This is a genomic window from Corynebacterium pilbarense (genome assembly GCF_026930265.1).
Lineage (GTDB): Bacteria > Actinomycetota > Actinomycetes > Mycobacteriales > Mycobacteriaceae > Corynebacterium > Corynebacterium pilbarense.
Map to the genome: position 1 here is coordinate 1 of NZ_JANRML010000010.1, position 57,671 is coordinate 57,671.

The window sequence follows — 57,671 nt, forward strand, 5'->3', positions numbered from 1 at the left end:
TTCGGTGACACCGTAGTCATTATCGGTGAAACTCCTTCTAGATCAGAGCCTCACACACAAACTTCCTGACACCCTCCCTCCGCCCGCCACGCTACCGTCCCGGCCGGAGGCCTCGGCGAACTCGTCGAGCAACGCGAGAACGTCGGGGTAGCGCTACCCACGATGGAGTTTATCCAACTGCGCGGAGGTGACGAGTCCGTCGTCTTCCAGCCTGTCCAGAGTATTTCGGGCAGTGCATACGAGGGCGTCTACCAAACTTATGCAGTTATCTTCGGTGGTTGCTCACGAACACCAAACTTATCGACGGCTAAAGCGGTGCCCGGCTCAGACCCCCCTCACGCCGGTCGCACGCGCGCCCGCCCCTGCCGGTGCGCCTGCACAACCTCCTCCACGGCATACACCATGTCCCGAAGAGCACCGTACCCAGCGAGCTTCGCCTCGAGGTCCACGATCACCTGCAGGCCATCGACCCACATCTCCATAACCACGCGCGGTTCCGCCGTCCCCGGCGCAAACAGCGGCAGCGGGAAGTACGCTGAGCCGGAGTCTTTACCGATCTCACTGCCATCTACCTCGCTGCATTTGTAGTTCAGGCCCATCTCCGCCAGGCCGTCGCCAGCCAATTCAGCGCTAGGTTCTGGGAACTCAACCTCCCGGATTTCCACCCGCATCGCGCGATCCGCTTCGCCTGCGTGGGAGAGAGGTTTCGGCAACACGCTGGAGATGGTGTCGCAAAGCGGCCCCATCATGTCCAGACGGCCGGCGTCGGCGCATTCCCGGGCGGAGATCGCTAGCCCGTAAACGCCTGCAAACCGCGGTTCCCGCGCGAGCGCCTCTCCGCTGATCTCCACCATCAACCTGGCCGCCGAACCCGCTGATTCGACGGTTGTCGCTTGCCGCATCAGCAGCAGCGGCAAGCCAGCCATCAAGACGATGCCTGCGAGGTTCTCAGCCACCTCACCTACTTCCGGCTGCTTCATACTGACCCGCCGACACTTTCTGGCTGCCCGATTCAGTCCGGCAACAACCGCTTGCCCAAGCTCCCGCCCGGAAGCGTCAATCTCACCGAAACGGTTCGCAACAATTACCCGGCCCCCAACGTGCGTTCCTGCCGCCTTGGCCCCAATTTTCCAAGTTTTCATCCCCATGCCCGGCAGCCTACGTCGCACCCCGCGCGAGCACAGCCCCTCACGTGCTCATTTCAGTGGACATCCGCCTATCGACGCACCAAAGGTTTCCCCCAGAAACAATTGGTGCGCACCCAATTGTCCGCAATGCGGAGTTGTTAGAGCCAGTCTGCGCCCTTGTCATCGAGATCGACCAATGGCGGCCCACCGCAGTCGTACCAGACCGCCCCAGCGCCTGACGAAGGTCGCTCTTTACAGCCGCCACCTTGGCTGCCTCGAGAATGTTCGAGGAGAGATTGATGGAGGTGCTGATGCCGAAGAGACCATTAGGCGTCAACGCTTCAGGCAATATCTCCATGTCCGGCAGTTTCAAAACTTGGCGGCCCCAAACAGTTGGTGCGCACCCACTTGTCCGCAATGTGGAGTCCGCAAGGGGCGACGCTCAAAATCGCCCCAGCTCGTCAGCTCTATGCACGACGGGTTCAATGTCGTACCCGAGCACGGCAAGAACGTCGATCACCTTGCCAATCTCGGCCGTCGGCTTACCGTGCTCCAGCTCCCGAAGGAACCGGTCCGACACGTCGGCAAGCTCGGCGACCTCCAGTTGGGTCAGCCTCCGCTCCTTACGCTGGGCGCGCACAAAGCTGCCGAGTGCCTCTATGTCCACGTGTCTTGTCTCCTCGCTGACCGTATGCTGTTACGGAACGTTCGCACCGAATCTGTTCCTATAGGCCGTGAGGTTAGCGCAAAACAGCGCATTTCGGTGTGTTCGCTCCGACTTGGAGGCACGCGCCCTCAATTTCAGATCGGCACGTTCGTTCCGCCGAGGACAAGCTGGCAGGGTGGTCTCGGCCGCATACATGCAGCGATCTGCCTATCTACGCACCGGCTTAGCCCAGGGGCGCGTAGCCAAAGTCACTGCGCTGCACCTGACTGCGGGCATTCGGGTCGAAGGTTGCGCACAGGGCTGCCGCCACGTAGCGCACACCGCCTGCCGGCGAAGAGGAGCCGACGCGCTCGGCGCAGGTCTCCAGGGCTGGCAGGCCGATACTCTCCCCGGGCGAAGTCATGGAGAAGAAGGACGCGGCCATCATGGTGTTGCCATCGGCGCGCACGTATTCCGAAGAGCCCTTAATAGCTTGCCAAGCAATCGCCCCGACGGGATCGGTGCGGAACTGGTCCCGCTCAGTTGGGGTCAGCTCGGCTTTAGCAGCAGGCGCGGACAGTGTTGTGATGAGTAGTGCTGCTGTTGCAGCAAGGAGAGGAAGCCTTTTCATAGGAACACTCTATCTCCCGCGCCACAGTTTTTCTCGGCATTGCCGACCCCGGCTTAACTGATGGCGCTGCGCAACTGTCGAATCTCGGCAGGCCCCACACGGCGCAATGCGGAGTCCGCAAGGGTTGACACATCGGCAGCCTCCGACACCTCAAGCTGAGGCAGCTTGAGTTTCGGATTACGCTCAACCGCATGGGTTCTCCGAAAACGCTGCAGCTTTTCATGATGGACGGCACCGCTGACGGGCCGATCAAGGCCTCGATTAGAAACTGGGTCGGCCGGGTCTATTCAATCCCGCGCACCGAGCTCAATTCTGACGAACTCCGAGGGCGTCCGGAGCTGAACCACCCCGCGGTGTATTTCCTTGTTGGCACGAACCCGGAGACGGACAAGCCGCGCATCTACATCGGCCAAACCGCGCCCCGCCAGAACGGCGTCGCATTTGCAAGGGCCGCCGAGCATTCACGCAGCGCGGACAAAGACTTTTTCAACCGCATCATCTACGTGGTTGTGGTTGACGATTCCTGGGGCGCCACCGAGATCACCTTCCTGGAAAACGCGTTCCACCAGCGCGCCATTAGGGCGGACCGTTACGAGGTCGCCAACGGCAACACCCCGTCCGCTGGCAGTGTCAGCGAGGAGACCCAAGCGGAGCTGGACGAGTTCATCGAGAACACCAACCTCATCATCAGCGCTCTGGGCGTTTCCGCTTTCCAGCCGAAGGCAACTTCGTCGAAGACCCGCGCCTCGACCAACACGGCTGCAGACCCGGCGCGCCCGAGCGATGATGAGGAACCGGTCTTCGAGCTCACCGTTCTCAGCCAGGGTGTTCAGGGCCTGGGCCAGCGCACCACTTCCGGTTTCCTCGTCCTCGAGGGATCCACGTTGCGCCCGGAGCTGCGCCCCAGCGCCCCGCGAGGGGTCCACGCCACCCGGGAGCGCTACGCGGACCAGATCCAAGACAACACGCTGACCTCAGACTTGGAGTTCACCAGCCCGTCCGCCGCAGCGGCGTTTCTGGTGGGCGGTTCAGCAAATGGCAGAACGATGTGGCACCTGCAGGATGAACCAACTACCACGTTGGCGGCTTGGGAAGACCGCGAGGGTGACGAAGCCGACCAGCAGGCAGCGCTGCCCGAGCCGCCCGAAACCCCTTAGCCCTCTGGCAGCAGCTCCGAGCGCTCGCCAACCGTCGTGATCACCAGCGCGTCGCGGGCGCGCGAGGCCGCCACGTACAGCAGTGAGCGCTCGCGCTGCAGAGCTGCGCGGGCGTCCTCCTCGGACAGGTTCTTCAGGCGGAAGCGCAGCGGCATGATCTCCTTGCCCACGCCCATGAGGATCACGTGGGTGAACTCCATGCCCTTGGCGCCGTGCATGGTCATCACACTGACCTGCTCGTGGGAGGCCAGTTCCGCGTTTTTGGTCTGTACGGCATCGATGCCGTGGTCTGCAAGTCCGGCCACCACGCGGGAGAGCTGCCCTCGGGTGCGGCACATCACGCCGACGCGGACCTCCTTATGCGTGCCCTCCTCGGCCGCACGCTCGGCTTCCTCCAGCCACACGTTGATCAAGCCAGCGGCTACGGCGAATTCTTCGTCCTCGGACGCCGCGGTCACGATCATCGGCGCTGGGCCGGACCTCGCGGAGCGGTATTGCCCGACGGAATCCTTATCACCCTCGGCGTCCAGGAACTCCATGTCGCCGCCGACCAGGATCCGCAGCGCGTAATCCAGGTTTTCCTTGGTGGTGCGGTAGTTCAGCGTCAGGCGCTGAGATGCTCCCCCGCGGGTGGAGATGCCGAAGTGCGACAGAGTCAGCGGATGGCCGTAGATGCGCTGGTGGGAGTCCTCGGCCAAGAATACGTCGTTAGGCCCATGCGCCACACACGCGCGCAAAAACCGCCAGTGCCCCGCGTTGAAGTCTTGGGCCTCGTCGACCACGACGTGGTCGAACAGCGACCCGCCGCCGCGCTCGTAGCGCACGTTCAAAATCTCTGCACCCACAGCGGACATGGTGGGCCAGAACAGCTGGCCGTCGATGGCCTGGGTCTGCATCAGCGACTCCAGCACGGCCCACACCTGCTTGCGCTGCTTGCGGTTCAGGGGCGTGCCGCGGCCGGTGCGGGCGACCTTCAGGTACTCCGCCAAAGACACAATCCCGTTGGCCAACACCACGGTCTCGTACTCGGCCTTCAGGAACGCCTCGTTAGCAATCTCGCGCGGTAGCTCCTCCGAGGCGGACTCCACCGCGCCCTCCCACACCTGGCGCGCTGCCATGTCGGTGTACGGGCGCACGCGCGGGGCGGTGACGCCGAGCACGCGCCGGGTGGCCTCTTCCGTCTCCTCCACAGAGCCGAGGGAGACCACCTTGCGCACCACGGCATCGATGTTGTCCACCCACACGCCGTCCTCGCCGGGCTCGCCGGCCTCCGGGTAGGAGGGATTCAACGCGTTGAGCTGGGACTTCAACCCCTGCGCCAGACCCTTGGTAAACGTGGTCAGCAGCACGCGCGGGCCGGCTCCCGCAATATGTCCCGCAGCCAGGTTGTTCGCGCGGTGCACCGCCACCACCGTCTTGCCGGTACCCGCGCCGCCGAACACGCGCGCGGACCCGGAGTAGGAGTTCTCCGCCATACGGCGCTGTTCCGGGTGGATGTACACGCGCCATTGGTCGAAATTGCCGGACTCGATCACGCTGCGCAGAGACTCGGTCTCCACGTCGTCCACGTACGCGAACTCCAGCTCCGCAGCCGCCTGCCGCAGGCCCGCCAGCAGGCGCGCATCCTCGGACTCGGCAGCCTCCGCAGCCGAGACCTTGCGCAGCCCCAGCGACTCGCGCGTTTCCTCCACCGAGTACCCCGCCACCAGCGCGAGCACCGCTTCGTGCTCCCACTTCGGCCGGGGCGCAAGCAGCGCGTCCAGCCCGTCCTCGGACTCGAGTGCGAGCACCTGCTCAGTCAGCGCGGGATCAATGCCCAGCTCGTCCCACAGCATCGAAGGCGTGAGCCCTTCCAGCGCCTCACGGGGCGCGGGCGATGGCTTATCCGCGAGCTCCGCAACGACCCCCTGCTGCGCCGCCAGTTCACGCGCGGCCTGGGCTGCAGCTTCCGCCTTCGCCTGCGAGTCCTCGACAGACTGAACACTCTCAACCGCGTCTTCCTTGATCAACGTCGTAATACCGTTGATCGGGTTCACGTCCAGACGTAGTCGCGCGGGGTCCAACCGCTCGGCCTTGAGGTTGCCTTCGTCGTGCGAGTCCACGTCCACAAGCACGAAGTGGTGCGTGTCTTGGTCGCGGATTTCAAAGAGCACCGCCCGGAACTGGTCGTTGATGCGGCCGGTGCGCACGCGCTTGTCCACGGCGTTCGTGAGCGTCTTTATCTTCAGCGACGGGTTCGTCGGGTCCGCAGACAGCTTCTGCAGGAAGTTCATCGTCGGCTTCATCAGCGCGCCGTCAAGGTCCAACCCGCTGTACAGGCTAAACGTCACCATGGTGTCTTACTCCTTACCCAGCAGCGCCGCCGGGATCGTCTCTGGCGAGAGTGTATCGGGGTACAGCAGCGTCCAACCTTGCTCGCGAAGCTTGGCTTCGGCACCCGCGTAGGAGGCGTCCTGCTCGATCAGCAGCGCGATGCGCAGCTCGGTCCAGGACACGGCGGTGGGGATGGAGCCGATTTCCTCGCCGATCTCCTCGGTCGGCACCGCGCCCGCGCCCACGAGGGTGCGCAGCGCGGCGGCCACGTCGGCTTCGTCCTCGAACTCCTCGATCGCCTCGGCCCACAGCCCACTCACCGCGGTCTCGACAGCACTTTGCTTATCGACGACCTCCGGTTGCCCAACCATTTCCCCATCACCGACCGCAACTGTGACGGCGTTGTTGGCCAACCACATGATGTTGGCGAAGCGCAGGAAGTCACGCCAGTTGTCGGTGGTGATGGAGCCGGGTTCGGTGGCGTCGACGTGCAGGCGGCGCAGAGCCACCGCACCATCCGCCAGGGTTCCGTCGAAATGGACCTCGCTGCGGAAGGTCAGGCGCGCACCACCCGGGATGCGTGAGGGGCGAAGCGACCCGCTCAGCATCCGCAGCAACGCCTCGTCCATGAGCGCGTACGAGGCCCTGTTCGGCCCGGCCAAGTAGGTCAGCAGCTGGGTGATGGGGGAGGCCTTGAGGAAAGCAATCTCGTTGTTGCCGATGCCCTCCATGTCACGCGCGCGCTCCTCGGCCTCCTCGCTCACCCACGTCGGTGCTGCGGCACCGACCTTCACCTCCTGCGCGAACCAGTCCAGGCCGGCATCGGTGACGTTCCACGGCAGGATCTGCTTATCGGTGTGGTGCAGGCTGTTGCGCTTTTGGATGTCCGAGGGGAAGCGGTAGTGCTGCGGGCTGACGTGGAACGCGGCGCCGTCGGTGTACACGGCCACCGGGCGCACCAGGGGGTTACGGCGGTGCTGGAAGAGGAAGTCCGGGCGGGTGTAGCCGTAGTCGTGCTGTTCGCGCATGGACCACTCCTCACCGGACGAGAACGTGATGTGCCACTCCACACCGCCGGCATTGGCGATGTCCTTGACGGTGGCGTGGCGCGCCTCCAGGGCCTCGCGCAGCATCTCGCGGAAGCGCACCTCCAGGTTGGAGGATTGATCCAGCTGCGGCGCCTCCGTCTGCGGCTCCCACGTCACCTGCAGGGGATCGGTCTCTGCCGAGGGGTGGTCCTGGTTAGTCAGAATCGCACGCAGCGCGCGTTCCGCGGCGGCGCGGGAGGTGACGTCGATCTGCTGCCAGCGGGTGTACGGCAACAGGCAGTCGGGGCAGGCGAGGCGCTCGTCGTCCTGGCAGGCGCACTCCGCGACCTTCGTAAACGCCTTTTCCAACAGCCGGCGAACGTCTTCGGGCGAGGCGAACTGGGAGAGATACCCGGTGCCGCCGGGGACGTTGTCGTGCATGAGCAGCGCCTCGACGGTGCCGCCGCGGTCATCCGGCACGCGGACGGTAACCACACCCAGGTGGTCCGGGTCGCCACCCAAAACCTCCTTGAAGCCCAGTTTGATCGCGGCGGTCAGGCTCGGGATGGTCGCCTTGTCGCCCGCGGTGAGCATCACCGGGACGTGCAGCAGCACGCCCTGGGTCTGCAGGGTGCGAGACAGCGCGACGGTGACGGACTCCTCCTCGCGGGCGTTGCGCTTCGGGCACCAGGGGCGGTGGTCCCACTTGGAGTTCGTGCCTTTCTGTGAGTCCAGGTGTCCGCAGTAGTTGCAGACGGTGAACATGGGCGCATCGATCTCCGCGTTGGCGAAGATGCGCTTCATTGCGGGTCCGCGGCCCAGGTTGAACCAGCTTAAGTTCACGTACCGCAGGTACTCCGCGCCGAAGCCTTGGGAGAGGAACCATTTGCCGCCATGGCCGCCTTCGGGAACGGAGAAGCACAGGGCGGTGTGGTAGTTCAGTTCGCGGCGGTCGTCGCGTGAGTCGTCGATAAGCGCATTGCCCCGATCAACCTCCGCCGACACGCGGCGCATGCGCACCGTATCCAGCACCTGGCCGTTGTCGGCGAAGGTGTCCGCACCGCAGGAGGGGCACGCCCCGGCTGCGGCCCCTTCGCGCACGGGCTCGGCGTAGGAGCACTCGGGGCACAAGCGCCACCGCTCGATGTCCGCACCGTTGAAGCCGACCTCGACCGCGTCCACGGTGGCGGCGATGCCGCGGGCGTAGAAGGTGTTGCCCGGCGCAAGCTCGTGAAGCGCGGAGGACACACCGCGGGAGAGCTCGAAGGAGTCCGGGTCGATCTGCATGGTGGTCGGGTTGAGCTGGGAGAGCACCACGGACAGCTCCACCGCATCATCCAACAGCGTGAAGTTGGGCAGCAGCCCGTAGCGCTCCATGGAGCTGATCCAGTGTTCGCCGAGCAGGATGTCGTTGAGGTCCTTGGCGGTGCGGTGGTACGCCGCCTTCGTGCTGCGCTTGTCTCGCTCAAGCTCCGCATCGGCGTTTTCGGTGCCCGCGTTCGGGTCCACCTTGGCATCCAGCGCACTCAGCTGGTCTTGGAGGGTGCTCAGCCGCGTGGTGAACGCCTTGACCTCGCCGTCCCAGAGTCTGCGGGTGCGCTCCATCTCGCCCGTGAGCGAATCGGGGCCCTGCCCGCACGCCCACGCGCGCACCCCGTACACGGTGGCCGCGTCCACGGACCCTGCCACCGTGGCCAAAAACGCGTCCACGCGGTCCTCCACGCCGGCCGCGATGTCCTCGCCGAGCACCTCCACGAGCGAGACCTTGCGGGTGCTGAACACGTCGCGCGAATGCTTCACATCCAGCCCGTTGTTGCGGAACGACAGTGTGTCCACCAAGTACGCCGTGGTCTGCCGGCGCAGAATCTCGGTGGCGGAAAGGAACGCCGCCGGCGGCACCACGGTGCCCGCGATGACGGACAGCGGCTGGTTCAGCTTCGGCAGCATGCTCCCGCGGCCCTGCACGAAGGCGAGCACCAGCGAGTTGCCGGTGAGACGCCCGGCGCGACCCACACGCTGCACGTACGAGGACACGGTGGTGGGCAGCGAGGCGAGCATGACCGTGGACAGGTCGCCGATGTCGATGCCCATCTCCAGCGTCGGCGTTGCCACCAGCACGTTCGGCGCGTTCGGTGCCTCAGCGCCGCCGCGGAACGCCCGCTCGAGCGCGAGGCGTTCCTCCTTCGGGATCAACCCGGTGTGCTCGCGCGCCACCACCGCGCGCGGGTTGGTGGAGGTGTACAGCTGCGAGTAGTAGTTCGCCTCAATCGGCTCCTCTTCGAGCTCGCCGGGGCAGCCGGGCGTGGGGCACGGCAGGCCCTGAAGCAGCGAGCGCAGTTGCCTATCGACGCCTAACGGCGCATGACACACCCCACACTGCAACATCGCCGGCTCACCTTCACCAGCTACCACCACCTGCTGCGAGGTGATGGCGTACATCGTGCCGCCGGTGTCCGTGGACACGGCCATGAGCACCTCGCGCCGGGCAAGCTCGCGGAACACGTTGGTGAGCACCGTCGCCGCGTCGTGGGTGCCGATCCCCAGCACCTTGGAGGTCCACCGCGCGTAGCGCCCGCGCGGGCTACCCAGCGGGGTCACCCCGCGGTCCTTGTCATCTACCGCCGGCCCGGAGCGCGGGAACTCCGGCGCGCCGCCCTTGGCAAACCGGCGCATACCGCGCGCCTTGGCGTAGCGGTTGTGCAGGCGCCACGTGTTGCCGTCGTCCTGCAGGTAGGACTTGAACATTGGCGTGTACACGCCGCCGCGTGCGCGCACCTGCTCCAACAGCCCGCGCATCCAGCGCAGCCGCACCTGCGGGTCGGTGGCGTCCACCACCTCGAACAGGCCGCTATCGATGCTGCGCAGCGCCTCTTCCGCCGCCTCGAGCAGCACCGCGTCATCCACATCCACCCGCGGTGTGAGCGCACCCGTTGACACGAGGGAACGCGGCAGGTCCGCCTGCTGGCCGAACTCGAGTGCCGCGTCCAACTCAAGGCGCTCCAGCACCGCCGCGGTGGCCGCGCGCCGGGACGCGTCGTCCGCGTCCTTCTCCCAGAACGCGCGGAACGTGGGCGTCTCCGCGATCTCCTGGGGCAGCAGCTCAAACCGCGCGCGCAACGGGTCCTCAGCGGCGTCTGCGCGCTCGAGGATCCGCAGCGGCAACTGCGCCACGGAGACCTCACCTTGTACTCCATTGTCGGAGCTCGCGACAACACTGCGCATCAACGCGCGAATGCCAAACGCGCGCGCCCTGGCCTGCACAAACCCCGCGCGGTGCGCCGCGTCCTGCACCGAGTCCGCGAACACGAGGGTCTTCTTCTCCTCCTGCTCCAGCTGCGGCATACCGAACAGGTTGGACAGCCCCACCGACAGCAGCGTGGCCACACGCGAACCGATGTAGCGGATGGTGTCCGTCTCCCCGCACGACGGGCACACCTGCTCGCGGGCGTACTCGCCTGCGTCGAGACCGAAGTAGGTGATCACGGGCACCGACAGGCCCTCCGCCCGCTCCCGCTCATCCGGCTCACTCGCGGACAGCGTGCGGGTCTGCGTGTGGAACCACATCAGAGCCCGCTTGCCCTCGTCGTCGCCGAACTCCTTCATCTCCTTGCCGTCTTTGAGCGCCCGGCGGTACTCATTGGTGGCATCGATGAGGGGGCGAACAAGCTCAGGCTTATCGACGCTCGCCTTTCGGATCTCCCCGCCACCCAGCACCACCGCGTCCGTGCCGGGCTCCAACGCCGTCATCCACCCGGCGCGCCCGCACTCGCGGCAGTAGATCGCTGGCAGCCACACCGCAGCGTCGTCCCCGCCGAGTTGGCCGTCATCCGCGAAGCGAAACACCTCGCCGTCCTCAGTCGGCGTCACCGTGCGCTCGATGCGGGAGACCTCACGCAGCCACAGGTGCGTTTCCACACCCGGCAGTCGCTTTCCGCCGAAGCCGTACTTCTCGCCCGCCAGCGCTCGCACGTGCGCGACCGCGGTGAGCAGGTGGGTGACAAACTCCCGTGCCGGGCCCTCCTTGAGGCTGCGCACCACAATCTCGCCGAGCACCGCCGCCGGCACCGTCGTTTCCTTCTCGCCCTCGCGCTGGATAAGGGGAGCTGCGTTTTTCGCCGCCTCCAGCAACGCGCGGGTCAGCGGGTGCACCGCGTACGCCGCGATAATCTCTTCCAGCGCCTCGCCGGCGTCCCACAGCTGCGTACGAAAGACCTCAAGCACCACGTCCGCGTAGTCGCGGCCCGAGGCATCGTCCGCAATCATGCTGTTGATCTGCTTGATCCGGTCGATGTCCGGCAGCGGAGTAGGGGAGTGACTCCCGAATGTCTCCGCGATCTCGTCGACCCACTGCTCGTACGTCAGCGTACGTTCGCCAACCAGCGCGTCCGCGCTGAACTGCTCCCCGAAAATCGTGCCAGCGAAGTCCAGCACCTTCTGCGTGTCATCCTTGCCGCCCAGCGTTGCCGATGTCGCCACCGGCGTGACTCGACCCAGCGGATTGGATGCGTACTCACCGAGGAGCCCCTCCGGCTGGTGGGCTTTCAGCATCAGCCCCAACCGACGAAGCAGCAGTGCCACGTCCGTGCCCTGCGCACCGTCGTAGGTGTGGAACTCATCCAACACCAGGTACTGCAGCGACGTTGCGGAGCGCTTCCAGATCTCCCGATCCTCTTCGCGCAACAGCAGCTGGTCCAGCATCTTGTAGTTGGTGAGCAAGATGTCTGGCGGATCCGCGCGCATCTGGTCACGGTCAGTGATCAGCGAATCCCGCGTAACTTTGCGGACGCTGCCTGTCGACTCACCCGTGTAAATACCCGCCGTCACCCCAGCCAGCGCCGGCTCGCTGGTAAGCAGCTTGGCCAGGCGGTCCGCCTGATCATTCGCCAGCGCGTTCATGGGGTACAGCAGCAGCGCCTTGGTACCGCGTTGTCCCTCCGCTCGCGCCCGCGCCGTGTGATCCAGCACCGGGTAGAGAAACGACTCCGTCTTACCCGAGCCAGTACCCGTGATCACCAACGTCGGCTCCGGGCGCCGCGCCCCCTGCTCATCCCTGCTGCGCAAACGCCGGAACGCTTCCGCCTGGTGGTGGTACGGGGTGAACCATTCCGGCGTCCAATCCAGAATCCCGTCCCACCCGATAGCACGCGCGTACGGCAACCGCGTGCGCACATACGGGCCGTGGAACATACCCCGCTCCGTGTCCTCCAAAAACGCCTTCAGCGCGTTAGACGTCTCCGGGTTCGCAAGCGAAAACGCGGTGGCCAAATACTCGGAGACGCCCCCAAGGACGTGGTCCGATGCATGGACGGGGATGAGGGTAGACACGCTATGAGTCTAATTCCTTCCCCTTCTTCCGCTTGGTGGTTAGTCACCTAAAGTGGCCACGCTTTCATTGCTAGATCCAGAATAAGGTGTTCTCGATCCTCAATTTCCTTATCGCCAAACTCGTCTAAAGCGGAAAGCTCGTTTGTTAGAAGGAACTCAGAGTCTGCAAGTTTCGGTCCTTTCTCCGGATATTCCAGATCGCCGATGCTGTTATTCACAGACCGTTCGAGCAGTGCCAAATTAGGCAGTGAATGTTGCCGCTCTTTAACGAGAGAGTTTTTGCCGTCTGCGCCTACGACCACATTCTTAGAACGCGGGACGATGTGGTCCACGCTTACCGATTTCGCGTCCCAGGAAGTCGCCGCTTCGACCGATAGTTCCTTCTCTTTCCGGTACTGCTTTTCAACCATCGCTAATAGGTATTTAGCCCGCGACATGTTGCCATCGGAAACTGCCAACAATCCGGCTTTGAATTGAGAATCGTTGGGCAGGAATTCCTTCTGAAGCATCCGCTGCCGAACATCCTCAACGGTTTTAAGCTGTTTGCTGCTGATTCCGTGGGCAAGCTCCCCGTAAACTCGTTCCGCAGTTCCTCCGCCCATTACTCCTGTGAGAATAGCGCGAATGGACCACCCAGTACCTACGTGAATCAGCTCACAGAAGTCTTTTGGCCGCCAAAGTCGCATCGCGGCCAAATACATGGCGTTAGGTACTTCAATTTGAAAACGTCGGTTCGCAATCAAATCGTCTTTGATATCAGTTGCAATCGACGACCAGAAGTCAGAGTCTGGGGAACTTAATGCTGCATAGCTCGCTTTAGCTAGATTGAGTTCCCTCAAGTAAGCGAGTGTCTCTCTCGACCCTCGACCTACTTTTTCCTGCAGTTCATAGTAAAGGTCCTTTTTCTTTACCGTTCCCCAACGAGAAGTGAAATCCGCCCTAATAAAGGAAACGAGTTTTTCGGAATCATCAAAAAAGCTTGAGATTTCTGTCCAATGCTTCAACGCTTCATCGACGCCATGACTTCCAGCAGTGCTGAGGAAAAAATTCTTTAATAAATCCGCGATAGTAAGATCTGCTCCGCGGTCGTTGAGTGTCTCGAAGATGACGTACGCCTCAGACAAGCCCGACGCTACTGCGAGGAGGACTTGAGCTTCCTCGTTCAGGTATCGGGACAGCTCGACCAGGCGCGTGTAGCCACTCTCTTCGGCAAGACCAGCCACCTTCTTTTCAAGTAACTCGTAAGCATCCAGAACCGCGACCGAGGGATGTTTTCCTGTTAGCTCTGATCGGATTTCATCAACGCTATAGCTGTTAATAATTTTGTCGTATATGAAGTGGTCATCTGGCCCGAGAAGCAGTTTGGGAACAGTTTCTTCTTCTAGGAGATCGTAATCAGCGATATAGTCCGAAAAGATCTTGCTGCCGGCTTTGTCTTTGCCTTGCCGGATGAGTTCCGCGCTAATCGCATACATTGTCAGGGCAGTCGTGACCATGCGCTGCTGGCCATCGACAACTGATTTACGGCCCGCGTCATCTTCGATCTCTGCGAGCACAACTGTCCCAAGAAAGTATGAGCGGCCGTTTTCAAAGGCGCGCATGATGTCATTCCAGTAGTCTCTGACGTTGTCTTCATCCCATGCGTACGCACGCTGGAAATTCGGAATCCTGAGTTTATTATCGTGCAGTAGATGCGCAAGGGTATCGTGGTTAAATTCGGTCGTTCTAGCCATTTTCTCTCCAGCCCCAAGGTTCCTAAGATCGAACTTCTAAACAATTTCTGTGGACAGCCTGATACTACCGTCTGCCTGGCGTAAGTGGACGCCCAACATCGTGAACCGCGTAACATCAGCGATTGGAGCCAAATTTTTCGCGAAGGTAGAAAGTATTCGTGGCGTTTCTCTGTCGATTACCTTCGACGAAAAAGTCCGCTACATTCTGCGTTAATCATCTGTGGAGGATGTCTACAGTGCATGTCGAACATTGGGCGTTGGCTATCTCTTTTATCGCGCTAATATTCTCTGGGGCTTCTGTTGGCTGGTCGATATATTCTTGGCGAAACAGTGGTGCCCGACTCAAGCTCTCCGTAGCGCCTTCAGTCACCGCTGGACCGTTAGGAACGTTTCCCTGTGTCGGTATAACCATTGACAACGCTGGAAGACTCCAAACAACTGTTAACCAGCTTTATTTCGTATTACCAGATAGACGGCAATTGGTTTTTTGGCGCGAAGCCTTCGTCGTGAACCGCCCGCCGAAAGAAATACCACCAGGCAGCTCAGAAACATTCTTGATATCCGCACGCGATTTCTCGGAGCTTTTTGAGAAAGAGGCGGCTGGCGCTGAACGATTAACCCTTGAAGTCTCAACGGGTCACGGTCGCTTTAAACACAAAATCTCAGAAGCCGCCTTAAAGACACTCGTAAAGCTAGGTAAAGGATAAACATAGGAATCCACCCGGTCAGGTCCCAGTTTTGAGTTAGCTTCGTGAACAATTTCACCAGACATTCCTGTTTCACCAGACATTCCTGAAGGAGAACATTTTATCCAATACGATCGCCTCTATGTGGAGTGATGTAGTTCCCCCGATTATCGTCGCAGTCTCGTCGCTTGCGGGCGTCTATCTTGGGCGTCAAGTGACGTCCAGACACTTCATCGTCGAACTAATGGAAACTCGGCGACTCGAACTTTCAACTGCCACATCCACTTTCATTAGAGAGACAAATCGCATTCAAGGGCAACTTCATGAACATATTTACGCCTCCGAAGCGACAAACATCGAACTTCAGAAACAGGAAAAGGATCCATCTACAAAGCGCCACGCCTATCAAATAGAGGCTAACCGTATAGCCGGGTTCATAGACCGCTACTTGGGAGATCTCCGGGGCCAATCACTTGCATTGAGACTAGTAACCAAAAATAAAGAGCTGTTAGACGCTCTTGATGATTTTGATGCTGCGATTGAAGAAGCGTTTGTAGAGCTAGTGGAGGTACAAGACGCCCAGGAGGAGCAAGGAAATAAGCTTGCTGCAACCTTCCGCCAGCTAGTGCGCGAGCTCCGCGAGGTCTCGGAGGCTCAAAGCCCTCTGTCGGACAAGGAGATTGAATTCTTAACGGCCCATACGGATGAGACCTCCGCACAGTTGGACAAGTCTTTGGCTGCATGGCGTTCCAACCTTGTTCATACAGCCATCAATTTCCGGGTGAATCAGGAATTCAAAACTGTACTCGAGGCTGGTAAGCACGCCGTTGAAGAAATTGAGACCGAATACTCACAATCTCTTAAAAAGAAGTGGGGGCCTTTTTCAAAATCTCGACAAAAGGAATGACCACCACGCACCATCCCTCTCCAATCTTGCATATCCGCCTACCGCTACACCTGCCTAATCTGTTGCAATCTTGTATCTGGCAGCAGCGTCGTAGCTACCAGATAGTCACAGCGGCGCTACCATTACATTCTTCGAATCGGCCTAAACGGGTACTCCCAGACGTTCTCCACACCCGACTGCGGATGCGTTCACGTGCGATCCGACTACTCCGCACCGTTCTTCGACTTCGCGTCCGCCATTGCCATCTCCTTCGGCACCTTCCGACCATTCGCATCGAACCGATCCTCCTGGTCATAACGCCGCACCACTGGAAACTGCATCCTGTAAATCATGCATGGCTGGATGGCACGCCCTTAAGATTCGGCGAATTTTAACCACGCCTTTTCCAGGTCTGCGCTTCGATTCATCGCTCGGAATGGCAACTCAAATACGTAAGTAGTGCCTGACTGAGGATGAACCCAGGTTCTGTCGGATGAATTCAATCCGGCACCTGTCATAGATCCACTTCGCTTTAATATTTCCGTCGGCACTTGCCTGTCATTAGCATCCAGCACTATTCGGTTGTCAGCTCTCTTTTGAACGGGGAACTGCGTTTCGTAGAGCGCAACAAGATCAGAACTAGTCAGTCTCAGCTTATGGGCCATTATGGCGTCAATTTCATTCTGAGCTCGGTACCGATCGCCGGCTTTTCGAAACGGAGTGTCAGATCGCCAAAGTTCCCCAGTCATTTGGTGCCACAACGGGGCGTAAGCGTCAGTGAGGGCGTTTAGCCGCAAAAATAGCTCGCCCATGACCGTATCGAGCCTTGCGTCTTGAACAAATGGAAGCGAAAACACGGAGGAAGGGTAAAGGTTCGAATAACCTGCTGAGCGAACGATGAAATCCATCGCCATGGTGCTCAGATTCGCCGCAGCCACGATGTCTTCATAACGACGTACCGGGCCGGCGCTTTGAATCCCATTAATGTGGGCAGCATCAGGTGGCAGGATAGCCACAAATAGCGATCTCGCATTTTTGACCTGTGCCATTAACCGCCAAGAAATTCGATAGCAATCGAGAACTGGAATAGTCGAATCAGAACTGGGGTCTTTCCAACTCCCGTAACTTTCACGCGTCACGTCTGGCGAACGCACGTACTCGGAGTTCGGAACATCGTCCTGATTCAGAGCCTCGAGATCTATATCAATATATTTCGCAGCTCGGTTTTGCATCACGCACTCTTGCGCCATTGGCAGCCCGATTCGGATTTGTCGTCCCTTCACCACTACCTGATCCCAAGCGTTCGCCTCACCAGCCTCGCGATAGTCGAAGACGCCACCCCGCCTGTCAATCGATTCATCCCATCCTCGCGATGACTGGAGGCCCAGCGTAGCCAGGGAAGGAAAACCCGTATAAGCGGAAAGCAGCTCTTGAGACAACTGATTTACTGAATAGACGATACGAGTCTCAAGGGGTGTCGAGTTTTCGTCCTGCCAGAACAAATTCCAGGCTTGCAGCACTTTAAGGTTAACCGCATTGATTCTTAATCGATGAGGTGAAAGGTCCCATTCCCCGTCATCTGTCTTGAATCCGGGCTGGGGTCCACTCCCATCATGGGCGAGTGAAGCCAGTACAGTGCGAGGATGGTACAGAGACGAAGCATTTAGAAAACTAGGGCGATCTTGAATTTGCGCCGAAACGTTGACGCTAAAGGTCTGCTTGCTGTCTGGCCCCTCGAACAACGGAAGACGGTTCTCAAACTGCCAGTGGCGCCTTAAGCGCAAATATGCTTCGCGCCGTAGTGATGCGGCTTTCTTTTCAGTGAAGTGAGATTCTGGGTGAATTAGTGAGGTAATGCCCTCATCAGAAGCATTGCCCCACGTCCGCTCCATAAACCCTCGGTAGAGGTCCGGTTGCTGACCGGTGAGGTGCGGGTACCGGGTAACGTCGGTGAGAATGGCAGAAGTGGCCACCGACTCGCCGATGCCCCGGTACACAACGTCACGGGTCGCCTCGTCTTCATTCCACTGCTTCCGGCGTGACTTCTTTTCCGCTTGCGTCGGTTTGTGGGCGAGGGAGAACCACGGGTCGGCCTCGGAGTAGAGCGCGTCCAGGTCGGTGCGTGGCCGCACCCACGGCGGGTTGCCCACCTGGAGGTCGAAGCCGCCGCGGGCGAAAACGGCGGCGAAGTCGAGGTCCCAGTGGAAGAAGCCTTGATCGGCGGCGACGGACTGCACCACTTGTAGCCACGGGTGGTTCTCCAGCACGGTCTCGATCTTGCGGGCGCCGGAGAGGCCGATCTCGGTGCGCTCGAGCTCGACAAGCTCGTCCCAGTCGGTGGCGCTGGCCAGGCGAATCTGGCTGGCGTCGTGGGCTTGGGTGTCTACGCCGAGGAGGTCGGTGAGGGTAGCCAGCCATTCGTCAAGGTCGGGAAGGGAATCCACCTCGGTCAGAGGCCAGAAGGTCAGGGCGTTCCAGGCATCCATGGCGAGGCGGAGGCGGAGGTAGGCACCTTCGGCGTCGTGTAGCAGCTCCTGCTCAATCTGCTCTCGCCGCACGTTCTTCGCGGTGTGCTCGGTCTCGCGGCCCCACAGGTCGATGTCGCGGCGGATCTGCTCTTCCGCAATGCGCATCTTCGACAGCGTGATGGCCCACAGGGACTCCACGCGGGCGGCGAGGTTGGTCAGCTTCTTCGTCTGTTCCTTGGTGGGGGCCTTGCCGGTGACGGAGCGTCTCCACGCCTTCATGGCCTTGATCTCGTCGGCGGCGAGCTTCTTCAGGTCCTTCGCGTCCGCTGCAGCTCCCCAGGTGGAGGAGGGCAGGAGGAACTGGTGGATACGGCCGGCGGCGTTAATGTCCTTGGTCTCGCCGGCATCGATAGCCTCGGCCAGGTTCTCTACCGGCTCCCGGCGCGGCACGGAACTGAGCCACTCGCGCTTCTTCAGCTGCGCGGTGGAGTAGGTGGAGCGCAGCGCGCCGATCAGGGAGTTGCCGCGGCGCAGGTGCAGGCCGAACCATGGGGCCTTGAGCTGGCTGGTCATGGTGTCCAGCCAGAGGGAGATCTCGGCGAGCTCCACCGCGGTGGGGTTCAAGTCCACGCCGTAGACCTGGTGCAAAGCGATATGTGCCTTGACCTTCTGCAGCTCGACGGCACGCTGTTCCGGGTCCACCTGGGTGTCCAGCTCGTCCTCGCGCAGCTTCAGGTACAGCTCCGCGAGCTGGCGGACGGCCTCTACGGCGAAGGCGCCGGAGCCCATGGCGGGCTCGCAGATGGTCAGGCTGAGGACGTCCTCGGAGGATGCGATGCGTCCTTCTTCCTGGAGGACCTCGATGGCCTGGCCGACGGTGAACTCCGTGAGTACCTGCGGGGTGTAAAAGGACGCGGAACGTTCGCGGTCGCGGCTGGATTGTCGGAACACAAAGGAGCCCTCCGGGTGGAGGCGGCGGGTCTTGGCGGTGCCGCCTTCCTCCATCTGCTTGGTCTCCATGACAAAGCTGTCCTGTGGCACGGAGTCCGCGGCGTGGGTGGGCAGCACCCAGGAGCCCTTGGAGGCGTCGCCCTTCGGTGCGACCTCGTAGAGGTCTTCCTGGGCGATGAAGCCGTGGTAGGACATCAGGCCCTCGTAGACCTGGCCGAGTTCGGTCACGCCCAGGGTCGCGTACGAGATAAAGCCGCGGTCTTTGCCGGCGGAAACCTTCGACAGCAGCAGGTTCTGCAGGACGCGGGTCAGCGCGTCGTTGGAGAGCTTGACTTCGTCGATGAGCGAGGTGGCCTCACGCTTGAACAGGTCCGCCTCCAGGTTGCGGAAGGTCAGGCCCTCGTTCTGCGCGTCCTCGTCGGCACCGGCGACTTCCTGCGGCTCATGGCCGTCGTTGACCTGGGTGAACAGCAGCTGCAACGAGTCGTACAGGTGGGTGCCCCGGCGCGCCTTGTCGGTCACGGGCGGGTTGAGGATCTGGTCGCGGAGGCGGTCTAGACCGTAGCCCTCCACGTACTCCGGTGCGCCGGTGGGCAGGATGGCCAGCTCCGGCGAGGCTTCGGCGAAGAGGAGGAACAGGATTCGGTAGAGGTAGCGCAGGGACTGGTGCGCGAGCTCGTTGCCGTCGACTCCGTCGAGCGAGAGGTTCTGGTCGCGGCGGCGGTCGAGGACGTCGTTGCCGATGATCTCGATGGATTCGCGCACCGCGTCACGCAGGTCGCCGGAAACCTTCACGGCGTGCTGCTGGGATTCCTCGCGGGTCTCCGCCCACCAGGTGGTGCCGTCCGCGGCGCGCTCCAGGTTCTCACGCGCAAGGATCACCGCGACGCGCTCGAGCTCGCCAGCCTTCTTGGTGTCGTTGCGCTCGACCGCAAGCTGCAGGTTCACGGCGAGGTAGCGCCCGAGCGGCCAGGACTCGCGTTCGGCAACGATTGCCCACGCGCCGGCGAGCACCACGATGAACTCCGGCGGTTCGGCGGCGAGGAACAAGTCGCCGACCAGCTTGGACACCTTCGCGTTCTCGGGCTCCTTGCCCTCGGTGGCGATGCCACCGGTGACCGGGAGCGTGGTCAGGTCTTCTTCCGTGGTGTCCTCGTTCGGTTCGGCGCTGATCACCACCAGGGTGCCGGCGTTGCCCACCCAGCCCTGGTAGGTGAACTTCTCGCCTGCGCGGGTGTAGGTCTGCGCTGTGTGTGCGCCGTAGCTGAATGCCGTGCGCACCAGGGCGTCGGTAGGCGATTGCGTCGCAAAGGCTTGCTGCAGCTCTCCGCGCTCGGCTTGGAAGCGTTTGATGGGGGAGGGGGTGTTGGATTCCTCCTCCAACTGTGCCCACTCCTTGGTGCGGTTTTTCACGCGTTTGGTGAAAGATTCGCCCTTGGTCTCGTCGGTGGTGAAGTAGTGGTCGCTGATCCACTCATCGACGTTGATGATTGAGTCGTAGGTAGCCATTGATCTACTGCTCCTTCGGCAGGACGAGGACGAGCGGGCGGATAAGTTCACGGTCTGGTTCAAGCGAGGCGATCAGCGCGCGCTCCTCGGCGATGAGGTTCGCGGAGCGGCCTGCGCGCACGGTTGTCTGGCTGCCGTCCTTGGTGTGCTGCCAGCGGTCGGCGCGGTCGATCCAGTACTTGATGCGCTGTGATGCGTGATTGCGGGCCGCGGCCATCATCGGCTGGAGCTGGTTGCCCGCCACCTCCACAGAGGAGGCGACGAGTTCCTGCGCGTTGTCGGGCAGGGTGAGCGTCTCCGGGTTGATGGCGTTTTCAGTCAGCCCGACGCTGCGCAGCCAGGCCACCGGGTCCTCAATGGTCTTGGGCAACATGCCGCCTGCGACGGTGACAAAGGCGCGGGAGACCACCTGGCCGCGCTTGTTAGTCAGGGTTGCCATGAGCAGCACGGTGGGCATGTCCACCTCGCCCGCGATAGCGGTGATCTGGCCAGACGACAGCGACGCCAGCGCGCGATCGGCGGCCCAGTCCGTCACCGGGTGCAGGGGACCTAAGAAGTGGGCCTTGGGCCATGTGGAGCCGTCCTGGCCCGTGCGGGCGTTGCGCAGAATCGTGTTACCCACCGCGGTGTTGGTGGCCAAGAGGAACTTCTCGCGGACCTTGCGGTCTGCCAGGTAGTCCTGCGGCAGGATGTCCAGGCGGCGGCGCAGGTCCTCCGGCGGTGCGAGCTCGGCGACGCCGTTGTTGCCCAACTCGTAGGCGACGCCGTTGGCGCCGAGGGGTTTCTCCGGGGCACCGTAGAAGGCCTCTTTCAGGGCGTCTTCGAGGTAGCTGATCTCCGAGGCGTACAGGCTGGTGGTGTGCGCTGGTGTGACGGTTTGGCCTGGGGCAGGGGTGCCCGAAGGGTCGTCGCTAAGCCCAAAGCCCGACAGCCAGAAGTCGATGAGGTCTTCCTCCGACTCCGCGTCGGTGTTGGCGATCTGCTCCGGGGTTTTCACCACCTCGTCGAAGCCGGCCTGGTTTTGGATGACCTTGCGGATCTCCTCTTCCTCGCCGTTGATGGTGTGCTTGCCGATGAGCGAGCCGACGTCTCCAAGCAACGCATGCGCCTCGTTCTCACGGTTGATCAGCTTGGCCAGCACGTGCAGCTCGCCCACGTAGCCGCCCTGCTTCGTGTCCAACAGGAGTGCCGCGATCTGCGGGGGCTCCGTTTGCCCGTAGCGGTCCACGCGGCCGTTGCGCTGCTGGATGCGGATCAGCGACCACGGGATGTCGTAGTGGATCAGGTTGTGGCACAGGGTATGCAGGTTCACACCTTCCGACGCCACGTCGCCAGTTATGAGGATGCGCAGCTTGGAGTCCTCTCGCTTGAACTCGTCCACCAGACGCATCTGCTCTTCGTCCGAGAGCCCGCCGTGCATGACCGCTACCGCAGCTGCCGGCATCTTCAGATCCTTGGTCAGGTGCTCCTTGAGCCAATGCAGCGTGGCCACGCGCTCGGAGAAAACCACCGCGCGGGTTTTCTTGCCCTTGCCCACGCCGATCTCCTGGAGGTAGTTCACCAACGCGGCGTACTTGTTGGAGTTCTGACGAGTGACCTTGGCGTTGAGCTCTGCCAGGCGTTGAAGGGCCTGACGCTGATTGGTGTCAGATTCTGGGACGCGCTTGAGGCGGTTGTCGATGGTCTCGCCGAGCGCGGCGGGGGAGGAGAGGAAGGCTTTGACCAACGTCCAGGGGAACAGGCGGTCCTTCGCCGGGTTGGCGTTCGTGTGGATCCAGGTCTGCTCCAGCTCGCCAGCGACGGCGTTTTCCTCCGCGGAGGCTTCCACCGGGATGTTTTCGGGCTCCTTGCGCTCCGCCCACTGCTCGCCGACCACGCTCGCCACCTCGTCGCTGTGGCGATGGCGACGGATGAGCAGGCGGGACACCGCGTCTTTGTCGATCTCGCCGTTGGGCAACACGGCGGTGGGGTCGAGCAGACGCAGGATCTCCTTGAAGCTCTCCGGGTCACCGTTGTGCGGGGTGGCAGACGCCAGCAGCAGCGCCTCCGTGGTGGGGGCGAGGGTGCGGGCCAGTTCATTATTCTGGGTGCCCACGTTGGTGGCGTTGTGGATCTCATCGATCACCACCGCATCCCAACGCACCTTCTCCAGCTGGGCGCGGTACTTCGGGCTCTTCAGCGTGTCCATGGACACGATCACGCGGGGGAAGTACGTAAACGGGTTCCGGCTGGCCGGCAGCATCTGACGCACGCGCTGGATACCCGTGGAGTCCAGGCGCACCAGCGGGATGGCAAAGCGGGACCACAGTTCCTGCTGGAACTGCTCCATGATGTGCTTCGGCGTGACCACCAGGATGCGCTCGCCGCGGCCGCGGCGAATCAGCTCGGAGAGGATCATGCCGATCTCGAGCGTCTTGCCCAGGCCGACGGCATCGGCGATGAGGACGCGGGGTCGGAGGTTGTCGTCGGAAAGCGCCTTGCGTACGGCGGTGAGCTGGTAATCCAGCGGGTCCATGAGCATCTGATCCGCCACCGAGAGCTGCTCCTGGTACAGCGGCACCGGGGTTTGGCGCAGGGTGGTCTCCAGCCACAGGCGCGTCGTGCGGTAGCCGGGGGAGCGGTCCGGGACGACCTCCACCTTGGCGGGATCAAAGACCTCCACGTCATCGATGGCGGTGTAGAAGCTCGCCGTGGTGTCGCGCACGTAATCCGACAGGCCGCGAACCTTGAGCAGGTAGCCGTCGACGGACTGGATGATGCTGGTGATCAGCCACAGCTCGTCGCGGACCTTGACCATGAGGCCCGGCGCGTAGGCGGTGGAGTTCGCCGCGTTGTCGGTGCGCGCTTCCGGCGCTGCTTCCTGCGTGGGAGAAGACATACTAGGCAGGTTATCCGGCGCGCCCGATGCGGGGGAGGTTTATATCGGACGAGTGTTTGAGCTAGGGATGACGACGGGACGTTTCACGTGAAACTGCGTTGGTGTTGGGGCGCCAGCTAGATGACTGGCTGGTGGGTGTAGCCAGCCTCTGGCGTGTAGGTCCACTGCTCGTTGAGGTGGTCGATGAAGCTGATCTTGTCCACGCGCCAGGTGTTGGCGTACACCACGGGCTTAAACCTCTCGTTCTCGTTGATGGAGACGAGATTGCCCCAGCCATACTTCGTCGTTTTGTGCTCGATGAAGAACTCACCCACCGGAAGCGCGACCATCTGGTGAGACTCGTGGCAGGTCCGTTCCTTGTCCTTGCACTTGACCTCCACCCGGAAATCCTTCACCACCGTCGCACGCGGGCCCTTGTTACTGATCACCACTCCCCACTGGTTATCGTCCCGCTTCGCCCAGTAGGCGTAGACGCTCATCGCAACCGCATTGCGCCGTTGCTCCTCGTCCTTTTCGCGTTCCTCGTCCTTGAACTTCTGGCTGTCGTCGCGGGTCTTTTCAGCAAGCTCGTTGGCCTGCTTCGATGTCTGCAGAGCCATGGCGGCCAGCACTGCTGCGGCGACAGCCGCGATCGCCTCAATGAGTGAAATCAAAATGGTCATGCTGGTGACGGTAAAGGGCAAACGCGGGTGCTGCAGGGTAAGTGCTGGTCTAGAGCACGGAATTACGTATTCACGAGCTTGGAGAGCGTCGCATAAGTACTGACCCCAAGGTGGCGGGACACTTCGCTATCCGCGATTTGCCCATGGCTCCAAGCATGAGTGATCGAGTCGAAGAAACGACTGCCTACGCGCGAGCACACCACTGTGCGAAATGGGGGAGCGCCCCCGCTTTCGTGCTGGTCGGCTGGATGCGCTTCGTGTACCCCGGCCGCATTCGTAGCTTCTTTGCATGAGGTGAAGGCCAACTCCACTGCCTCCGACGGAGCGATCACCGCATCAGCGAACCGGTTGCACCAACGCTCGACGTCCGCATGTTCAGAGTGATCAGAGATACCGGTGCACCCAAGAACAACGTGGCCCAATTCGTGGGCCAAGCTGAACAACTGGGCAGTTTTGGCATCCGCGGTGTTAACAAACACCAAGACGTAGCCGCCGTCTTCGATCGTGAAGCCTCGGAACTCGCCGACGCTGAGCCTTCTCGAAGTTGTGTTCCCGACAATCGAGTTTCTCGCCACTAAGATTCCATCTTCCTCCATGGCCGCAGCGAGCTCGGCTACTTTGTCGCTTCCCGGGAGTGGCTTGCCTCTCTCGATACCAAGAAGTTCCCTGGTTCGCTCTGCCGTTTCAGCCGGATCCTGCTCGATCGTGGCCGAGACATACATCGTCGGCGGGGCGATGCCCTCTTCAGCAGCGAAATCGGCGTACCAAGCGAGCCTGTTCTGACTCGAGCTGATAGTTTCCCGCAAGTCGGCACTCACGGTGCCCATCGTTTTGTTCCCGACGGTCCGAAAGTCCGTCACACCCACTCGTTCACCCGACGGCTCGTCCAATAGCAATCGGCCGAACGGAATGCGGGCAAGCTTCGCGAGCTCCCTCGCCTGCTTCAGCGTTGGGCGAGTCTCACCCGAGTGCCACTGTGGAAGCTTGGGGAATCGCTTCTTCAATTCAGCTTCCGGCAGGCCAGTGCTATCCAGCGCCCATGCAAGCATGTGAGGCTGGATATTGACCCGGACAACGCTCATCCCGACCGAAGTTCCCGTTTACGCGCTCGCGAGCTTTTGCGTCACCCAAGCGTTCAAGGACACACCCTCCCGCGCAGCGTCCATGGCAAGGCGACGGTGGAGAGAACTGCTGACACGCACGTTGAACCGTCCGGAAAAGTCGCGCTGACCGAACGGCTGGGGGATAGGTTCCCCGGTTTGCTGCATGTCCGCGATTACCTCAGCAACAAGCGACCGGAGCCCGGCACTCGACCGCTGGGCGTCCTCATCGAGCCAGCTCAAGGACGGGAACTCGGCAACGGTGGACACGTACTCACCGTCCTCCTCAGACCAGAAGGTTTGGTAGGTGTACTTATCCGACAAGCGTTCAGCCATCGTCTTCTCCTGCGACGTTAGTGGTACCGCCCACGGTACCAGCCCACACCGCCTGAAACTCCGGCATCGCCAACGCCCACTCCAACGACACGCGCTCCTGCTCCAATCGCTTTGCACCGGAGGCGACCAGGAACCGGCGGGCGCGTTCCTCGTCGTCGGTGAGGTGGGGGAGCACCCGGGTCGTGTCGCCGGGGTCGGCCACGGCGAGGTGCAGGAAGCGCTGCACCGTCTCCACGTCCATGGCCACGCTGACAACGGGGACGGAGGCGCCGTCGGCAGCCAGGCGGGTGCGCAACGCATTCAGGATGGCGTAACCGTCCGCATCCGCGTCGCCCCAGTACAGCACCCGGCGCGCCGCGCGCACCCACGGCAACTCCGGCAGCGCACCGGCGGTATACCCGGAGCCCCACACCAACACCGCATTGGAACCCTCGGGCGCCTGGGGGAGTGCTAAGAACGTCTCTTTGTTCTCCACCACGATCACAAGCAAACCGTCCGGCAAATCCAACGACCCGAACGGAACCGCCACATCGAGCAACCCGGGCGCGGGCGCCAGCGCTCCATCCAGAAACCGCACGCGCATCAGCCGGTCGCCCTCGGCAAGGCCCAGGTCAGACACCCCGAGCAGGCGCTGCAGCAGGCCGCGGTGGGAGGCGATCCACTTCGTGTCCAGCCCTTCGATGGGTACGGCGCGGGCGCGCAGGCCCGACGAAGGTTTCACGTGAAACCATCGCAAGGCGAGGCACAGGCGGTTGAAGTCATCGTCCGACAACCCGAGCCAGGACGACCACAAGTGCGCCGCCCGCTCCCGAAACTCCGGCCAATCCGGGAACAGCTCAACCAACACCGCGAACCGCTCGCGGGCCAGCGCAACCTCCGCGGCGCGCCCCGCCACCTCGGCCACGCGGTCCCATCCGGACAGAGTCACGCGCACGGGTAAGTCCTGTTTGCCCAGACCTGCCCAGGAGCGGGTGGCCCACTCCACCTCCTCAGTGGGCTCCCAGGCTTGCCAGGCGCGAACGAACTCGCGGGCACCGGCCTCGTCGGCAAGCACCTGCGCGCGTGTAGGCGGATGCAGTGGCATGGAGACGGCCGAAGGTTCGTCGAGAAGCAAAAGCTCCATGTTGAACTTGACGGGCAACTGGTCAGGCAGGCGCATGGGTATCAATGAGTTCGAAAGTTGAACGCGCGACGGGGTCCTCGGTGTAGTGGACCACGATGGTGCCGTCGACGTAAGGGGAGAGGGTCTTGATCAGCTTCATCGGCGTGGCCAGCACCATGTGGAAGCCGAAGCTTTCAAACACGTCCATGGCGGTGCGGGTGAACACGGGGTCGGCGCGGTCGAAGGCCTCGTCGAGCACCACGGTGGCGTAGCGGGGCACGTCCGCATCCACCCCGGCAAGGCGGTAACGCAACGCCGCGGCGAGGCAGAAAAACACCAGCTTCTGCGCCTGGCCGCCTGACAACGACGCGGAATCCACGTGCGTGTTGTGCACCGTGCCCTCGGCGTCCACCTCGTTGCCCACGAACTTCACATGCCTGCGGGTGTCCAGTACGACGCTGCGCCAACTACGGTCAGCACGCTCGGAGGAGCCGAGGCGGTCCATGATCTTGGCCAGGCGGTGGTAGCGCTCGATGGCGGTCTTCTCGTCCGCCTCGCTCAAGCTGCCGGCGGTCGCTTCGCGCAGGTCCTGTAGAAAGTCACGCACGACGCGGTCTCGGTTGTCGCGGACCTCAATCTGCAGGTAGCGCCCCTCGGTGTACGGGGAGCGGCGCAGCGACGCGTTGATGGGGCCCAGGTTCGTCTCAATGTCGCTCTTCGCGCGCTGCAGCTCCTTGTAAATCGTGTTCAGGTGCATCACCGACTGGCCGTTGAGCAGGTCCAAGAAGCGGCCGCGGAACTCCGGCAGGCGGTCCGAGCGCAGCATCTCCAACCGCGCGATAGCCTCGCCGGCGAAATCGGCCGTGGCCTGCAGTTCCGCGGACTCCGCGGACCATTGGGATTTGTAGTTGGACAGGATGTTCACGATGGCGTTGCTGGACTCCGTGATCGTCTTCGCCGCCTGCTTCGCCTGCGCATCTAGCTGCGCGGTGACCTTGAAGGCGCTGTCGCTCAAGTTCTCCGGAGTCAGGCGGCGCGTGGTGGCCGCCAGCATCGCCTCGAGCTGCTCCGCCAGCGCCGGGTCCACCTCCACGTGCTCCGACTCGATCCGCTTCAGCCGTGCCTGATCGTCCTGCAGCGCCCGTTTGGCCACCGCGAGCTCGTCGCGCACGCCGCGCAACTCCAGATCGGTGGCCTTCAGCGTGTCGGACGCCTCACGCAACGCCCGCTCCAGCTCCTTGGCTTCGGGGGAGGAGGTGAGCCGCTCAAGCTCAGCGCGCAGGCCAGCCAACTGCTCCTCGACGCTCGCGGTGTCCACGCTGGCCCACTCCATGGCGGCAATATCCCGCGCCTTTGCCACGTCGCTGGCCAGCGCCTCCTGCTTGCGCCGCACCTCCGCCAGACGGTTGCTCGCCGCCGTCGTTGCGCGTTTCGCCTCCGCAAGCTCCGCGCGCAGCGCCTCCACCTTGGCGTGGTTGGAGGAGCCGAGGCGGTAGTTGCGCCGCTCGCCCAGGCGCTGCCGGTCGTTCTTCACGTACCGGGCGGAGCCGGTCCTATCCGCCGGGTTGCGCTCCAAGCCGTCGATGGTGGCCGCGCGCTGGTCTTGCCGCTCCAACTCTTCCACGGTGCGCACCAGGGCGTAGTCGAAGGTGGTGGACAGCATGCGCATCAGCCAGGGGCGCATCGGGTGCTCCACCACGCGCACCTTATGAAACAGGCTGAGCGGGTTCTTCGGCCCGCGCGGGACGTCCACGCCCTCGGGCACGGTGCGGTACTCAAGCCGCATCCCGAGGTGACGCCCGTTGACCCAACTGCTCACCTCGCGCTCACGCTCCGCCGGCACAAGCAGCGTCGCCGCAAAGCCGCCGAGCAGGCGCTGGATCACGGGTTCCCATTCGGCGTGCTCGGGCAGCACGTCGATCAGCTCGCCCACGTACGGCAGCTCGCGCACCGTCAGCCCGGTATCCGCGCACAACTGCGCGCGCACCTCCACGTAGCGCTGGTCAATGTTGGAGGAGCGGTTGCCTAACGACGCCAACTCCGCCCCCACGGCCGCCTCCGCGCTAGCAAGCCGGTCCCGCTCACTTCTCGCGCCAAACCATTCTTCACGCAGCCGCTCTTCTTGCTCCGGCGCGGCCGCCAGCTCCGCCGACGCCTGGGCTTTCAGCTCCGCGAAACGCTCGGTGTCGAGCGCTCCGTCCAGCTGCACCAGGGCCGACAGTTCGCGCAGCTTCGCGCTCCGCGCAACAAGCTCGTGCTCCTCGCGGGAGATGTTGCGCTCGATCTCGCCCAGGCTCTGGCCGGCCACCTGCTCCCGCTGCACCGCGGCGCGCTGCACCGCCTCCTGCTGGACGTCCTTGCGGGCTTCGAGAGATTGCGTCTGCACTTCGAGGGCGGCGAGTTGCGCGGAGCTGACGTCGATACGCTCGCGCAGCTGCTTCGCCTCAATCGCACGCCGCACGTTGGGCAGGGCGGCAGAAAGCGCGGCGGTGTTCTCCTGTGTCGCCTGCGCATCCTTGAGTTTGGTGTTCAGCCCCGGCAGGGGAGCGAGCGTCTCAATCTGCTGGTGCACGTCCTCGAGCCGCTCGTACGCTTGGCGCAGATCCTCGTGCGTGGCCACGGCATCTTCCGCGACCTGGAACGTGCCCGGTACGTCCAGCATGTAGTTGCGGAACAGCTCGTCCATGCTGGACAAGGACTTCGCGGACTGCGTGCGGTGCAGCAGCATCTGCGCTTCCTCGCTGCCGATACCCAGCTTGGAGCGGAAGCGGTTGGCAAACACGGAGTACTGGTCCGTGAACGTCACGCCGGCCGTTTTGTACTTCGCCTCCAGCTTGCGCTTGTCCAGGGAGTTCTGCAGCAGCGGCACGAACCCGTCCACGTCCACCTCGCTGGGGAAGATGCCGTAGAGCGTTTTCACCTGCGCTTCCTGCTGCTGGCCCGCGTTTAGGCGGTAGATCGCCGCGAGCGTGAGCACCTCGTTTCCGGCGCGGTAGGTCAACGCGACAATGCTGGCAGTCGCGCCTGAGCGCAGGTACTGGCTGCGGATCTCGCCGGTGGCCGGGTCTTCGCTGCGCCGCCACGCGCCGCGGATGTAGGACACGCGGCTGCGTCCCTTGTCGCGGCCCGTTTCCTGCTGGGCCGCGGCGTTGAAACGCAGCTTGCCGGGAGGGACGAGCACGGCGGAAAACGCGTCGATAAGCGTGGACTTGCCCGAGCCGGACGCTCCAGTGATCAAAAACCCGCGCTCGCCAACGGGGATGTCGTAGTAGCCGTCGAACGTGCCCCAGTTGACCAGCTGCACGCGCGCGAGACGAAATTGCTCTATCACTGTTCTTCCCCTTCCTGTGCCAGGCGCAGGTACTCCTCGCGCAGCGCGTGGACCGTGTCAGCGTCGAAGATGTGGCGCAGCACGGGGGAGACCTCCCAGCGCCCCTCGGTCTCCGTGTCGGTGAGCAGGCTGTACTTGCGGATGGTGTTCACCGCCGCGGTGAACCGCTTCTTAAACCCGGACTCGTCGCGGTTATCCACCGCGCGGACGTAGCTAATGGCGCTATACAGCTCGTCTTCGCCCACCACCACACGCTCGCCTGGGGTGGACATGCCCAGCTCGTGGCGCAGCTGCAGCAGGATCGCGGTTTGCAGGTGCGTCAGCGCCTCTGTGCGCAGCACCGGCGGCACCTTCACGTCCTCGTTGTCCGGGCGAACGTGTCGCGTGAACGCGATGCCGGCGTCCTCGTCCACAACCAGCTCCAAAAACACGTCGTGCAGCCGCGAGCGCAGCGTCTCCGTGTCGGTGGTGATGGCGTGCCACGTCTCCTTCTTCCGATCGGCGGTGATCAGCGGGCCTTTGAGCAGGTCCACCAGGGCGCGCCGGGTTTCCTCGGACAGGGTGCCTGTGTCGCCCGTCCACAGCGGTTCCGTCATTGCATCTCCTTTACTGCTGCTGCGTCGAAGTGCCACCGCGGGACCGTCGCTAAGCGAATGCTCCCATCCTCTTCCTCGAAGCGCACCTCTTCGCTGCCGTCTTGCCGCACCCCGTGCTTAAGGGCCAGGTAGACAAGGCCCACCACCGACCCCAGGCCTTGGGTGGCGGGGTGGCGCTCGAGCACCTTGCCTATCGACGCCCCTCCGGCCCGCCCAACCGTCTCCCCAACAGCCGCAATCAGCTCCTCCAAATCGATCTCGCTTTCACGTACCGCCTGGTAGAGCGCCTCCGCGTCGCCCTCGCCGGGTTCGAACGCCTCCACCTCTGTGGTGATGACCTCCGCGCCGGGGTCCGCGAGCTTGATCTGCGCCACCGAGGCGATCTGCATGCCGATGCGCTGCAAGGGCGTGTCCATCTTGTGCGTGGCCGAAAGCTCCTCGCGCTCCGCGGCGTCGGCGGCGAGCTTGCGGGTGTCGCGCAACAGCTCGATCATGCGGCGGTCCTCGGCGAACTGCTCGCTGGCCACGTAGTTGCGCAGGTTGCGAGCCAGGCGCGTCATCATCCGGTTAACCTCGTAACCGGCGTCCTCCATGTCGCGGAACAGGGTGCGGAACTGCGCACGCTCTTCTGCCGTCATCGCCGTGTTGTCGGTGCGCTCGAGCACCTGCCCGATCCACGTGTCCAGCCACGCGCCGCGCTCCGGGTCCACCACCAGCGAGTAGAACGCGTTGAAGCTTCTGCCCGCGTCGGATTCGCCGATCAGGTCCACGCCGGCAAAGATCTCGTCCAGCACGTCGCCTCGCGAGCCCTCCGGGTCCAGCAGCTGGCGCCGCAGCTGCGTATTCAGCGTTTCCAGCTCGTGTCTCACGCGGGCGAAGTCGCCCGGGATCGCGCTCGCCTGGCCCAAGATGTCGCCCACCCGTTCGCGCACGGTGGCGGGGGAGGGCAACTCAAACTCACCGCGTTCCACCTGCTCAATCTCCGCCTCGATGCGGGCGCGTTCGGCCTCGAGATGCTTCAGGCGCGAATCGATGTCCGGGTCAGTGTCCCGCGCGAGCGCTTGCAGGGCATTGCTTATCGACGCCACCCGGCTCGCCGTCACCGTCGGCCTCGGTGCACTGACCCTGTCCATCATCTGCAGCGCGGTGAGCGCTTGCTCGCTCGGTTCGAGCGTTTCGCCCGTTTCCTTGGTGCCAGATTTGCGCACGAGCCACCCGGCCTTCACCCAGTCGTTGCAATACGCCTGGGGTGTTTTCGGCAGCTCGAACGTCCCGCGCAGCACCGCAAAATCGTCCGCCATGAGCTGGTAGAGCTGCTCCGCCGGCCTCGCCTCCGCGCCGCGCGGGAAGTGCTCCGCCACAACCGCGAGCAGCACCGGGGCGTTGTCCGCGTGCAACAGGCGGATCGCGGCCGACTGCTCCTTCTCACGCTTATACGTCAGCGCCCGGGCCTGGATGGTCATGCCAGCTATCTTCCCATAACCCCCTCCCACCTGCACCGAAAAACTTTTTTGCCCTACATGTAGACACACTGAGGGCGATAGTCTATATTCGCTTTTGGGCCCCTCCGCCCACGGTCCATCCCCCCGAGACCGGTTGAGCACTCACCCACCCCCCCATTTAGAGTGCGAGAAGGCGGAGGGGATTCCGCTATTCTTAGGAGTTTTCAAGCGGATACCCACCAAAAGGAGTGGCCCGCCACCTCGTGTTCTTAGGTGGCGGGCCGCGCTTCGAATTTCTCCACTTCCAAGTATAAACACGGATTGATTAAAGGGAAGTGTAAACGCGAAATGTGTGGAAAGTCACACCCTTAGAAGCTGGAGCTACCACCCCCGGCGCTAAATCCCGAGGAAGACACGGAGCTGCTGCTCGACGACGCCGCCTGTTCCGCCTGCACGTTGGACTCGTGCCAGGAGTGCATGTGCACGTACGGCACGTACCCGCCGTACCAGAACCCGGACTCGTACACCGCGGGCGCCGTCAGCTTCTCGTGCTCCTTGACGTCGCTGAACTGCTTCTTCTTCACCTGATCCAGGATCACGCGGTAATCGCCCAGCACGCGCACGAAGTCGTCCACGTAGGTGGGGGAGGAGGGGTTCGCGTCCAGCGCCTCGATGCGCTGCATCAGCAGGTCCAGCTCGCGGCGCAGGCCGGAATCCTCCACATCGCTGCGGGCGCGCAGCACGTCCTCGCGGATGGTGCTCAGGTCCGCCCGGCGCGTGGCCGGGTCGCCGTGTTCAACGCCAAAGAGGCGGTCGATGTTGTCCTCGGCGTTGGAGACGTGGTCCACACTCTCCGCGGCGTCCGCAAGCTGCTTGTGGTGCTTGTACACGTCCTTATCGTCGTCCATGTTGATGGAGCTGAGTCCCTGCGCGCCGTGCACCAGCTCGTTCATACTCAGGAAGCGGTCGCGCACCTCGGCCCACTGGCGGCGCAGCGTCTCGTCCGCGAACGCCGAGGACAGCGAGTTCGCCCGGACATCCACCTCGTCCAGGCGGCCCGCGAGACGGGTGTACTCGTGGGTGACAAGCTCATAGTCCTCGCGGGCTTTCGCAATTGCTTTACGACGGTTATTCCGCACCGCCGCCACACCCGCACCAACCGCCGTAGTAACGCCGAACCCGCCCAGGGCGGCGCCGAAAACCGCCCCAGAGCGTTCGCCCTGCGCGTCGCTGAACTTCCGGTCCGAAAGCCCGTCCGCGTCCAAGGCCAGGTTCGCAGCGCGGAAGAGACCGGAGGGGATGTTCCCATCGTTTACGCCCGGTTTCATCGCATCGAGCAGGGATTCGCGGTACGTGTCGTCGTTAAGCATGAGCTCCTCGGTGACATCGTCGCCGCCGTAAATGAACGCCTGGCGCGGATCCAGGCCCACGCCCACGATGAGCACGCCGTCGGCGGGGCGGCCGTTTTCGCCCTTGGACTGGTCGATCAGCTCGGGGTACTGCGAGCGCAGCAGCTCCTCCACATCGTCGAGGATGTTCTCGTGGTTGGTTTCGAACACCATGTAGTGGAAATCCGTGACCACATCGGCCGCGTTGATGTTGGCGGTGTCGCGCAACAGGCGCTGCTCGTCCTCGGGGGTGAGCGCGTCCTGTGGGTCGTCGATAGTGGCGCTCGGCGCCCCCGCAGCCTGGACGGTGTACTGATCGCGCTCCGGGGCGTCGATGGCGCTGTAGACGGCACCCGCACCACCAAGGCCGACAAGTGCGGCGACACCAAAGATGGCTGCTATCTCCTTCATCATTCCCATGTGCCTAGGGTAACCCCGCGTAACGCGATGTGATGGTTTGGCGATACGTCTTTCACACGTGCCAGATAACTGGCAGGTACCCGATTCACTAAAAGGAGATTGCCATGAAGCGCATCGCCACCGCTGCAGTTGCCGCAACCCTGTCCATGTCCGCTCTTTCCGCTCCGGCGTTCGCCGCTGACGCTGACACCGCCCCGGCCAAGGAGAACCAGGGCAGCTCCGCCCAGGCTGAGGGCGACCAGGCTCGCGAGAAGGTCGGCTCCTCCGAGGTATACAAGCAGTGCAAGGAGGGCAAGAAGGCCGAGTCCGAGCAGGGCAAGGACGCCACCGCCGGCAGGGACGGCGAAAAGGCCGAGCCGGGCAAGGAGAAGGGCTCCAACAACGCCACCGGCGAGTGCGTTCAGCAGCTCATCGACAACCCGGAGACCAAGCCCGGCATCCTGGGTCTCCTGATCGGCGTTCCGGTTGCCCTCGTGGCACTGCTCGGCGCTGTCGCAGCATTCTCCGGCGCTATCCCGGGCGTTCAGCTCCCGGCTCTGCCGTTCTAATTCAGCTCGCCTGAGCGTTTCTCGGCCCGGTCCCTCGGTGGGGCGGGCCGTTTTTCGTGTCTCAGTTTGGACACATTTTGCTGAGTTGCCGTGCGGGATTCTGTGGACACGTGTTGTTCTGGCTACGGGTTACCCGACCAACACAAGGAGAACACCATGAAGCGCATGACCACCGCTGCTGTTGCGGCAACACTGTCCCTGTCCGTCCTGGCCTCGTCGGCACATGCGGCTGAAGACGAGAAAACCTCGTCCGAGGTTTACCAGCACTGCCGCGGTCTGGTTGGCTCCGCGAATGAGAAGGAGAAGGAGGAACTCCGACAGAACGGCGGCTCCTCCAACCCGGACGCCGTGTGCATCAAGAGCATGCTCAACAGCCCGACCTACCGCGGTGGCGTCATCGCCGTCCTAGTCGGTGTGCCACTCGCCCTTGTGGCGCTACTCGGTGCCGCGGCCGCAGCTTCCGGCATGGTCCCGGGCGTTTCCTTCCCGGAGATGCCGAAGCTGCCGGTGTAGTCCGCCCCTTTTATCTCAATTTGGACACGATTCCCTGAAACGCTTGAAGGCTTTTCCTGAACACGTGTTAACTACGTTACAGGTAATCACACCGACATAAGGAGACAAATATGAAGCGCATCACTGCCGCTGCTCTCGCAGCAACCATGTCCGTGTCCGTTCTGACCGCACCGGCATTCGCCGCTGAAGGCGACGAGAAGATGGGGTCCTCCGAGGCGTACCAGAAGTGCCTCAAGGCTCAGAAGGAGCTCCAGCAGGATATCGACAAGGCCCCGACCGCAAAGGAAAAGGAGCGTCTCAAGAAGATTGTTGACGAGTCCCGCGAAGAGGCTGGAGTCGGCAGCTCCACCGACTCCGGTGTCTGCATCAAGGGCCTGACCCACAAGGAAAGCGACTACCGCTCCTCCGCACTGGGTGTCCTGATCGGCGTGCCGCTCGCCCTCGTTGCGCTGCTCGGTGCAGCAGCAGCGTTCTCCGGCTCCATCCCGGGCCTCTCCCTCCCGGCAGTGCCAGGCCTGCCGATGTAAGTTCCGCACCCGAATAACCCGGTTCCCGCAGCGTAGGGGCCGGGTTATTGTTCTGCTACGTACCAGTACGAGAGTTCCCCCTCGGCTCCCAAGGGTTTCGCAGATAGGCCCCGTAGAAAGTTTGTGATCCGGGCGAGACACCCCGGGATGAATCCGACACGAGAAGGAGAATTATGTCTGCAAACACTCGTATTGCCGCATCGGCTACCGCACTCGTGCTGGCTACCGCCGGCCTCACCGCCTGCAACGACAGCGACGGTGACACCGACACCACCGGGGTCAACCCGTCCGACGCCATCACCTCGGAGGACCCGGTGTCCGGCGGCTCCGCATCCGACGGTTCCGCGGGCGGTTCTTCCGCCGGCGGCTCCTCCGCAGACGGCTCCGTGTCTGACGGTTCCGCGGGCGGTTCCATGTCCGGCGGTTCCTCCGCGGGCGGTTCCTCCGCCGGCGGCTCCGCGTCCGGCGACACCGGCCTCGGCGGCGCGGAGATGACCGACGCCCCGCTCGGCGACGCGGAGATTACCGACTCTCCGCTGGGCGGCGCGGAGGCCCCGGAGGCGGTTGACCCGCTGAGCCCGCAGGTCACGCCGTAGGCTCGAAACCTGAAAAAGGCACCGGCGCGGAATATCCCTTCCTCCGCGCCGGTGCCTTTTCGTGATTAGAACGGCTCCTGCACCGCGTGGGTGATCATCACGGCATCGGCATCGATGCGTTCGTGCAATTGCCTATCGACGTCTTCCGGTCCATCCGACGTCAACAACCATCCCGCCCACGCGTCCTTGCCGGGGGAGAAGTGCCCGTCGCCTTTGCCGATGATGTTTAGCGTGGCATCCCTCAACCACAGCGGGCCGACCAACCCCGCATGCTCCGTTCCTTCGAGCGGGGCCACGTACGGCTGGTACGCAACGGCGTTGAGGTCGGCCACGGTGTCGTCGAAAAGCTTCTGCGCCAGCAGCATGTGCTCTGGCGAGCCGAGGTAGACGATGGTGGTGAGTGACAGGGGGCCCTGCGGCTCGTCGCGAAGTGTGAGGTCCATCAGGCCGCCGAGGCTGGCGGGGAGGTGCGTCGGGGCGTCGTGATCCTCGAAGAAGAATTTTTCGATGGCGTTGTCGCGGTTGGTGGTGGCGAAATCCACGAGCGCGTTGAGTTCGTACAGCCGCATCTGGTCCGGGGCGGGCAGGTTGTCGTAGGCCGCTTGGCAGCGCAGGTCCCAGAGGGTGAACTCGTCCTCGATGGGGTGGGGGCGAGGGGAAACCGCCGAGATGACAGCGCCGCTCGTCTCAATGCGCTGTCGGTAGAGCGCGTACGCCTCCTCCAGGTCGTGCTCGTGTGCCACAAAATGGGTGGTGACGATCTCGAAGGACATGCGCAAGAGAGTAGTCGATTGTGCAGGGCGAGGGGAGGTGCGGAGATCGGCGATGTTTCACGTGAAACCTACTTGGGGAGACGGTATTTTCGCTTCCTACTCGTCGGTGGTGCAGTGGGGATAATTTCATTTGCATCCACCAGGTTTCGGAGCCTGGGACGCAATGAATTCACACTCACTCCGAGATGGTCCGCGATGTCCCGTGCTGCAGCTTCCCCAACTTGCGAAAGGTAGGACATCAGCTCTCGGTCGACTTCGTCAAATTCGGGATCACCGACTGCCAGGACAAAGGTATCGCTGGTGCGACCCTCCCTGAGCAGATTGCGATCGGCCAGGTCACCCAGCAGCTCACGTGCATCATCGCTGTCGAGCCCGATATGTTCCCGCAACTCCTTGACCGACACACCACCGAGCCCTTGGGCAATAGCGAGCGCGATCTGCTCCTGTCGCGTACTTCCTGGCGCCACGGAGGCCAGCCATTGCGAAACCTCCGGATTGAGAACTCCAAAGCGATACAAGGTGACGGTGAACTCACCAATCCCCGCATCGAATTGTGGCTGAGGCAGACCGTAGCGTTCCATGCCCTTACGCATTCGTTGGATGCCGCTGCCTTGATTCTCCGCCACACGCATCGATCCTGAAGGAGTGGGCAGGTTGCTAAGAAGATTCGCGAGCGATGGATTACGGCTGACCGATCGATTTTCATCGATGTTGTCCACCGTCCGGTCACTCCACAAACCACCCGGACTGTTTACCTCAACTCGATCGGGGTACACGTCCACCTGCACTTGGCGGCCTTGAACTTGGGGGCTGTAGTCCCGATGCATCACCGCATTCACAATCGCTTCGCGTAACGCGATCTCGGGAATCTCGGGCTCGTCGACCATCGTCGATCCCACCTCCACTGAACGTGTTCGAAGGTTGCGCATTACCGCCTTAATTGCGTCCTCCACAGCGAGTGGCAGGGGACCGTCGCAATGGGCTCGATCCACAAACCTGGTTTCCGAGACGGACTTCTCTGGTGAAGGGTGCACAGCCACGTCGATGAACAGCTGCGGGAAAAATTGTTGAGGGTAGCGTCCGAGAGCTAAAGCACCAGCCAGGGTTGGGAGGCCAGCGCCGTCAAGTACGTGAAGACGTTCCAAGACTTCAGCGTCACTGGTCGTCCCAAGGCGGATACGAGAACCGCGTTTCTCCAACGATTCGATTAGGTCCCTCCATGCCTGCCCATCTAGGTCGTCGAGGCCAGCCTCACTAATGGGTGAGAGTTCCGAGAGGTCTGGCGTGTACAGCGTCGTGAGCTGAAACACTTCGTAGCTAGACAGCCTCTGGTCCCCATCCAAAACCCTCTTGTACGCGCCATCCCGCAGGCCTTGAGCTGTGACATAGCAGGGCATCTGCTGGCCCAATTGTGCGTCACCCCGCATCGGATGGACCCACACCAGAATCACCGGAGAACCATCGACCTCGTCAGTCTCAATGTCGAAACGGGGGATGGGTGTCACAGGAGGCTTCTCTTGCCCCTGGCGCAGCGCACTAATGAGTTGGTCGTTCATACGGGCAGAGTCAAACCCCGGCGCCGGAGTGAAGCTACCGTCACGTTGATTTTCCTGGATACCGAGGACAATTACTCCGCCTTTGGTGTTGGCAAAAGAGCTCACAGCTTTCCAGAACGCGGTATCGAGTTTCCCCGTTCCAGATTTCGCCTCAATACAGTGATCGTCGTTTCGTTGCCGTCGCAACCGTGCCATGATGTCATCCATGCGCTGACTCATACCGTCACTGTAGCCGGTAGCTTACAGTGATGGCCCATTTTCCCGTCACTTTTTACAGTGACAGACTCACTTTTACAGTGAAGGCCCATTTTCCCGTCACTTTTTACAGTGAGGGACGCTATCGATACAGTGACGTTTCCTAGTTTCACGTGAAACACGGCCAAAAGAAAACCGCCCCGGAGGGCGGTTGAGCGCGGCAGAAGGGGACTGCTACACAGCGGTGGAGCCGGTGGCGGGGGCGGCCGAAGGCTCGTCGATAGGCGACTGCTTGTGGATCTTGCCCGACGCGAACTTGTTCACGATGAGCGCGACCGCGCCGTCGCCGGTGACGTTGGCGGCGGTGCCGAAGGAGTCGACCACGATGTAGGACGCGATCATGAGCGAGAGCATCGAGTCGTCGAAGCCCAGGTTGGACTGCAGCAGGCCGGCAGCCGCCATGATGGCGCCGCCCGGCACGCCCGGGGCCGCGATCATCATGATGCCCAGCAGGAGGATGAAGCCGAAGATCTCGCCGCCGGAGACGTCCAGGCTGGCCATGTACACGATGGACAGCGCGTAGAGCATGATCTTCATCATCGAACCGGACAGCTGGATGGTGGCGCAAAGCGGGACCACGAAGCCGGCGACGTCTTCGTCCACGTTGTTTTTCAGCGTGGACTCGTAAGTGACCGGGATGGTCGCGGCGGACGACGAAGTGCCCAAGGCGGTGAAGTACGCCGGCAGCATGTTCTTCAGCGCCTTGAACGGGTTCACACCGGCGACCGCGCCGGCAACCAGGTATTGCAGCAGCACGATGAGCACGGTCATGACCACGGACAGCAGCAGCACCACACCCATGGCGGCCATGGTGTCGCCGAAGTTCTCGTTCATGCCCAGGCCCAGGAAGGTGCCGAAGATGTACAGCGGCAGCAGCGGGATCACGAACGTGACCACGACCTTGAGTACGACGTCGTTGAGCTCTTGCAGCACGTTGTACAGGTTGTCGGACTTCACCGCCGTCATTGCCAGGCCCACCACGAAGGCGAGCAGCAGCGAGGACATAATCGCCAGCGGCGGCGGCATCTCCACGGTGAAGTAGGGGGTCAGGCCGCCCTCGTCCGGGTCGGCCACGTTGGTAATCAAGTCCCTGCCGGCCAGCAGCTTCGGGTACAACGCGGTGCCGGTGCCCCAGGCGATCAGGCCGGAGATGACGGTGGAGCCGAAGGCCACACCCGCGGTGATGCCTAGCCACTTGCCGGCGCCTCGGCCCAGGCCCGCGATGGCGGGCGCGATGAGCGCGAAGATCAGCACCGGAACGAAGAAGCCGAGGAAGTTGGAGAACAGTCCGTTGAAGGTGATAAAGATACGGGCAAGCCAGTCCGGGAAGAACAGGCTGCACAGGAACCCGAGGATTATGGCGACAACTACCCAAAAGAGTAGCGACCCTAAGAACTTACTTTTCATGTGTCCAGAGTAGCCGGTGATTATACAGCAGACTGCATTTTTGGGGGCTTTTCTTTCGTGTCTGCCCTCGCCGTATGCTTGGGAGCCATGAGCCCGTTTGAAAATATGAGCACTCTCAACGTCGTTGTCGGCATCATCTTTATCCTGCTGACCCTGCTTCTGCTCATCCCCGGCGCGCTGGCCTCACTGGGCAACCTGCCGGGAAACAAGTGGTTCGGCCTGCACGTCCCGGCGGTGCGCAAGGACCGCGCGATTTGGGACCAGGCCCACAAGGTCGCCGGCCCGTTCTGGGTGCTGGCGGGTGTGGCGCTGGCGTTCGGCGCGGCCTTTTCCTTCATCGCCTCCGGGTGGATGTGGGTGCTGCCGGCGGTGGCGCTGGTGGCGGCCGTCGTCGCGGCGTCGTTGGGCGGCAACTTCGGCGCGCGTGCGGCCGCGGCGGTGGAGCAGGCGCGTGAGAAGCAGGCGGATGAGCCCAAGCCCGCAGTGAACATCGATGCTTTGCGACGAGCCGCCGGCCACGCCGACGAACAGAAGTAGGTGCCCATGACCTGGCACGAAGCGATCCTGACCGTGTTGCGCAAGGCGGGGGAGCCGATGGCGTACAAAGACATCGCCGCCGAAATCGTCCGCCGCGGTTTAGTGGATGCCCCGCACATGAACCCGGAGATTGCCACCCACGCCGCCATTACCGGCCTGAAGATGGACGGCCTGGTCGCCGCAGCCCCGCGGGGAAAGTACCGGCTCCCTGAATAAAATTCCCGGTGGAATACCGGTTCCGCTATAGTTGTCAATTGTGACGTACATGACTTCTTTGAACTGGTGGTGGCTCGCCTAACTGGCGCGCCCCCTTCGAAGTCACGGCCCGCCAGCTTGCACCCCAAGCGCCGCGGGCCTTTTTTCACCCTCGGTGCAATGAATACGACAGAACCGAGGACCACATGCATTACACCCACCGCGAGGTGCGCTACCACGAGGACGTGGCCAGCCTCTTCGCCCACATCGGCGGGCTCGACGCGGAAGATTCCGTGCTGCTCGAGTCCGCCGACATCACCACCCGCAACGGCCTGCAGTCCGTGGCGGTGCTGCGCGCGTCTGTGCGCGTGACCTGCACCGGCAACCGTGTGACGGTGGATCCGCTCACCCCGTCCGGCGAGGTCATCGCAGCAGGCCTGGGGCTGGAGGAGTACCGGGTGGGGGAGGGCGTCTACGAGTTTCCCGCATCACGCGCCGCCGACGAGCGCGAGCGTCTCACCGCCCCGTCTTCCGCCGACGTGCTCCGTGCGCTGACCACGCGCGCCGGTTACGGCAACGAGGACTTCCCGTTCCTCGCTGGCGGCTTCGCCTACGACTACCTGGACTCTTTCGAGCAGCTCCCCTTCGTGGAGGCAGGCCCGAACACCTACCCGGACTTCCAGTTCGTGCTCGCCGAAGTCCTCTTGCGCGTCAACCACGAAACGTCCACGGCGTATCTCGCGGGCGTCGATGCGCATGGTGCTGGCATCGATCTCGAGCCGCTCGCATCGCTTATCGACGCCCCCGTGCCCGCCTACGAACCCACCACCGGGGAAGCGGAGCGTGCCGTCGTCAAGGCGACGGTGTCCGACGCCGACTTCCGCACGGACGTGGAAGCGCTCAAAGAGCACATCGCGAACGGCGATATCTACCAGGTGGTCCCGGCGCGGGCGTTCACGGCTGAGTGCTCGGACGCGTTCGGGGCGTACCGCCGGCTGCGCGAGTCTAACCCCTCGCCGTACATGTTCTACCTGCGCGGGACTGGCTACGAGCTCTTCGGTGCCTCGCCGGAGTCCAACCTGAAGTTCGACCACGCAACGCGCCAGGTGGAGCTGTACCCGATTGCCGGCACACGCCCGCGCGGGCTGAATCCAGACGGGACGGTCAACCACGAGCTGGACACGCGGATGGAGCTGCAGCTTCGAACCGACGCCAAGGTGGTGGCCGAGCACACCATGCTGGTGGACCTAGCCCGCAACGACATGGCCCGCGTGGCCGAGCCGCGCACCCGCCGCGTGCGGGAACTGCTGCAGGTGGACCGCTATTCCCGCGTGATGCACCTGGTCAGCCGCGTCACGGCGACGCTTGCCTCGGACCTGGACGCGCTGGACGCTTACCGCGCCTGCATGAACATGGGCACGCTCACCGGCGCCCCGAAGCTGCGGGCGACAGAGCTGCTGCGGCAGGTGGAGGGCACGCGCCGCGGTTCCTACGGCGGGGCGGTGGGCTACCTGCACGGCAGCGGCGACTTCGACACCTGCATTGTCATCCGCTCCGCGTTCGTGGCCGACGGCGTCGCCACGGTGCAGGCCGGGGCGGGCGTGGTGCGCGACTCCATCCCGCAGGCCGAGGCCGACGAGACCCTGCACAAGGCCTACGCGGTGCTCCAGGCGCTCGCAGGGGGCCGCGAGTTGGAGGTGCACAAGTGATTGTTTTGCTGGATAACCAGGACTCTTTCGTCTACAACCTCGTCGACGCGCTCGCAGGCTTCGACACCGTGGTTTACCGCAACACCGTCTCTGCCGACACTGTGCTCGGCGCTGTCCCGGAGCTCATAGTGCTTTCACCGGGCCCCGGCTACCCCGCGGACGCCGGTTGCATGATGGAAGTGATCGAGCGCGCCCAGCGCCGCATCCCCATCCTGGGCATCTGCCTGGGCTACCAGGCACTCATCGAGCACTTCGGCGGGCACGTCCAACCGTGCGGCCCCGAGCACGGCACCTCGGTTCCCATGAGACTTACGGCTCCGCACCCGCTGTTCCGCGGCCTCACGGTCGGCGGCACCCCCGGACAACCAGGCCTGGACGTGCCTGTTGCCCGCTACCACTCCCTGGGCGCGACCGAGGCGCCCGCAGGAATCACGCCACTGGCCTGGACGGACACGCAGATTGGCAGCGTGATCATGGCCGCCGAGACCGACGACGGGTACTCCATCGGCTTCCAATTCCACCCCGAATCCATCCTCACCCCCGCAGGGCCCCAGCTGCTGGAGCGCTGCGTGGAACACCTGCTGCAGAAAGGACGCGACAATGGCTGACCACGTAGAGATCTTCCGCCGTTTCATCGACAACCCCGCCCCGACCTTGGAGGACGCGGTTGAGGCATTCACCCCGCTGACCGTCGGCGATTACGACGACGTCCACATCGCGGCACTGCTCGCCACCATCCGGACCCGTGGCGAGACCTTCGCCGACATCGCGGGTGCGGCCAAAGCATTCCTCGCCGCGGGCCGGCCCTTCCCGGTGACGGGCAAGGGGATCATGGACACCGCGGGCACCGGCGGCGACGGCGCCAACACCATCAACATCACCACCGCCGCTTCGCTTGTGGCCGCGGCCGGCGGGGTGAAGATGATCAAGTGCGGCAACCGCTCGGTGTCTTCCAAGTCTGGCTCGGCCGATGTGCTCGAGGCGCTGAACATCCCGCTGGACCTCGACCCGGAGCGCGCGGTGCGTCAGTTCGAGTCCTCGAACTTCACGTTCCTGTTCGCCCCGGCGTACAATCCAGCGATCGCGTTCGTGCAGCCGGTGCGCAAGAAACTCGGCGTGAGCACGCTATTTAATACGATGGGCCCATTATTGAGTCCCGCAAGACCTGAATTTCAAATAATGGGGATTGCCAATCATGAGCTTGGCCCTACTATTGCGGAGACCATGAAAATGCTTGGTCGTTCCCGCGCGCTTGTAGTGCACGGCGCCGGGACGGACGAGATCGCGGTTCACGGCGAGACCCTTGTCTGGGACCTCAAGGACGGAGCGATTTCTCACTATACCGTGGAGCCGGCGGAGCTTGGCGTGGATACGCATACGCTCGAGGACCTCCGCGGGGGCGACGGCGAGCACAACGCCGCCGCTATGCGCGCCACCTTCGCGGGGGAGGGGCCGGCCGCGCACCGCGACGCCGTGGCCGTGAACGCGGGCGCGATGTTCTACCTCTACGGCATGGTGGACTCGCTCGCCGCCGGCACGGCGCATGCGAAGCAGTTGCTTGCCGACGGCTCCGTGTCCCAGTGGCTCACCACCCACGAGGAGGCGGACTACAGTGGCTAAGATTTTGACCGAAATTGTGGCGGACCGTAAGCGTCACATTGACGGAATTAGACAACGCATCGGTCACGTTTCTTTCGCCACGTTACGTTATTCGGAACGCTCGCTGTACGACGCGCTCGCCGCCCCGGGCGCCTCCTACATCATGGAGTGCAAGTCCGCCTCGCCCTCGCTCGGCACGATCCGCGAGGACTACAAGCCGGGGGAGATCGCAACCGTCTACTCGCGCTACGCATCGGCGATCTCAGTGCTGTGCGAGCCCGACTACTTCGGCGGCGACTACGACCACCTCGCCACCGTCGCCGCCACCACGCATCTGCCCGTGCTGTGTAAGGACTTCATCGTCGACGAGGTGCAAATCTACGCCGCGCGCTACTTCGGCGCTGACGCGGTGCTGTTGATGCTGTCGGTGCTCTCAGACGAGGAGTACACGCACCTGGCCTCCATCGCGGAATCGCTGCGCATGGACGTGCTCACGGAAGTCATCGACGAAGATGAGGCGGCGCGTGCCGCCAAGCTCGGCGCGAAAATCTTCGGCGTGAACCACCGCAACCTCCACGACCTTTCCATCGACCTCGACCGCTCAGCCCGCCTGGCCGCACTCGCGCCGGACGGGGCAGTGGTGGTGGCCGAATCCGGTATCCGCGACGCCGCAACCGTTCGCCGGCTCGGCCGACACTCGGACGGGTTCCTCGTCGGCTCGCAGCTGACCTCCCAGCCGGACATCGACCGCGCGTGCCGAGAGCTGGTGTACGGGCCGAACAAGGTCTGCGGCCTGCGTTCCGCATCGGCGGCCCAGGCAGCGAAAGCGGCCGGTGCAGTCTACGGCGGCCTGATCTTCGAAGAGGCTTCCCCACGCAATGTTTCACGTGAAACGGCCTCCGAAATCATCGCCGCAGAGCCGGGGCTGGGTTACGTGGCGGTGTCGCGCCGTACCGAGGGCTACGACCAATTGGTCCAGCCCGGCATCACCGCCGTGCAGGTCCACGCCCCGTACCAGGGCTCACTCGAGGCCGAACACGCGTTGATCGCGCGCGTCCGCGCCGAGGTCGATGTCCAAGTGTGGCGCGCTATTGACATGACCGGGCCCAATGATGCGGCGGGCGTGGCGGAGCTCGTCGACAAGCTGGTGCTCGATTCCGGCGTCGGCGGGACGGGGGAGTGCTTCGACTGGTCCCGGATTCCCACAACCGACGCCCTGCTCGCCGGCGGGCTAACCCCCGACAACCTCACCGACGCGCTGCGCACCGGCTGCACCGGCCTCGACCTTAACTCCGGCTTCGAAGACCCCCTCGGACACAAGGATGCCGCCGCCTTGCGACGAGGCTTCGCCACCATCCGCAACTTTCACACTTAAGGACAAAAGACATGACCCTGCTCCCTGCCTACTACGGCGAGTTCGGCGGACAGTTCGTCCCCGAGTCGCTCATCCCGGCACTCGACCAGCTTGAGCAAGCCTTCGTGGACGCATTCAACGACGAGGCGTTCATGAGCGAATACCGCGGCCTGCTCCGCGACTACCTCGGCCGACCCACCCCGCTCACCGAGTGCCGCAACCTGCCGCTGGAGGGCAACGCGCGCATCTTCCTCAAGCGCGAGGACCTCGTCCACGGTGGCGCGCACAAGACCAACCAGGTCATCGGCCAGGCACTGCTGGCCAAGCAGATGGGAAAGACCCGCATCATCGCGGAGACCGGCGCCGGCCAGCACGGCACCGCCACCGCGCTCACCTGCGCGCTACTCGGCCTGGAGTGCGTGATCTACATGGGCAAGACCGACATGGAACGCCAGGCACCCAACGTCTACCGCATGCGGCTGATGGGCGCGGAGGTCATCGGCGTGGAATCCGGCGCGGGCACACTCAAGGACGCGGTGAACGAGGCACTCCGCGACTGGACCGCCACCTTCCACGAATCCCACTACCTCCTGGGCACCGCGGCCGGGCCGCACCCGTTCCCCAAGATCGTCAAAGAGTTCCACCGCGTGATCTCCACCGAGGCCCGCACCCAGATCCTCGAACGCACCGACCGCCTCCCGGACGTCGTGGTCGCCTGCGTCGGCGGCGGCTCCAACGCGATCGGCACCTTCGCCGACTTCATCGACGACACCAGTGTCGAGCTCGTCGGCGCCGAGCCCGGGGGAGAAGGCTTCGGTCTCGGCGCCCACGGCGCGGCCATCGCCCAAGGCACGACCGGCCTGCTCCATGGCACGTACTCCTACCTGATGTGCGACGAGGACGGACAGGTGCAGGATTCCTACTCCATCTCCGCCGGCCTGGACTACCCGGGCGTGGGCCCGGAGCACGCGCACCTGGCCAAGTCCGGCCGCGCGAAGTATGTGCCCGTCACCGACGACGAGGCCCTCGACGCCTTCCAGGCCCTGTCGCGCCACGAGGGCATCATCCCCGCGCTCGAGTCCTCACACGCTCTCGCCTACGCCCTCAAACGTGCCGCAGAGCACCCGTCCGACGCGGAGCCATTGCACATCCTGGTCACCCTGTCCGGCCGCGGCGACAAAGACATCGCCCACGTGCGAGCTTCGCTCGCAGATAGAGAGGAAAAGTAAATGAGCCGCTACGACAAGCTCTTCGCTAGGGAAGAAGGCGCGTTCGTGCCCTTCATCATGCTCTCGAACCCGACTCCGGAGGACGCGATGGAGATCGTCTCCGCTGTCGTGGACGCCGGGGCGGATGCCGTGGAGCTCGGCGTGCCGTTCTCCGACCCCGTCGCAGACGGCCCCGCTATTCAGGGTGCGCATGTGAGGGCGTTGGCGGGCGGAGCGACCGTCGATAAGGCGCTTGCGCAAATCCACACCATCCGCAGCCGCTACCCGGAGCTGCCCATCGGCATGCTGGTGTACGGCAACGTCGCGCACGCGCGCGGTCTCGAGCGCTTCTACCGCGAGTTCAAGGAGGCGGGAGCGGACAGTATTCTGCTTCCCGACGTCCCCGTGCGCGAATCCGCCCCCTTCAGCGCAGCCGCCACCGCTGCTGGCATTGACCCGATCTACATCGCCCCGGCGAAGGCGTCGGCGGAAACCCTTGAAGCGGTGGCCACTCACTCGCGAGGCTACATCTACGCCATCTCGCGTGACGGCGTGACCGGTGCGGACAAGGAAGCGACGGTGCAGGGCCTGGGTGAGGTCGTCGACAATGTGCGAAAGTTCGGCGGGCCGCCGGTGCTGCTGGGCTTCGGCATCTCGAAACCGGAGCACGTGCGCGACGCGATTGCCGCGGGGGCCGCAGGCGCGATTACCGGCTCGGCGATCACCAACATCATCGACAAATACATCGAGGGCAACCGTGTGACCGACATGGACTCGCTGAAAACCGAGCTGAGTGAGTACGTCACGGCCATGAAGGGCGCTACGATCGCATCATGACCTGTTCACGACGCATGTTCCTGCTCGGCACCGCAACTACGTTTGCCGGTGCGTTCCTCGCCGCCTGCGGAGAGGCGGCCCCCGAAGAAGTTGCCAAGACCGACGTGCCGGTCGGCTCCGCGGTGATCCTGGACAAGTTCATCATCGCCCAGCCCACCGCCGGCACCTACGTGGCCTACTCGAGCGTGTGCCCGCACCAGCAGAAGAAGATCACCAAGGTTGAAGGCGACACCGTCAAGTGCACCGCCCACGGCTCGGTGTTCAGCATCGCTGACGGCGCCCGCGTCTCCGGCCCGGCCGTCACAGGGATGCGCGAGGTCCCCGTGGCCGACGACGGCGACAAAGTCTCCGTTTCCGAGTAGATGAAGAAGCTCGACCCGCTTCTTGTCGGCATTGTTGCCGCGGCCGCACTCGCGTTCGTGCTGCCCGCCCAGGGCGCGTTCGCGGACGGGTTCGCCGTCGCGGTGAAGCTAGGCATCGCGCTGCTGTTCTTCCTCTACGGCGCACGCCTGTCCACCCAGGAGGCGCTCAAAGGCCTGACCAACTGGCGTCTGCACGCGCTGATCCTGGCGTTCACCTTTGCCATTTATCCGGTCATTGGCCTGCTCGCTCGCCCGACTACGGCATTCATGTCAGAGGACCTGTACCAGGGCCTGTTATTCATGTCGCTGGTGCCTTCCACCGTGCAGTCCTCGGTGGCGCTCACCGGGGTGGCGCGCGGCAACGTCTCGGGCGCGGTCGTGGCGGCGTCTGTGTCCTCGCTCGTCGGCGTTGTGGCCACGCCGCTGCTTGTGATGTGGCTGATGGGCGCCGGCGACGGGGTGTCCGTGGACGCCTCCGTGTTCGGCGACATCGCGCTGCAGCTGCTCCTCCCGTTCATCCTGGGGCAGCTCGCGCACAACTTCGTCCCACGGGTGGGGGAGCTGGCCAAGTCGAAGGCGACCAAGCTCGTGGACCGCGGCTCTATCTGGATGGTGGTCTACTCCGCCTTTTCGCGCGGCGTCGTCTCCGGCGTGTGGTCGAATGTCTCAGCGTGGGAGATCGTGTTCCTCACGGTGTTCTCGTGCGTGCTGGTCGTCGCTATGCTGTGGCTGACCCGCATCATTCCGGAGGCGCTGCACTTCCCGCGCGAGGACCGCGTCGCCATCCAAATGTGCGGCACCCAGAAGTCGCTCGCGACCGGCCTGCCCATGGCCACCGTCATCTTCGGCGGCGCCTCCCTCGGCGTGCTGATCATCCCGCTGATGATCTACCACATGTGCCAACTGGTCATCTGCTCCGCGTACGCCGCCCGAATTTCCTAGGAGTTTCACGTGAAACATTTCGTCCGCATCCACTACAACGTTCCCGAACTCGGCGGCGAGCTGCTCAACATCGCCGAGCTCGAGGAAATCTCAGCCCACGAGTGCACCATGGTGCGCATGATTGAACTCGACCCGGCCGAGACCATCACGGGCATCTACGTCGACGGCCGCGTCATCGGCCAAGCGAACCAACCCATGGGCACCGTTCCGCACCCACGCACTTACGACTCCATGGAGGGCATCACCGCCACCCACCTCAGCGAGGAGGAGTTCGAGGGCCTTTGGTCCGAGGCGCAAGCAAAGTTGCAATAGCTTATCGACGTCCCTCCGGCTTTCCACGCCCGCCCCACCCGGCGGGCGTTTATTCTTGGCCCATGGACGGATTCTTCGACACCATCATTGAGTTGCTCCTGCGGTACATTGGCCAGCCGATTCTGTTTGTCATGGAGAAGTACGTCGGACTCTTCGAGAGCATCTTCGGCCTTCCAGGCTTCATGCTTGCATTCGCTTTGCCGATCGCGGCCGGGTTCGCCCTCATCTTCGCCCTGAAGCCTGGCCAGGCCTTCATCTGGTTCCGCCGCGACCTCATCGACGGCATGGCTGTGGCCGTCCGGATCCGCTACAACCCCGACTGGCGCAGTGAGGGCTCCGACCGCAGAGATACCTACGACTGGCGCCACAACTCAGTCATCATCGAAGTTCCGACCCCCAGCGGACCCCGCCGCTACATCGACAAGCCGGTGGAACAGAAGAATCTCGCGCCGAGGATTCGCCGACAGGTATACAAGCGCGCACTCCACGAAATTCGCTACAGCCTGAACGTCAGCGACACGGTAGAGGAGCGCAACATCAACCAGGCGATCCGCGAGGACTACTACGACTTCCCGCTCCGCGATCCGGTTCCCGTCAGGCTCATTCCGCCGAAGCAGGAGGAGGGGCGCATCTGGTTCCGGGTGGTTGAGAAGAACAGCTTGAAAAATTAAATAGTTGGTGCGGGCCCATTTGTCCGCAATGCGGAGTCGTAGGGGCAAGGTCTGTGCATCGGCAGGTGCGCCAGCACACCCATCAGGCAAAGGGACCGGACGACAACGCCACCGCGAGAATGATCGGCCAGGCAAGCAGGGTAAGAACAGACAATATACCCAGCAGGGGGCGCTTATCCCGCACCGCGATAACAAGCCCCAGAACAGATACCGCGATCAAGCCGGCCCAATAGATCCACTGGACCCACATGGGAACGCGATCACCCATAAACGGTGTTGCGATCCAAACCGCCACAAAATCGGGTAGATATACGCTGTGCGGTGAGTTTTCTCCATGATCGGGCGCCTCTTCCTTACCTGTCCGTTAGTTTGACGGCTGTAAACACCACGCTACCGACACCCCACCAGTCAGACCCGCATTTATCCGCAATGTGGACCTTTTCGTTGGCCCGTACCAACTATTGGTGATGGCGGCGTTGTCCGCAATGTGGAGTGGTGGCATGGGCTGAGGGGTGGGGGAAGGCGGAGTTGACGTCGATAAGCAATAGCCAATAGTTGGTTCGCCCCCACTTGTCCGCAATGCGGAGTTGCGGGCAAGTTATAGCGCGAGTTGAAAACCGCATTTCAGCAGGTCAGAGGAATGTCGGACGCGAGTTTTATAATGTCCGCAATCGAACTCGCATTCGCCTCAAGGGGGCCATAATGACCGCCGCATTATCCACCGAATCTAACCCGATCGCCGTCGCGTTGAGCCAGCAAATCGAGGACTCGCACCGCGCAATGACCCAGAACAAAGCAGAGCTATTGTCCGCAATACAAACGTTTGACGAACTCGCACTTGCTATCGAATGCGGTTCGTCAACCACCGCACACTTCCTCGTGCGACGCCTGGGCGTGTCCTCCTCAACCGCGCACGAGTACGTCAGCGTCGCCCACCGCCTTCGTCCCTTTAGCTACCTGCAGCAACACTTCACGGAGGGTGCGCTGAACTACTCGGTGGTGCGACTGCTGCTGAAGTACATGACCGCCGAAAACGAGCGTGACTTGGTAGATCTCGCCCTCGAGATGGGCTACCACGAACTGGAATGTGCGCTAGCGGGGAAGAAGCCGCAGGACGGGGAGGGTGACGACAGCCCGCAGTACTACCTGAGCCTGCACAAGCGCGATAACGGCGACATCGCTTTCCACGGCAACCTCAACGCCGCGGACGGCACTGCGTTCATGGCCGCACTGAAGATCGGGGAGATCGCGTACTGCGACCTCGACGAAGTACTCAACGACCTGGACCCCGAAGTTCACGGAGAAATAGATATCGCTCTGGAGCGCGCCGAGGAAGTGGAGGAGAACCGCCCCGCACGAAAGACAGTCTCCGGATACGGGCTGCCGATTGGGCGCATGCTCCTGCGTGCCCTCATGGGCATCGTCCACATGGCGCGTGCGACGCCGCGCAACACGCTAACAACGCCGGGTGCCCACGTGAACATCCTGGCCACCCCGGACGGGCGCGGCTACATGCCCAACAACGTGGGCGCGCCGTCGAAAGCCATCGCGAACTTGCTTGCTAACGCGGACGTCCGCCTCTCAACGGTCAACTCCGAAGGCCTCATCCTCAACACCGGACGAAAACAGCGTCTCGCCACAAACGGTCAGGTCAACGCGTTGTTAGCGATGTGGGGCGGTCAGTGCGCCGCACCCGGGTGCACGCACACGCGCTTCATTGAGATCCACCACATCGAGGACTGGGCCACCGGGGGTCTGACCGACCTGGAGAACCTTTTGCCGCTGTGCTCCGCCTGCCACTCCTTGGTCACGGAGGGTTATCTGAAGACGCTGAAGGAGCACTCCGACATCCATTTTGTCTACGGCGACGGGACGCGTTTCGTGTCCACGAACTATTCCCTGCCGCGGCGCGACGACATCATGCGCACCATGGAGGAGTGCAACTGGTCCTTCAACGACTAGCGAGGCTTAGAAGAACTGCTCGACGGCCGGCACACCCGGGACACCCGGAATCTTGCCCGCTGCGGCCGCGGCGGCACCAACGAGTGCCAAGACGCCCGCGGCGATGCCGGTGCCGACCAGGATGTCGTAGGTGGTGCCGAGCTTGTAGCCACGTGCGACATCGTTCTTCAGGGAGGACTTAGCGCTCTTCGGCACCAGATTCTTCTCAGAGGAGCTCTTGTACGGGCCCGAGTAGCCAGAACCTTCGTTGCGGAGCTCACGAGCCTCGGCCCTCAACTTGGCGGCAGCAAGGTGGCCATCGGTGACATCGGAGGCGCGATCCGGGCTCACGATGTCGGAAAGGTCCTTCTGGTTGCCCTCCTCAGCCTGTGCCGGGACGGCCGCCAGAGACAGGGCGGTGGTTGCGGCCAGAGCAGCTGCGGTAATGCGCTTCACTAGAAACTCCTTTGTACGAATCTGACGGTAAATTACCCGGAACCGGGCTCGAGACAGTAAAACACACGTTTCCGCAGGTATTCAAGACTTTCCGGAGATGTAACGTCTCCACCTTCTGTGACGATATACATACCTTCAGATGCGAAAAACTCCCCTCCCGAGCAGGGGAGAGGAGTTCAGATATTGGGTCTAAGCGCTGGGACTTAGAACGGGAGCTGCACACCCGGGATCACGCCTGCGTATGCAGCGCCGCCCAGAGCTGCAAGGAGGACAGCAGCGATACCCGTGCCAAGAAGAATCTCGAAGGTGGTACCGAGCTTGTAGCCATTGTTCGCGTCATTCTTCAGGGAGCTGTTCAGCACGCCCTTAGAAGCGTCACTGAATTTGTTGGTGTTGTTCTTCTCGTCGCGCTCCACCATGTCGCGCACGGAGGAAGTGAGGCCCTGGTTGTTCGTCAGATCCGCCTTGTTGAGACCCTCGACAAGCCCAGCAGCTACAGCATAGCCAGCAAGCTCAGTGTCGGTCACAGCAGAGGACCCACCCGGCTTGTTCAGCCCTCGCAGGTAGGCGACGTCATCGGCTGCCTGTGCCGGAGCGGCGGCGAGGGAAAATGCGGTGGCTGCGGCGAGGGCAGCGGCAGTAAAGCGCTTCATGGGGATCTCCTAGGTAGAAGCTTACGGAATGGTGCCAGTTACCTGACTACCGTCATTAAATCACATCTATCGCAGGGCCTCTGATTTCCATTCACCTGTAGCTGAACGAAACACACAAGTTAGAAAACCACGTTCACCAACAGCATGTATAGCGCGGTGCCGACGAAAATCGACACATCGGAGCGGCGCTTCCACCAGTGCAGCAGCAGGGTTGCCACCAGAGCCACGAGTGCGGAGGCGAGGTGGGCAGGCGAACCGGCGTGGCCGACGAGGGTGTAAACCACGAGGACCGTCATCACGCCGACCGGCATGAGCACGGCGAGGAAGTCGATGAACGGGCTGCCCTTGAGCACGCGCAGTATGGAAAAGGGGAGAGCGCGCAGCAGCACGGTGACTATCCCTACGGGGATGAGCACCGCGGCCACCATGCCGAGGGAGATGCCGTCGGAGAGGCCATAGTCGCTCATGGCAGCCGCCAGGTCAGGGTGTCGTCAACACGCGAGGCCCAGAAGCGCAGCAAGAGGACGAAGAAGTAGGACACCAGCGCCACGATGATTACCTGGCCGGGCAGCACAACCGCGGCGGCCAGAGCGAGGCTGCCGGCGATCAGGGGAGCGGAGAGATCGCGGCTGGCCTGGAACGCCTCGAACGCTAGCACAGCGAACAGGGCGGTCAGGGCGAAGTCGAAGCCTTCCACGCCCGCAGGAATGACCGCGCCAGCCAGGGCGCCGACGATGCCGGAAACCACCCACGCGATCTGGCAAACAATGGAAATGGTCAAAAGGCGCGGGCCTGAGGGGCGGTCGCGGAGGGTGGAGGTGATGGCGTAGACCTCGTCGGTGAGCGCGTAGGTGGCGTACGCCGACGGCAAACCGCGGCGGATCGCGGAGCGCGGGTAGGTCAGCCCGTAAAACAGGTGGCGGAAGTTCACCATGAACCCCGTGATCGCGGACGAAACGGGGCCGACTCCGGTGAGCACCATGTCGATGGCCAGAAACTCCATCGACCCGGCGTAGATCACGGTGGAAAAGATCGGGGTCCACCACCACGCGAAGCCGGATTGGGTCATCAGCAGGCCGAACGCCAGCCCGAGCGGCACCAAACCGAGGGCGACCAGCCAGGTGTCGCGAAGCCCCAGCCGAATTTCGGCCGATGTTTCACGTGAAACGGCCACTAATTGTCCTCGAGGTGCGCGGGGAAGGTGGCGAACAGGGGCAAAGGCATTGCTTGGCGACGCATCACGTCTCCCCACAGATCCGCACCCGCGGGAGCGACAACGTCGGAGGGTAGGGCGGGGGTGACAAACCAGTCGCCGCGAAGGATCTCGTCGTCAAGTTGGCCTGGCGCCCACTCGGCGTAGCCGGCGAAGATGCGGATGCCGTCGAGCTCAGAGACGAGCTCGGCGGGAGAGGCGTTCAGGTCTACGAGGACGAGGCGGTTGGCCAGACGGTTGAGGTAGGGGTTCTCGGACGCGCCGGCCGTCGTCACGCCCAGGCCCACCGCAGACTGGGGGCTGACCGGCCCGCCGATGTGCACGGCCTGCGGCCTGGAGGCCAGCTCCTCCCAGCCAGGCATGACGTTAGCCACCGCGACCTCGCTGCGGCGGTTCAGCACCACGCCGAGCGTGTGGTCGGCGTCGTGCTCCAGCACGAGCACCACGGTGCGGGCGAACTCGGGAGAGAACATGCCGGGCGCCGAAACGAGCAGCATGCCCGGCTCAGGATCAACCCGCTCCAATGCGTTGAACAGGCGGTCAGCGTAGAAATACTCAGGCATTTTCCTTCTCCCACCAGGCTTTCAGCTCGGCGACGGCCTCGTCGTGGTCCAGCTCGCCGCGCTCCAAGCGCAGCTCCTTGAGATACTTCCACGCCTTGCCCACCTCGGGGCCGGGTTTGAGCCCCAAGATCTGCATGATCTCGTTGCCGTCCAGGTCCGGGCGCACGCGCGCGAGGTCCTCCTTGGCGGCGATGTCGGCGATGCGCTCCTCCAGGTGGTCGTAGGTTCGCTGCAGGCGCGCGGCCTTCTTGGCGTTGCGGGTGGTGCAGTCGGCGCGGACGAGTTTGTGCAGCTTGGGCAGCAATTCGCCGGCGTCGGTGACGTAGCGGCGTACGGCGGAGTCGGTCCACTGACCCTCACCGAAACCGTGGAAGCGCATGTGCAGGAACACGAGTTGGCCCACATCGGTGATGACGTGCTTCGGGTACTTCAGGGCCTTTAAGCGCTTGCGGGTCATCTTCGCGCCGACCACCTCGTGGTGGTGAAAGGTCACGCCGCCGCCCTCCTTGGGCGCGCGAGTGGCGGGCTTTCCGATGTCGTGCATCAGCGCCGCCCAGCGCAGCTTCAGGTCCGGGCCCTCGTCCTCGAGTTCGGTGGCCTGGCGCAGCACGGTCAGGGAGTGGCGGTAGACGTCCTTGTGCTGCATGTGCTCGTCGGTCTCCAGCTGCAGCGCCGGAATCTCGGGCAGGATGTAGCCGGCCAAACCGGTGGACACCAGTAGGTCGATGCCCTCCCAGGGACGCGCGCCGAGCATGAGTTTGTCCAGCTCAGCCTGTACGCGCTCGGCGGTGATCCGCTCGATCTCGCCCGCCATGTCGCACATCGCGTCGAACACCCGGTCGGCCACGCTGAAGCCCAGCTGGGAGACGAAGCGGGCCGCGCGCAGCATGCGCAGCGGGTCGTCCCTAAACGACACTTCGGGCTCCTGTGGGGTGTCCAGCACCTGCTGCACAAGGTCCGAAAGCCCGTCGACGGGGTCGTGGAAGGTGGGGGAGAGGCGGAGCTCGTCGTTAAGCGAAAGCTCAATGGCCATGGCGTTGCAGGCGAAGTCGCGGCGGATGAGGTCGCCCTCGAGCGTGTCGCCGAAAGTGACTTCGGGGTTGCGGGTCACGCCGTCGTAGAGGTCGGAGCGGAAGGTGGTGATTTCCACAGTTTCGCCACGGCGGATGGCGGAGACGGTGCCGAACTCGATGCCGGTGTCCCACACCTTCTCGCCCCACTCGTCCAGGATCTCCTGGATTACCTCGGGGCGCGCGGAGGTGGTGAAGTCGAGGTCGTGCACCCCGCGGCCGAGCATCGCGTCGCGCACCGAGCCGCCGACCATATATAAGGTCTCGCCGCGGCCGGAAAACAGTTGCGCGAGGGGCTCCAGCAGAGCAGCATGCTTGGCAACGACATCCTGCGCCCTCGCCATCAGCGCAGGGGCGGCAAGCGGGTCGGTCGGGTCTGGCATATCGAAGAGCTTCTGCGTCACCCGGGACACGATACCCGCCACCCCCGCGCGGGAAGTACCACAACCGGCCGAAAGACCGATACCATGACACGAATGAGTGACAACCAGCGCCCGGTACCGGGGCCCTCTAACGGCAAGGGGGGCTCCGGCGGCGGTAAGCGCCGGCCGCGGCGCCGGCGCGGGGGCAAACACGCCGAGCAGCAACAGCAGCCGGGAGACAAGCCGAAGCGGAAGCGCAATAACCGCCGCGGAAAGAACTCCCGCGGCGGGCGCAAGCAGCACAATCGTCGCAAGTCGAAGTACCAGCAGCACGATTCGTCGATAGAGACGCGCGACGAGACCTCGGCCGGCGGCCTGGTGGTCTCCGGCATGGCCGAGGCCGTGGGCAAGGACGGCAAGGTGGACATGAGCCGCATCTACGTCGCGCTCATCGGCCGCTTGGACCGCCGCGGGCGGCTGTTGTGGTCCATGCCGAAAGGCCACGTGGAAAACGGCGAGCACCAGTGGGTCACCGCTGAACGCGAGGTGTGGGAGGAAACCGGGATCACCGGCGAGGCCTTCGACACCCTGGGCACGATCGACTACTGGTTCGTCTCCGACGGCGTGCGCATTCACAAGACGGTGCACCACAACCTGCTGCGCTACGTCGACGGCGTGTTCAACGACGAGGACCCAGAGGTCACCGAGGTGGCGTGGGTGCCCATGAGCGATTTGATGGAGCACCTCGCGTACGCCGATGAGCGCAAGCTCGCGCGCATCGCCTACGACCGGATGCCGGACTTGGCCAGGAAGGAAAAGAAGGCCGGAAGGGCAACTCCGCGATGAACCGGTACGCCGCGCTGGCTGCCGTCGTGCTCGCCGCCCCCGCCGTGCCGCTGGCGCCGGACAACCCGGAAGTGACGGAACAGTGGGCGAACCTGGCCGTGCGCCCGTCCGAAGGCGAGCAGGCGAGTGTGGAGGTCGTCGACGCCCCGCGCGCCATCTCCGCTCACGATCCGTTTCACGTGAAACTTCGCGTGACCAACCACTCGGAGGACATGCTCGAGGGCTTCAGCGTGGTCCCGCGCCGAGCCTCGGCGGTGGCCTCTGTGATGGAGCAGCGCTACGCAACCATCGCCGGCCCGCAAGAGTATTCGGTGGTGGGGGACGCGCGTGACGTCGATAAGCAATTGGCCCCCGGCGACTCGCTGGAGATCGAGATGGACTTAGGCCTCGACCTGCCGGATGTGGGCACGTACCCAATCATGCTGCAGCTTCTCGACGCCTCCGGTGCCCCCCTCGACACCGACCGCTTCCACATGGGCGTCAAGGGCGTCCGGGACAACATCCGGGCCGCGGAGCTGACCGCGCTGTACCCGGTGACCGCGGACGTGGACATCCTGCCCGGCGAGACCGGCGAGGCGCCTGAGACGCAGCCGCTGGTGCTGGCGAACGACTCGCTGGCCGGCCAACTCGCGCCCGAGGGGCGGCTGAGCAAGCTGGTGGACCAGTACATCGAGGCGGCCCAGACGCCGGAAGTTGGTTACGCCACCTGCGTGGCGCTGGACCCGGCGCTGATCGACACCGTGGATCGCATGCAGCACGGCTACACCGTCGACGACGAGCGCCCCGCCGTGGTTGAGGAACCGAAACGGCTGCGCGACTCGTGGGGAGGAGAGGGCGCCCTCGACGGCGAACCCGGCACCGGCGCGGACGACGCGAAGGTGTGGCTGGACAAGGTGCGCCACATCGCCGCCACCGGCTGCGTGGTGTCGCTGCCGTGGGCGAACGCGGACT

Annotated in this window: 47 protein-coding genes (1 of these 47 running past the window's edge); 22 read left to right on the forward strand and 25 right to left on the reverse strand. The window is 63.4% G+C overall.

Annotated features, from left to right (window positions below):
* Positions 1-335: 335 nt before the first annotated feature.
* The 3 genes from NUW87_RS08120 to NUW87_RS08130 all read right to left on the reverse strand — a co-directional run bounded on the left by NUW87_RS08120 (position 336) and on the right by NUW87_RS08130 (position 2,404).
* Positions 336-980, reverse strand: a complete 645-nt coding sequence (locus NUW87_RS08120; RefSeq protein ID WP_269027995.1) for a hypothetical protein — start codon at positions 978-980, stop codon at positions 336-338.
* Between the two features lie 589 nt (positions 981-1,569).
* Positions 1,570-1,794, reverse strand: a complete 225-nt coding sequence (locus NUW87_RS08125; RefSeq protein WP_269027996.1) for a helix-turn-helix transcriptional regulator — start codon at positions 1,792-1,794, stop codon at positions 1,570-1,572.
* Between the two features lie 223 nt (positions 1,795-2,017).
* A complete protein-coding gene (locus NUW87_RS08130; protein ID WP_269027997.1) occupies positions 2,018-2,404 on the reverse strand; it encodes a hypothetical protein in 387 nt (128 codons plus the stop codon).
* Between the two features lie 191 nt (positions 2,405-2,595).
* On the opposite strand from NUW87_RS08130, the gene NUW87_RS08135 reads away from it, so the two are divergent.
* Entirely contained in the window at positions 2,596-3,561 is a 966-nt protein-coding gene (locus NUW87_RS08135; protein WP_269027998.1) for a GIY-YIG nuclease family protein, read from the forward strand.
* Here the strand turns inward: NUW87_RS08135 and NUW87_RS08140 are convergent.
* From NUW87_RS08140 to NUW87_RS08150, 3 genes are read right to left on the reverse strand one after another with little or no spacing between them, the layout of a single operon-like run.
* Entirely contained in the window at positions 3,558-5,894 is a 2,337-nt protein-coding gene (locus NUW87_RS08140) for a 3'-5' exonuclease (protein WP_269027999.1), read from the reverse strand. The genes NUW87_RS08135 and NUW87_RS08140 overlap by 4 nt on opposite strands.
* A gap of 6 nt (positions 5,895-5,900) precedes the next feature.
* Entirely contained in the window at positions 5,901-12,227 is a 6,327-nt protein-coding gene (locus NUW87_RS08145; RefSeq protein WP_269028000.1) for a DEAD/DEAH box helicase, read from the reverse strand.
* A 47-nt stretch (positions 12,228-12,274) separates the two neighbouring features.
* Positions 12,275-13,960: a DUF262 domain-containing protein gene (locus NUW87_RS08150; protein ID WP_269028001.1), complete on the reverse strand. Its 1,686-nt coding sequence runs from the start codon at positions 13,958-13,960 to the stop codon at positions 12,275-12,277.
* 227 nt (positions 13,961-14,187) lie between these two features.
* Here NUW87_RS08150 and NUW87_RS08155 point away from each other — a divergent pair, with 227 nt between their 5' ends.
* Entirely contained in the window at positions 14,188-14,667 is a 480-nt protein-coding gene (locus NUW87_RS08155) for a hypothetical protein (RefSeq protein ID WP_269028002.1), read from the forward strand.
* Between the two features lie 223 nt (positions 14,668-14,890).
* Positions 14,891-15,553, forward strand: a complete 663-nt coding sequence (locus NUW87_RS08160) for a hypothetical protein (RefSeq protein ID WP_269028003.1) — start codon at positions 14,891-14,893, stop codon at positions 15,551-15,553.
* Positions 15,554-15,906: 353 nt separating this feature from the next.
* Here the strand turns inward: NUW87_RS08160 and NUW87_RS08165 are convergent, their stop codons facing one another.
* From NUW87_RS08165 to NUW87_RS08210, 10 genes are all read right to left on the reverse strand, one after another.
* Entirely contained in the window at positions 15,907-20,460 is a 4,554-nt protein-coding gene (locus tag NUW87_RS08165) for an Eco57I restriction-modification methylase domain-containing protein (protein WP_269028004.1), read from the reverse strand.
* A 4-nt stretch (positions 20,461-20,464) separates the two neighbouring features.
* Positions 20,465-23,338, reverse strand: coding sequence for a DEAD/DEAH box helicase (locus NUW87_RS08170; protein ID WP_269028005.1), 2,874 nt, complete (start codon positions 23,336-23,338; stop codon positions 20,465-20,467).
* Positions 23,339-23,454: 116 nt separating this feature from the next.
* On the reverse strand, positions 23,455-24,000 hold the full coding sequence (locus NUW87_RS08175; protein WP_126858165.1) for a hypothetical protein: 546 nt from the start codon (positions 23,998-24,000) through the stop codon (positions 23,455-23,457).
* A 62-nt stretch (positions 24,001-24,062) separates the two neighbouring features.
* A complete protein-coding gene (locus NUW87_RS08180; RefSeq protein ID WP_269028006.1) occupies positions 24,063-25,049 on the reverse strand; it encodes an ImmA/IrrE family metallo-endopeptidase in 987 nt (328 codons plus the stop codon).
* Between the two features lie 51 nt (positions 25,050-25,100).
* A complete protein-coding gene (locus tag NUW87_RS08185) occupies positions 25,101-25,436 on the reverse strand; it encodes a type II toxin-antitoxin system HicB family antitoxin (protein WP_269028007.1) in 336 nt (111 codons plus the stop codon).
* A complete protein-coding gene (locus tag NUW87_RS08190; protein ID WP_269028008.1) occupies positions 25,429-26,595 on the reverse strand; it encodes a DUF3322 domain-containing protein in 1,167 nt (388 codons plus the stop codon). Before NUW87_RS08190 ends, NUW87_RS08185 begins: the two co-directional genes overlap by 8 nt.
* On the reverse strand, positions 26,582-29,869 hold the full coding sequence (locus NUW87_RS11795) for an ATP-binding protein (protein ID WP_269028009.1): 3,288 nt from the start codon (positions 29,867-29,869) through the stop codon (positions 26,582-26,584). The genes NUW87_RS08190 and NUW87_RS11795 overlap by 14 nt, the downstream gene beginning before the upstream one ends.
* Complete coding sequence (locus NUW87_RS08200; protein ID WP_070483266.1) at positions 29,866-30,465, reverse strand: DUF4194 domain-containing protein; 600 nt, start codon at positions 30,463-30,465, stop codon at positions 29,866-29,868. The genes NUW87_RS11795 and NUW87_RS08200 overlap by 4 nt, the downstream gene beginning before the upstream one ends.
* Positions 30,462-31,928: a DUF3375 domain-containing protein gene (locus NUW87_RS08205; protein WP_269028010.1), complete on the reverse strand. Its 1,467-nt coding sequence runs from the start codon at positions 31,926-31,928 to the stop codon at positions 30,462-30,464. The genes NUW87_RS08200 and NUW87_RS08205 overlap by 4 nt, the downstream gene beginning before the upstream one ends.
* Before the next feature lie 347 nt (positions 31,929-32,275).
* Positions 32,276-33,715 (reverse strand): DUF5129 domain-containing protein, encoded by a 1,440-nt coding sequence (locus NUW87_RS08210; protein WP_269028011.1) that lies wholly within the window; start codon positions 33,713-33,715, stop codon positions 32,276-32,278.
* A 104-nt stretch (positions 33,716-33,819) separates the two neighbouring features.
* On the opposite strand from NUW87_RS08210, the gene NUW87_RS08215 reads away from it, so the two are divergent.
* The 4 genes from NUW87_RS08215 (at position 33,820) to NUW87_RS08230 (ending at position 35,899) form a co-directional block, all read left to right on the forward strand.
* A complete protein-coding gene (locus tag NUW87_RS08215; protein WP_269028012.1) occupies positions 33,820-34,263 on the forward strand; it encodes a hypothetical protein in 444 nt (147 codons plus the stop codon).
* 156 nt (positions 34,264-34,419) lie between these two features.
* Positions 34,420-34,776 carry a hypothetical protein gene (locus NUW87_RS08220; RefSeq protein ID WP_239219570.1) on the forward strand — a complete coding sequence of 119 codons (357 nt, stop codon included), beginning with the start codon at positions 34,420-34,422 and terminating at the stop codon, positions 34,774-34,776.
* Between the two features lie 110 nt (positions 34,777-34,886).
* Positions 34,887-35,303: a hypothetical protein gene (locus NUW87_RS08225; RefSeq protein WP_269028013.1), complete on the forward strand. Its 417-nt coding sequence runs from the start codon at positions 34,887-34,889 to the stop codon at positions 35,301-35,303.
* A 173-nt stretch (positions 35,304-35,476) separates the two neighbouring features.
* Complete coding sequence (locus NUW87_RS08230) at positions 35,477-35,899, forward strand: hypothetical protein (RefSeq protein WP_269028014.1); 423 nt, start codon at positions 35,477-35,479, stop codon at positions 35,897-35,899.
* Between the two features lie 65 nt (positions 35,900-35,964).
* On the opposite strand, the gene NUW87_RS08235 is transcribed toward NUW87_RS08230, so the two are convergent.
* The 3 genes from NUW87_RS08235 to NUW87_RS08245 all read right to left on the reverse strand — a co-directional run bounded on the left by NUW87_RS08235 (position 35,965) and on the right by NUW87_RS08245 (position 39,890).
* Positions 35,965-36,672: a hypothetical protein gene (locus NUW87_RS08235; protein ID WP_269028015.1), complete on the reverse strand. Its 708-nt coding sequence runs from the start codon at positions 36,670-36,672 to the stop codon at positions 35,965-35,967.
* Between the two features lie 68 nt (positions 36,673-36,740).
* The gene (locus NUW87_RS08240; RefSeq protein WP_269028016.1) at positions 36,741-38,435 is read right to left on the reverse strand and encodes an ATP-binding protein; all 1,695 of its coding nucleotides are present in this window, start codon (positions 38,433-38,435) and stop codon (positions 36,741-36,743) included.
* A 222-nt stretch (positions 38,436-38,657) separates the two neighbouring features.
* Positions 38,658-39,890 carry a dicarboxylate/amino acid:cation symporter gene (locus NUW87_RS08245; protein ID WP_239219552.1) on the reverse strand — a complete coding sequence of 411 codons (1,233 nt, stop codon included), beginning with the start codon at positions 39,888-39,890 and terminating at the stop codon, positions 38,658-38,660.
* An 87-nt stretch (positions 39,891-39,977) separates the two neighbouring features.
* Between NUW87_RS08245 and NUW87_RS08250 the strand changes: the two genes are divergently transcribed.
* The 13 genes from NUW87_RS08250 to NUW87_RS08310 all read left to right on the forward strand — a co-directional run bounded on the left by NUW87_RS08250 (position 39,978) and on the right by NUW87_RS08310 (position 51,578).
* Entirely contained in the window at positions 39,978-40,427 is a 450-nt protein-coding gene (locus tag NUW87_RS08250) for an SdpI family protein (RefSeq protein ID WP_238635415.1), read from the forward strand.
* 6 nt (positions 40,428-40,433) lie between these two features.
* The gene (locus tag NUW87_RS08255) at positions 40,434-40,643 is read left to right on the forward strand and encodes a winged helix-turn-helix domain-containing protein (RefSeq protein ID WP_239219550.1); all 210 of its coding nucleotides are present in this window, start codon (positions 40,434-40,436) and stop codon (positions 40,641-40,643) included.
* Between the two features lie 185 nt (positions 40,644-40,828).
* Positions 40,829-42,331 carry an anthranilate synthase component 1 gene (locus NUW87_RS08260; protein WP_269028017.1) on the forward strand — a complete coding sequence of 501 codons (1,503 nt, stop codon included), beginning with the start codon at positions 40,829-40,831 and terminating at the stop codon, positions 42,329-42,331.
* Complete coding sequence (locus NUW87_RS08265) at positions 42,328-42,939, forward strand: glutamine amidotransferase-related protein (protein WP_269028018.1); 612 nt, start codon at positions 42,328-42,330, stop codon at positions 42,937-42,939. Before NUW87_RS08260 ends, NUW87_RS08265 begins: the two co-directional genes overlap by 4 nt.
* The gene (trpD, locus tag NUW87_RS08270) at positions 42,932-43,951 is read left to right on the forward strand and encodes an anthranilate phosphoribosyltransferase (protein WP_269028019.1); all 1,020 of its coding nucleotides are present in this window, start codon (positions 42,932-42,934) and stop codon (positions 43,949-43,951) included. Before NUW87_RS08265 ends, trpD begins: the two co-directional genes overlap by 8 nt.
* Positions 43,875-45,305 (forward strand): bifunctional indole-3-glycerol-phosphate synthase TrpC/phosphoribosylanthranilate isomerase TrpF, encoded by a 1,431-nt coding sequence (trpCF, locus tag NUW87_RS08275; protein WP_272508783.1) that lies wholly within the window; start codon positions 43,875-43,877, stop codon positions 45,303-45,305. The genes trpD and trpCF overlap by 77 nt, the downstream gene beginning before the upstream one ends.
* An 11-nt stretch (positions 45,306-45,316) precedes the next feature.
* Entirely contained in the window at positions 45,317-46,513 is a 1,197-nt protein-coding gene (gene trpB / locus NUW87_RS08280) for a tryptophan synthase subunit beta (RefSeq protein ID WP_269028021.1), read from the forward strand.
* A complete protein-coding gene (gene trpA, locus NUW87_RS08285) occupies positions 46,514-47,329 on the forward strand; it encodes a tryptophan synthase subunit alpha (RefSeq protein ID WP_239219540.1) in 816 nt (271 codons plus the stop codon).
* Positions 47,326-47,691 (forward strand): Rieske (2Fe-2S) protein, encoded by a 366-nt coding sequence (locus tag NUW87_RS08290; protein WP_269028022.1) that lies wholly within the window; start codon positions 47,326-47,328, stop codon positions 47,689-47,691. Before trpA ends, NUW87_RS08290 begins: the two co-directional genes overlap by 4 nt.
* Positions 47,692-48,633, forward strand: a complete 942-nt coding sequence (locus NUW87_RS08295) for a bile acid:sodium symporter family protein (protein ID WP_269028023.1) — start codon at positions 47,692-47,694, stop codon at positions 48,631-48,633.
* A 9-nt stretch (positions 48,634-48,642) separates the two neighbouring features.
* Entirely contained in the window at positions 48,643-48,945 is a 303-nt protein-coding gene (locus NUW87_RS08300) for a hypothetical protein (protein WP_063937066.1), read from the forward strand.
* Between the two features lie 62 nt (positions 48,946-49,007).
* Entirely contained in the window at positions 49,008-49,616 is a 609-nt protein-coding gene (locus NUW87_RS08305; protein WP_269028024.1) for a hypothetical protein, read from the forward strand.
* A 702-nt stretch (positions 49,617-50,318) separates the two neighbouring features.
* Entirely contained in the window at positions 50,319-51,578 is a 1,260-nt protein-coding gene (locus tag NUW87_RS08310; protein ID WP_269028025.1) for an HNH endonuclease, read from the forward strand.
* A gap of 6 nt (positions 51,579-51,584) precedes the next feature.
* Here the strand turns inward: NUW87_RS08310 and NUW87_RS08315 are convergent, their stop codons facing one another.
* From NUW87_RS08315 to NUW87_RS08340, 6 genes are all read right to left on the reverse strand, one after another.
* The gene (locus NUW87_RS08315; RefSeq protein ID WP_239219534.1) at positions 51,585-52,013 is read right to left on the reverse strand and encodes a hypothetical protein; all 429 of its coding nucleotides are present in this window, start codon (positions 52,011-52,013) and stop codon (positions 51,585-51,587) included.
* Between the two features lie 203 nt (positions 52,014-52,216).
* Positions 52,217-52,666, reverse strand: a complete 450-nt coding sequence (locus NUW87_RS08320) for a hypothetical protein (protein ID WP_239219533.1) — start codon at positions 52,664-52,666, stop codon at positions 52,217-52,219.
* 119 nt (positions 52,667-52,785) lie between these two features.
* Positions 52,786-53,133, reverse strand: coding sequence for a branched-chain amino acid transporter permease (locus tag NUW87_RS08325; protein ID WP_269028026.1), 348 nt, complete (start codon positions 53,131-53,133; stop codon positions 52,786-52,788).
* Positions 53,130-53,840 carry an AzlC family ABC transporter permease gene (locus tag NUW87_RS08330; RefSeq protein ID WP_269028027.1) on the reverse strand — a complete coding sequence of 237 codons (711 nt, stop codon included), beginning with the start codon at positions 53,838-53,840 and terminating at the stop codon, positions 53,130-53,132. The genes NUW87_RS08325 and NUW87_RS08330 overlap by 4 nt, the downstream gene beginning before the upstream one ends.
* Entirely contained in the window at positions 53,840-54,442 is a 603-nt protein-coding gene (locus tag NUW87_RS08335; RefSeq protein ID WP_269028028.1) for a YqgE/AlgH family protein, read from the reverse strand. Before NUW87_RS08335 ends, NUW87_RS08330 begins: the two co-directional genes overlap by 1 nt.
* On the reverse strand, positions 54,435-55,856 hold the full coding sequence (locus NUW87_RS08340; protein WP_377734591.1) for a CCA tRNA nucleotidyltransferase: 1,422 nt from the start codon (positions 55,854-55,856) through the stop codon (positions 54,435-54,437). Before NUW87_RS08340 ends, NUW87_RS08335 begins: the two co-directional genes overlap by 8 nt.
* Before the next feature lie 132 nt (positions 55,857-55,988).
* Here NUW87_RS08340 and NUW87_RS08345 point away from each other — a divergent pair, with 132 nt between their 5' ends.
* Positions 55,989-56,720: an NUDIX hydrolase gene (locus NUW87_RS08345; protein ID WP_239219526.1), complete on the forward strand. Its 732-nt coding sequence runs from the start codon at positions 55,989-55,991 to the stop codon at positions 56,718-56,720.
* Positions 56,717-57,671, forward strand: partial view of a DUF6049 family protein gene (locus tag NUW87_RS08350; RefSeq protein WP_269028029.1) — the beginning only. Its footprint extends 1,466 nt past the window's final position; only the first 955 of its 2,421 coding nucleotides appear in the window; its start codon is at positions 56,717-56,719; the stop codon falls past the right edge of the window. The genes NUW87_RS08345 and NUW87_RS08350 overlap by 4 nt, the downstream gene beginning before the upstream one ends.

Excerpts from the sequence above, each read along its gene's own strand:
- NUW87_RS08120 (WP_269027995.1), bottom strand. The coding sequence starts at position 980 with ATGAAGCAGCCGGAAGTAGGTGAGGTGGCTGAGAACCTCGCAGGCATC.
- NUW87_RS08130 (WP_269027997.1), bottom strand. The coding sequence starts at position 2,404 with ATGAAAAGGCTTCCTCTCCTTGCTGCAACAGCAGCACTACTCATCACA.
- NUW87_RS08135 (WP_269027998.1), top strand. The coding sequence starts at position 2,596 with ATGGGTTCTCCGAAAACGCTGCAGCTTTTCATGATGGACGGCACCGCT.
- NUW87_RS08140 (WP_269027999.1), bottom strand. The coding sequence starts at position 5,894 with ATGGTGACGTTTAGCCTGTACAGCGGGTTGGACCTTGACGGCGCGCTG.
- NUW87_RS08150 (WP_269028001.1), bottom strand. The coding sequence starts at position 13,960 with ATGGCTAGAACGACCGAATTTAACCACGATACCCTTGCGCATCTACTG.
- NUW87_RS08155 (WP_269028002.1), top strand. The coding sequence starts at position 14,188 with ATGTCTACAGTGCATGTCGAACATTGGGCGTTGGCTATCTCTTTTATC.
- NUW87_RS08160 (WP_269028003.1), top strand. The coding sequence starts at position 14,891 with ATGGAAACTCGGCGACTCGAACTTTCAACTGCCACATCCACTTTCATT.
- NUW87_RS08165 (WP_269028004.1), bottom strand. The coding sequence starts at position 20,460 with ATGGCTACCTACGACTCAATCATCAACGTCGATGAGTGGATCAGCGAC.
- NUW87_RS08170 (WP_269028005.1), bottom strand. The coding sequence starts at position 23,338 with ATGTCTTCTCCCACGCAGGAAGCAGCGCCGGAAGCGCGCACCGACAAC.
- NUW87_RS08175 (WP_126858165.1), bottom strand. The coding sequence starts at position 24,000 with ATGACCATTTTGATTTCACTCATTGAGGCGATCGCGGCTGTCGCCGCA.
- NUW87_RS08180 (WP_269028006.1), bottom strand. The coding sequence starts at position 25,049 with ATGCTTGCATGGGCGCTGGATAGCACTGGCCTGCCGGAAGCTGAATTG.
- NUW87_RS08185 (WP_269028007.1), bottom strand. The coding sequence starts at position 25,436 with ATGGCTGAACGCTTGTCGGATAAGTACACCTACCAAACCTTCTGGTCT.
- NUW87_RS08190 (WP_269028008.1), bottom strand. The coding sequence starts at position 26,595 with ATGCGCCTGCCTGACCAGTTGCCCGTCAAGTTCAACATGGAGCTTTTG.
- NUW87_RS08200 (WP_070483266.1), bottom strand. The coding sequence starts at position 30,465 with ATGACGGAACCGCTGTGGACGGGCGACACAGGCACCCTGTCCGAGGAA.
- NUW87_RS08205 (WP_269028010.1), bottom strand. The coding sequence starts at position 31,928 with ATGACCATCCAGGCCCGGGCGCTGACGTATAAGCGTGAGAAGGAGCAG.
- NUW87_RS08210 (WP_269028011.1), bottom strand. The coding sequence starts at position 33,715 with ATGGGAATGATGAAGGAGATAGCAGCCATCTTTGGTGTCGCCGCACTT.
- NUW87_RS08215 (WP_269028012.1), top strand. The coding sequence starts at position 33,820 with ATGAAGCGCATCGCCACCGCTGCAGTTGCCGCAACCCTGTCCATGTCC.
- NUW87_RS08220 (WP_239219570.1), top strand. The coding sequence starts at position 34,420 with ATGAAGCGCATGACCACCGCTGCTGTTGCGGCAACACTGTCCCTGTCC.
- NUW87_RS08225 (WP_269028013.1), top strand. The coding sequence starts at position 34,887 with ATGAAGCGCATCACTGCCGCTGCTCTCGCAGCAACCATGTCCGTGTCC.
- NUW87_RS08230 (WP_269028014.1), top strand. The coding sequence starts at position 35,477 with ATGTCTGCAAACACTCGTATTGCCGCATCGGCTACCGCACTCGTGCTG.
- NUW87_RS08235 (WP_269028015.1), bottom strand. The coding sequence starts at position 36,672 with ATGTCCTTCGAGATCGTCACCACCCATTTTGTGGCACACGAGCACGAC.
- NUW87_RS08240 (WP_269028016.1), bottom strand. The coding sequence starts at position 38,435 with ATGGATGACATCATGGCACGGTTGCGACGGCAACGAAACGACGATCAC.
- NUW87_RS08245 (WP_239219552.1), bottom strand. The coding sequence starts at position 39,890 with ATGAAAAGTAAGTTCTTAGGGTCGCTACTCTTTTGGGTAGTTGTCGCC.
- NUW87_RS08250 (WP_238635415.1), top strand. The coding sequence starts at position 39,978 with ATGAGCCCGTTTGAAAATATGAGCACTCTCAACGTCGTTGTCGGCATC.
- NUW87_RS08255 (WP_239219550.1), top strand. The coding sequence starts at position 40,434 with ATGACCTGGCACGAAGCGATCCTGACCGTGTTGCGCAAGGCGGGGGAG.
- NUW87_RS08260 (WP_269028017.1), top strand. The coding sequence starts at position 40,829 with ATGCATTACACCCACCGCGAGGTGCGCTACCACGAGGACGTGGCCAGC.
- trpD (WP_269028019.1), top strand. The coding sequence starts at position 42,932 with ATGGCTGACCACGTAGAGATCTTCCGCCGTTTCATCGACAACCCCGCC.
- trpCF (WP_272508783.1), top strand. The coding sequence starts at position 43,875 with ATGCGAAGCAGTTGCTTGCCGACGGCTCCGTGTCCCAGTGGCTCACCA.
- trpB (WP_269028021.1), top strand. The coding sequence starts at position 45,317 with ATGACCCTGCTCCCTGCCTACTACGGCGAGTTCGGCGGACAGTTCGTC.
- trpA (WP_239219540.1), top strand. The coding sequence starts at position 46,514 with ATGAGCCGCTACGACAAGCTCTTCGCTAGGGAAGAAGGCGCGTTCGTG.
- NUW87_RS08290 (WP_269028022.1), top strand. The coding sequence starts at position 47,326 with ATGACCTGTTCACGACGCATGTTCCTGCTCGGCACCGCAACTACGTTT.
- NUW87_RS08295 (WP_269028023.1), top strand. The coding sequence starts at position 47,692 with ATGAAGAAGCTCGACCCGCTTCTTGTCGGCATTGTTGCCGCGGCCGCA.
- NUW87_RS08305 (WP_269028024.1), top strand. The coding sequence starts at position 49,008 with ATGGACGGATTCTTCGACACCATCATTGAGTTGCTCCTGCGGTACATT.
- NUW87_RS08310 (WP_269028025.1), top strand. The coding sequence starts at position 50,319 with ATGACCGCCGCATTATCCACCGAATCTAACCCGATCGCCGTCGCGTTG.
- NUW87_RS08320 (WP_239219533.1), bottom strand. The coding sequence starts at position 52,666 with ATGAAGCGCTTTACTGCCGCTGCCCTCGCCGCAGCCACCGCATTTTCC.
- NUW87_RS08325 (WP_269028026.1), bottom strand. The coding sequence starts at position 53,133 with ATGAGCGACTATGGCCTCTCCGACGGCATCTCCCTCGGCATGGTGGCC.
- NUW87_RS08335 (WP_269028028.1), bottom strand. The coding sequence starts at position 54,442 with ATGCCTGAGTATTTCTACGCTGACCGCCTGTTCAACGCATTGGAGCGG.
- NUW87_RS08340 (WP_377734591.1), bottom strand. The coding sequence starts at position 55,856 with ATGGCGAGGGCGCAGGATGTCGTTGCCAAGCATGCTGCTCTGCTGGAG.
- NUW87_RS08345 (WP_239219526.1), top strand. The coding sequence starts at position 55,989 with ATGAGTGACAACCAGCGCCCGGTACCGGGGCCCTCTAACGGCAAGGGG.